Raw genomic sequence first — 55,943 nt, 5'->3', positions numbered from 1 at the left:
AAGTTCGGCCAGAACATCGAGCCGACCGCCTACACCACGATGGACGTGCCGCTGAGCGTGCTCGGTCTCGCCGGTGACGACACCGTCACCGCCGACCGGGTCTACTCCAACAACCGCACCCTGTGGGTCGAGCCGGAGACCGGCGTGATCCTCAAGCGGTCCGAAGGTGTTCGCGAGACGCTCGACTACCAGGGCGAGTCCCGGGTGACGCTGACCGAGGTCACCACCGGGTACGACGACGCCACCGTCAAGAAGAACGCCGACGAGTACGGCTCGCAGGCGTCGATGCTCAAGACGGTCCGCACCCTGGTGCCGCAGGCGGCGTTCGTGCTCGGCCTGCTGGCGCTGGTCGGCGGCATCGTGCTCGGCCGCCGCCGGGTGAGCGCGACCGCGCCGACGCGCGAGAAGGCGCACGCGCACGCCTGACCGACTCAGCGTCCTTCCCGCCCTGGGGGCGGGAAGGACGCTGTCGGTCTGTCCGGGTCAGCCCGGGAGGTCGGCGACGAACAGCGCCGTCCCCGGGGTGAGCAGCCCGCGGGTCCGGCTCCAGCCGCCCCAGACCCGGTCGTGGTCGGCGGGCCACTCGGGCTCGATCAGGTCGACCAGGCGGTAGCCGGCGGCGGTCAGCGCGCGGACCCAGTCGCCGAGGGTGCGGTGGTGCTCGACGTACGAGGTCTCGCCGGTCTCGTCGTCGACCTCGACGTACGGCGTCCGGTCCCAGTAGGACTGGCTCGCCAGCAGACCGCCCTCGCCCGGGTCGTCGGGGAACATCCAGCGGGTCGGGTGCGTCACCGAGAAGGCCAGCCGTCCACCCGGCCGGGTGACCCGGGCGATCTCGGTCACCAGCGCGTCCGCGTCGGCGATGAACTGGAGCGCCCCGAACGCCGAGAAGACCACGTCGAACGCGTCGTCGGTGAACGGGATCGCGGCCGCGCCGGCGCAGACGGTCGGGACCGCGGTCCCGTGCTCGAGGTCGATCCGGCGGCTGTGCTGGAGCTGGCGCATCGACACGTCCAGGCCGACCGGACGGCCCTGGTGGCGCAGCACCCACCGGGAGCACTGGCCTGCGCCGCAGCCCAGCTCGAGCACGTCCTTGCCCGCCACCGGGCCGAGCGCCCCGAGGGAGTCCTCGCGCACGCCCTCGGGTCCCCAGAGGAAGCCGTCGTCGCCGAGGAACTCGCCGTGGGTGGCCTGGTACTCGTCGGCGTACCGGTCCCAGTCGGCGCGGTTCGCCTGCAAGGAGTCCTGCTCGTCGACGGGCCGGCGCTCCGCGCGGACCGGCCGCGCCGGGGGTGATGCATCGGCGGTCATGGGGAGATCATGGCAGCCGGGGCCCCGGCGGTTGGACGGGAGTGCCCGGAACGCCGTACTCTTGTCGGTGCGCAAGAAGCCGCTCGAGTCTCAGACCTAGCAGCCTCTAGCTCGCTGTCGGCCCGCGGTTCTCCGCCGGGCAAGCGAACACAACATTTCGTGATGGTGAAACCGGCTTTCCGCGCGTCCGCACAACTTCTGTCCACCAAGGATCTATTTCCCTTATGACTTCCATCCTCTACTCCGACGCACCTCAGGTCGCGATCAACGACATCGGCTCGGAAGAAGACTTCCTCGCAGCCATCGATGCGACCATCAAGTTCTTCAACGACGGTGACATCGTCGAAGGCGTCATCGTCAAGGTCGACCGCGACGAGGTCCTCCTCGACATCGGTTACAAGACCGAAGGCGTCATCCCCTCCCGTGAGCTCTCCATCAAGCACGACGTCGACCCGAACGAGGTCGTCCAGGTGGGTGACTCGGTCGAGGCCCTCGTCCTCCAGAAGGAGGACAAGGAAGGTCGTCTGATCCTGTCCAAGAAGCGCGCCCAGTACGAGCGCGCCTGGGGCACCATCGAGCAGGTCAAGGAGGAGGACGGCGTCGTCGAGGGCACCGTCATCGAGGTCGTCAAGGGCGGCCTGATCCTGGACATCGGCCTGCGCGGCTTCCTGCCCGCGTCGCTGGTCGAGATGCGCCGCGTGCGCGACCTGCAGCCGTATGTCGGCCAGAAGCTCGAAGCCAAGATCATCGAGCTGGACAAGAACCGCAACAACGTCGTGCTCTCGCGTCGTGCGTGGCTCGAGCAGACCCAGTCCGAGGTTCGCCACGGCTTCCTGACCCAGCTGACGAAGGGCCAGATCCGCAAGGGCGTCGTGTCCTCCATCGTCAACTTCGGTGCGTTCGTGGACCTCGGCGGCGTCGACGGTCTCGTCCACGTCTCGGAGCTGTCCTGGAAGCACATCGACCACCCGTCCGAGGTCGTCACGGTCGGCGACGAGGTCACCGTCGAGGTGCTCGACGTCGACATGGAGCGCGAGCGCGTGTCGCTGTCGCTCAAGGCGACGCAGGAGGACCCGTGGCAGCACTTCGCCCGGACCCACCAGATCGGCCAGATCGTGCCGGGCAAGGTCACCAAGCTGGTGCCCTTCGGTTCGTTCGTCCGCGTCGAGGAGGGCATCGAAGGCCTGGTGCACATCTCCGAGCTGGCCGAGCGCCACGTGGAGATCCCGGAGCAGGTCGTCCAGGTCAACGACGACGTCATGGTCAAGATCATCGACATCGACCTCGAGCGTCGCCGGATCTCGCTCTCGCTGAAGCAGGCGAACGAGACCACCGCCGCTGCCGAGGCCGAGGACTTCGACCCGACCCTGTACGGCATGACCGCGTCGTACGACGAGCAGGGCAACTACATCTACCCCGAGGGCTTCGACCCCGACACGGGCGAGTGGCTCGAGGGCTACGACGAGCAGCGCAAGGTCTGGGAGGACCAGTACGCCAAGGCGCACACCCGCTGGGAGGCGCACGTCAAGCAGCAGGCCGAGGCCAAGGTCGCCGAGGCCGAGGCGGGCGAGGCGACGTCGTACTCCAGCGACGCTGCGACCGAGGGCGACGCCCCCGAGGGCGGCTCGCTGGCTTCCGACGAGGCGCTCCAGGCGCTCCGGGAGAAGCTCACCGGCGGGGCTTCCTGATCACCCAGCACGTCTGAACGGACGAGCCCGGACCGCGAGGTCCGGGCTCGTCTGCTTTTGCGCCCGGCGGCGATCGGTTGAAATCGGTCTCGGTCCCGCCGTCGCGTCCGTACGATGGCGCGTGCAGCGGAATGCACCTCCGCTGCATCGTCGAGCAAAGTGGGATGAGCAGATGACGCACGGGCGCGCGCCACGCAGGACCGTACGACGGATCGTCGCCGGAGTGGTGGTGACCGGGATGGCCGCCGCGGTGCTCGCGACCGTCGGCCCGTCGGCCACGGGTGCCGTCCCGGACGCCCAGTGCATCACCAAGCCGACGGTGACGACGCCCAGCACCAAGGTGCTGACGATCGGCGACTCGCTGACCCGGGCCGCCGCCGGGGACTACACCTGGCGCTACTTCCTCTGGAAGCACCTGGTCACGAACGCCGGGGCGAACGCGTCCCCCGCGACGACGCCGATCGACATGGTGGGGGAGTACAACAAGCTGATCGACCCGGTCTCCGGTGGTGACAGCAACGACTTCCGCTGCGACTTCGACAAGGACACCGGCGCGATCCCGGGTGCGTTCCTGCAGAGCTACCTGGCCAAGGCGAACCCGGCCAACCCGCTGTCGGCGACCATCGTCAACAAGATGGTCGGCGACTACGCCGCCGCGGCGACCGGCGGCACCGCCGTGCTGATCGTCGCGGCCGGGCTGAACGACCTGGTCGGCAAGACCTGCCCGCCGAGCACGCCGAGCTGCACGCCGGTCCCGGCGCTGACCGCCGACCAGCTGATCGGGGTGGCCGGCGACGTCGCCGACCAGGCCCAGGCAGCGAACGGCAAGATCAAGATCCTGTTCCTGACGCTGCCCTACAAGGGCTCCGGCTCGCCGGCGATCGCGGAGTACAACACCAAGCTGCTCGCCGCCGCCGGAGGCTGGTCGGCGGGGCAGAGCGTCGTGGCCGCGGCCAGTGTCGCGCAGGGCTGGAACACGCCGGCGCTGACCTACGACAGCGTGCACCCGAACCCGCAGGGCGAGGTCACCTTCGCCTCGCAGGTGGCCGTCGGGCTGCGGCTGCTGGGGGTGGGCCCGGTGGCGGGGCTGCCGATCCCCGACCCGGCCCTGCCGGTGGGACCCCGGGACCCGGCCGTGCTGGCACAGCCCGTGGCCGACGGCACCAACGTCACCCTGAGCTGGACCTTGCCGGTCGGAGCGATCCAGGCCGCGGTCCAGCGCAGAGTGGTCGGCGCGGTCGACTGGGGGACCTTCCCGACTCCGGTGACGGTGACCAGCGGCGCGGCCGGGCCGCCGTACGCGGGGACGTTCGTGGACACCTTCCGCGACCCGGAGAAGAGCTACGAGTACCGGGTGGTCTCGGCCAAGGGCACCCTGATCCTGTTCCAGCTCGGGGCGCCGGTGCAGTACTCCACCACGGTGGCCTCCAACGTGGTCACCGTCGGCGGCACCCCGCCGACCGGGACGCCCACGGGTACGCCGACCGGGACTCCCACGGAGACCCCCACGGGAACTCCCACAGGAACGCCGACGGGCACGCCGACCGGCACGCCGACCGGCACGCCCACCGGGACCCCAACGGGAACGCCCACCGGCACTCCCACTGGCACGCCCACGACGACCCCACCGGTGCCGCTGACCAAGGTCACCGGTCTGACCGCCACGCCGGGTGCGCACCAGGTGGCGCTGAAGTGGAACGTGGTTCCGGGTGCGAACGGCTACTACGTCACCGTCAGGTTCGGGGCGAAGTCGGTCAGCCTGCTCGCCTTCGAGAACAAGTACACGGTGCCGAACCTGATCGCCGGGCGTACTTACGCCTTCAGCGTCGCTGCCGGCCGGCAGGTGCCGCCCGAGATCGGGCCGACCTCGGCCGAGGTCAAGGGCACCGCGAAGGCGTTCCCGCTCAAGGCGCCCGCCAAGGCGAAGATCAAGAAGTCTGGCAAGCGGTTCCGGGCCACCTGGGTTGCGGTCACGCACGCGACCGGGTACGAGATCCAGTACCGCGCGCCGGGCGCCAAGGCCTGGCGGATGGTCCAGTTCTCCACGAGTCGCGGGTGGCTGAGCTTCGCGACCAAGAAGGGCAAGACCTACAAGGTCCGGGCACGCGGGTACGACAGCTTCGTGGCCGGGCCGTGGTCGGTCGTGTCGTCGTACAAGGCGAGATGACGCGACACCCGAGGCGGGTGAGCCGGGGAGCGGCCGCAGCGGCGCTCGCCCTGGTGCTGACCCCGCTCGCCGTCCTGCAACCGGCGGACGCGGCAACCTGCGACAACGCGCCGCTGCCGGGCAAGCCGACCGTGAAGGTGCTGGTGGTCGGCGACTCGATGACGCACCAGCACGCCGGTGACTTCACCTGGCGCTACCGGTTCTGGCAGGAGCAGCGCAGGCAGGGCGTGAACATCGACTTCGTCGGCCCCTACACCGGCCTGATCGGGACCTGGGACTCGCCGGTCTTCGACAACAAGCTGTACGCCGACCCGTGCTTCAACCAGCGCGAGCACTTCGCGACCGGGGGCAAGGACCTCGCGGCGACGCTGAGGCCTGCGACCTGGGACGCGGCGACGCCGCAACGCTCGGAGGTCGCCTGGGCCACCCAGACCTACCAGCCGGACGTGGTGGTCGGGTTCATGGGCGCCAACGACCTGAAGGAGTACGACGCCGCCGCGCCCTTCGGCCACCACGGCTACACCCCGGACCAGGTGGTCGAGAGCGCGAAGGCGTTCATCGCCCAGGTCCGGGAGGCGAGTCCGGGAACTCCGGTCGCGATGGTGACCGTCGCCCGGCTGGTACCGGCGTCGATCGAGTACAACGCCAAGCTCGAGACCGCCGTCGCGGGCCTGACGACCCTGGCGGATCCTGTCGGCGTGGTCGACCTCAGCGCCGACTGGCGGGACGCCACCGACACCTGGGACGGCTTCCACCCGAACGCCAACGGCGAGATGCACCTGGCCTGGGACGTCGCCGACGGCCTGCACGCCCTGGAGCCCGCCGTGAAGCAGCTGCCACGTCCGATCCCGGTGCAGCAGCTCGGGCCGCGGCGACCGGGCGCGGTGAAGATCGTCAGCCGTGCCCGCGGTGCCGTCGGGCTGTCCTGGACGTTCCCGATCGGCGCGGACCGGGAGATCCTCTACCGCCGGGACCTCTCGACGGGGACCGGCTGGCGGAAGGTGGACGACGAGCGCTGGAGCCGGGGTGCGACGTTCTCCGGGCTGGCCGCGCACCGGTACGAGTTCCGGGTGCAGGCGGCCAAGGGTTCGGCCGTCGCGACGGACATCTTCTCGGCGCCGGTGCGGATCGACCTGCGCCCGCTGGCGGCTCCGTCGCTGCGGTCGGCGGCCAAGCACCGGATCCGGGTCAGCTGGGGGCGGGGGCCAGAGGCGACCCGCTACCAGGTCCGGATCCGGTCGGTCGGCGGCAGCTGGCGGACCGCCGGCTGGACGAGGTCGACCGCGCTGACCAGCAAGCGGCTGGTCCCGGGCCGGCGCTACGCGGTCGCGGTGGTCGAGTGGAGCTCGTACGGCGCCGGGCGCACCTCGTCCGTGGCCCGGTTCAGGGTCCGCTGAGGCAGGTCCGGGTCGGTGCCCGGACCGATCGGGTCGGCCGGGCGGTGGCCGACCCCGGGGCCGGCGAACACGTCCTTCCGGGCCCAGGCGACGGTGGCGGCAAGTCCTGCGAGCAGGACCAGGACGGTCATGGCGTTGATCAGGATCTCGTTCATGGCAGTAATCCTGCGCTAGTTTGATTCCTGCCAACAGTGGCAGGAATGACAGTGGCCCTCGATATTCTGCCAACTTCGTGCGACCCTGGGCAGATGCTCACCAATGTTGCCGTGATCGTCTTCGACGGCGTCGCCCCGTTCGAGCTCGGCGTGCTCTGCGAGGCCTGGGGCGTGGACCGGACCGCGTCCGGCGTCCCGGCCATCGAGTTCGCCGTCTGCTCCGCCAACGCCGGCCGGGTCTCGACCAGCATGGGCTTCGACCTGCACGTCGAGCACGGCCTCGACCGGGCCGCCGAGGCGGACCTGGTCTGCATCCCGGCCATCCAGCGGGACTGGCCGGTCCCCGATGACGTGCTGCAGCTGCTCCGCGACACCGTGGACCGGGGCGCGCGCGTGCTCTCGGTGTGCTCGGGAGCCTTCCTGCTCGGTCAGGCCGGGCTCCTCGACGGCCGGGACTGCACCACGCACTGGATGCACTCCGACGACCTGCAGGCGCAGTTCCCGAAGGCCTGCGTCGTCCCGGAGGTGCTCTACGTCGACGAGGGCTCGGTGATCACCTCGGCCGGGTCGGCAGCCGGGCTGGACGCCTGCCTGCACCTCTGGCGCAAGGAGTACGGCGGCCGGGTCGCCTCGACCGTCGCCCGCCGGATGGTGGTGCCGCCGCAGCGCGAGGGCGGCCAGGCGCAGTACATCGCCCGCCCGGTCCCGGACTGCACGGCGGAGACCCTCGGCCCGCTGCTGACCTGGATCTCGGAGAACATCGCCGAGGACCACAGCGTCGAGGAGCTGGCCCGCCGGGCGCACATGTCGCCGCGCACCTTCGCCCGCCGGTTCCGCGCCGAGACCGGCGGCACCCCGCACGCGTGGGTGACCAACCAGCGGGTGATCGCCGCCGAGGAGCTGCTCGAGGCCAGCGACTCCTCGATCGAGTGGATCGCCACCGAGGTGGGGTTCGGCAACGCCGCCACCATGCGTCAGCACTTCTCCCGGGTCCGCGGGATCAGTCCCCAGGCCTACCGCCTCTCCTTCAGCTGCCCGGCCTGATCACCGCAGCCGGCGGCGGAGGATCTTGCCGGTCAGGGTGCGGGGGATGGCGTCGACGGTGAGGAACTGCTTGGGCCGCTTGGGCGGTGAGAGCCGGTCGCGGGCCCACCGATCCAGGTCGCCGGGGTCCGCGGTGCCGACGTACGCCGCGCAGACCCGCTGCCCCCAGCGGTCGTCCTCGACGCCGTACACGGCGACGTCGGTGACACCGGGGTGCTCGGCCAGGGCGTTCTCCACCTCGGCCGGATAGACATTGACCCCGCCGGTGATGATCAGGTCCTCGCGGCGGCCGTCGAGGTAGAGGTAGCCGTCGGCGTCCAGGCGGCCGAGGTCGCCGACGGTGAACGCGTCCCCGTGCTCGGTACGACGCCAGGCCGCCGCGGTCTTCCCGGGAGCGTTGAAGTAGCTGAACCGGGCGTGCTCCGGAACGGTGCACCAGATCAGGCCGTCCTCGTCCACGAGCAGGCTGCGTCCGGGCCGGGCACGGCCGATCGTGCCCGGGCGCTGCAGCCAGTCCTCGCTAGGGCACGCCGTGAACTGGCCCTCGGTCGCGCCGTAGAACTCCCAGGTCGACCCGGCCGGGAAGGCCTCGATCAGCCGGCGCTTCAGGTGGTCCGGGCAGGGCGCGCCGGCGTGCGCGACCAGGCGGAAGCTGGTCAGGTCAGGCCAGCCGGTCGCGTCCCAGTGCTCGAAGAGCCGCTGCAGGTGCGCCGGGACGCAGAACATCGTGGTCGGCTTGTCCCGCTCGATGGCAGCGGTGACCGCGGCCGGGTCGAACGTGCCCGGGACGACGATCCGGCCGCCGGCGAGCAGCGTCCCGATCGCGAACCGGAGCGGCGCCGAGTGGTACAGCGGACTCAGCACCAGGTTCACGTCACTCGCCGAGAACCCCCAGAGCTCCCGCTCCTCCTCGAGCAGCAACCGGGCGGCGTCCGGGTCCAGCACACCGCTGTAGACGCCCTTGGGGGCGCCGGTGGTGCCGCTGGTGACGTGCACCGGCCGCCCGAGCGGGACGTCGCCGGGAGCCCAGCCGGTTGCGAGCCCGGCGAGTTCGCCGGGATCGGTCACCACCCGGGCCGGGTCCAGGTCGGACAGGATCCCGTGCCGTTCGTGCTCGGTGAGCCGGGGGTCGAGCGGGATCGGCAGGATCCCGCGGACCAGCAGCGAGAGCACCGCGTCGACGTACGCGGGCGAGCCCGGCACCAGCAGCGCGACCCGGTCGCCGGCGCGCAGGCCATCCGGGTCCGTCGTCATGGGTCCATCCTGCGATACTCGCCGCGTGACCAAGCGAGTGGGGCTGACCGGCGGCATCGCGTCCGGCAAGAGCACGGTGTCCGCGATCCTGGCCGACCTCGGCGCGGTGATCATCGACGCCGACGCGCTGGCCCGCGAGGTGGTCGAGCGCGGCACTCCGGGCCTGGCCGCGGTGACGGCCGAGTTCGGCGAGGGGCTGCTCACGCCGGAGGGGGACCTGGACCGGCCGGCGATGGGCGCCCTGGTCTTCGGTGACGCGGCCGCCCGGAAGCGGCTCGAGGCGATCGTGCACCCGCTGGTCTTCGAGCGGATCATCGCGCTGGAGGCCGGCGCCGCCGAGGGCGCCCTGGTGGTCCACGACATCCCGCTGCTGGCCGAGAGCGGCCGCGCGGACACCTTCGACGCGGTCATCGTGGTGCACGTCCCCGAGGAGGTCCAGGTCGATCGGATGCTCCGCGACCGCGGCTGGACCGAGGAGGACGCGCGGTCCCGGATCGCCGCCCAGGCAGCGGCCGAGGACCGGCTGGCGATCGCCACCTACGTCATCGACAACACCGGGACGCTCGAAGACCTCCGTCGCCGGGTGACGGAGGTCTTCGAGGAACTGGTCGGTCGCAGGTAGGGCAAGCCCTCGGCACTACGACCGGTCTGGGGGACTGCTCAGGCAGCCAGGTCCGGGTCGGCGAGGCGCCGCAGCTTGGCGATCGCCTCCCGCTCCAGCTGGCGGACCCGCTCGGCGGAGATGCCGTGCTTGGAACCGATGTCGGCGAGCTTGTGCTGGCGGCCGTCGACCAGCCCGTACCGGGACCGGATGATGTCGGCCGAGCGCTCGTCGAGCCGCTCCACCAGGTTGTTGAGCCGGTCCCGTGCCTCGGTGTCGAGGAAGGTCAGGTCCGGGCCGGGCGAGCTCTCCTGGGCGATCAGGTCGCCCAGCGAGGTGTCGCCGTCGACGTCGAGCGGCGTGTCCAGGCTGATGTGGTCGCGACCCCAGCCCATCAGGTCGATCACCCGGTCGACGTCCATGCCGAGCTCGGTGGCGATCTCGGCCGGGTCCGGGTCGCGGCCGAGCTGGCGCTCGAGCGTCCGGCGGGCCGAGGAGACCTGGTTGAGCTCCTCGACGACGTGCACCGGGAGCCGCACGACGCGGGCCTGCTGCGCGATGCCGCGGGTGATCGCCTGGCGCACCCACCAGGTCGCGTACGTGGAGAACTTGTAGCCCTTGGCGTAGTCGAACTTCTCGACCGCGCGGATCAGGCCGGTGTTGCCCTCCTGGATCAGGTCGAGCATCGGCATCGCGCTGCGGCCGTACTTGCGCGCGATCGAGACGACCAGGCGCAGGTTGGCGTTGATGAACTGCTGGATGGCGCGGTCGCCCTCCTCGACGAGCCACTCGAGCTCGGCCTGGGTGGCGAATCCGGGCGCTCCGCCCTTGCGGCGCCCGACGCGCCCCTCCTCGAGGAGCTTGGCGGCGAGCAAGCCGGCTTCGATGGTCTTGGACAGCTCGACCTCGGTGATGGCATCGAGCAGCGGTGTCCGAGCGATCTCGTCGAGGTACAGGCCGACGCTGTCGCGGCCCTCGATCTCGCGCTCCGTGCGACGTACGGTCACGGTGGCCCTCCCTTCCTTGCCGGAGCCGCGTGCTGGTGGCTCCACCTGGTTGAACGCTCGGCCCGGGTCGAGGATTCCCACCCGGTTTGTTTGCCCTACGACAGGTACGACGCTCGAACCCGGCCCGAAGTTGCGCGATTTCCGGCTTCTCAGGCACTTCTCAGTCAGGGATTCGGAGCCCCGGGCACGGCAGACTGGTCCGATGCGTCCACCGCCCCTCCAGGAACCGCGCCGGATCGACCTGAACGCCGATCTGGGCGAGGGGGTCACCGACGATCCGGCACTGCTGCAGGTGGTGACCAGTGCCAATGTCGCCTGCGGCTTCCACGCCGGCGACGCGGCCGTGATGCGCGCGGTCTGCGCGGGGGCGGCGGAGCTGGGCGTGGTGGTCGGCGCCCAGGTCTCCTACGCGGACCGGGAGGGATTCGGTCGGCGCCGGATGGACGTGGCGGCGGACGTCCTGACCGACTGGGTGGCCGAGCAGGTCGCGGCGCTCGACGAGATCGCCGCTGCCGCGGGGACGCGGGTCCGGTACGTCAAGGCGCACGGCGCCCTCTACAACCGGATCGCCGACGACGCCGAGCAGGCGGCGGCGGTCCTGCGGGGGAGCGGCGACCTGCCGGTCCTCGGCCTGCCGGGCTCGGTGGTGCTGGAGCTGGCGAGCGAGCAGGGCCGGGAGGTGGTTGCCGAGGGCTTCCCCGACCGCGGCTACACCGCCGAGGGCCGGCTGATCCCGCGGGACCGACCGGGTGCGCTGGTCGAGGGCTCGGACCGGGTCGCGGCGCACGCGGTCGCGCTGGCGGGCTCCGGTCGCCTCCGCACGGTCTGCGTGCACGGCGACTCGCCCGGCGCGGTGGCCACCGCGGAAGCGGTCCGGGCGGCGCTGCTCGCGGACGGGTACGACGTCCGGGCCTGGCTCTCCTGACCCGCAGGTTTTCCACAGCGACCTGTGGGTAAGCCTGTGGAAAGCAGGCCGTTCCTGTGGACGAATAGCAGGTTCTCGTGGACAACCCTGTGCACAGAAAAGATTCTCAAGAATTGTTCTTCCAAACCCTTGCGCTTCGTCGAGCGACAGGCGTAGAAAACTCCTACCGCAACCCGAAAGGGAGGCGGGGATCAGCCGAAGGACACGGATCTACCTGGTGGGGCAACCTGCCGGAGGATTCCCCGGTGGTGGGGGAATCGGAGCCGTAGAAGCCGGCAGATTCAGGACCGGAGCACCACCGCCGATCCACCTGTAGGGCCCGTGAAACTCATACTTTCGCGGGCCCTACGCCCATTTTCGGACGTATTTCTTCGGTGCCGCCGAATAACCCCGGAAATGCGCCAGGAATTCCCATAGCAAGCGGCTCGGTCGCGCGTGCGCCACAATGACTCATGGAGTTGCGCCGGGTCGGGGAGCACGGGCTGCTCGTGGTCTGCCCCGATGCGGCCGCCGTACGGGCTGCGTATGCGGAGCTGCGGGCCAGGGCCGACGAGCTGGGCGCCGTGGAGGTCGTCCCGGCCGCGAGGACGGTACTGCTCGACGGCCTGGCGGATGCCGCGGCGACCCAGGCCGCGCTGACCGGGTGGGAGCCGGAGCCGGGCGCCGAGAACCGGTCCGGGGACCTGGTCGAGATCCCGACCCGGTACGACGGTCCCGATCTCGACGAGGTCGCCCGCCAGTGGGAGACGACCACCGCCGACGTGGTCCGGACCCATCAGGCGACGGAGTTCGTGGTCGCGTTCTGCGGCTTCGCGCCCGGGTTCGCGTACTGCACCGGCCTGCCGGAGACGCTCTCCGTCCGGCGCAAGGAGGCGCCGCGGGCCTCGGTCCCGGCCGGTTCGGTGGCGCTCGCCGCGGAGTACACCAGCGTCTACCCGAGCTCCTCTCCCGGCGGCTGGCAGCTGATCGGGCGCACCGACCTGGCCCTGTGGGACCCCGCCGCCGGTACGCCGGCGCTGCTGATGCCCGGGACCCGGGTGAGGTTCACCGATGCCTGACCCCACGATCGAGATCCTCGACCCCGGCGCCCTGACCACGGTCCAGGACCTGGGCCGTCCCGGGCATGCCCATCTCGGCGTGCCGCGCTCGGGTGCGCTGGACGAGCCGGCGCTGCGGCTGGCCAACCGGCTCGTCGGCAACGAGGAGTCCGCGGCGGTGCTGGAGACGACGCTGACCGGGGTGTCGTTCCGGGCGACCCAGGCCGGCCGGCTCGCCGTCACCGGCGCGGCCTGCACGATCCGGGTGGCGCAGCGCTCGGTGGCCTGGGGCGCCGCTGTCCCGGTCCCGGCCGGCGCCGTCGTGGAGGTCGGAGCCGCTGCGCTCGGGCTGCGGTCCTACGTGGCGCTGGCCGGCGGTGTCGCCGTCGTACCGGTGCTCGGGTCGCGGTCGACGGACCTGCTCTCCGGGCTCGGGCCGCCGCCGTTGCGGACCGGTGACGTGCTGCCCCTGGGCGCCCCGGGCCCGGCCCCGAGCGCGGCCGAGGTCGTCCGCCGTACGCCGGAACGGGTGTTGCGCCTCGACCTCGGTCCGCGCGCCGACTGGTTCACCGAGGAGGCCCTCGACCTGCTCGACGGTGGCGTCTACACCGTGGGCGCGGCGTCGAACCGGATCGGACTGCGGCTGGCGGGACCGGTGCTGGCGCGGCGGCGCGACGCCGAGCTGGCGACCGAGCCGATGGTGCTCGGTGCCGTCCAGGTCCCGCCGAACGGTCAGCCGGTGGTGTTCCTGCACGACCACCCGACGACCGGGGGCTACCCGGTGATCGGCGTCGTCCGGTCGGTGGACCTAGCCGTCTGCGCGCAGGCCCGACCCGGGGACCACCTCACTCTTCGGGTGCTGGACGGCTGAGCCGCAGGGCCGGGTCGTCGGCCGGGAAGCTGCGCACCTTGCCCGCCGGTGTCTCGGTGGTCTCGAAGCGGACGGTGACGACGCCGCGCCCGGATCCCCAGACCCAGCCGGCGCCGTGCTCGTCGTGCACCACGTCGAGACCGGGCAACCAGACCCGGCGCCGTGACATCGCGCTGAGGGCGGTCTCGGTCTCCTCGTCGACCGGGTCGTCGGCGGCTTCGTCGGTGTCGGCGAAGAGGTCGTCCTGGATCCAGTCGGTCAGTGCGGAGACGCCGACCCCGAGGAGGCGGACTCCGCCGGAGGTGTCGAGCTCGCTGAGCAGGGTGCGGGCGACCCGGGCCACCGTGCGGCCGTCGTCGGTCGGACCGGGCAGGGTCGCTGACCGGGTGTGCGTGGAGAAGTCGTGCAGCCGGACCTTCAGCGTCACGGTGCGCCCGGAGAGCCGGGCCTTGCGCAGCCGCTCGGTGACCTTGGCGGCCTGCCGCTCGACCAGGGCGTTGAGGAGCTTGCGGTCGACGTAGTCGGATTCGTAGGTGTCCTCGACGCTGATCGACTTCGCCTCGCGCTCGGCGACCACCGGGCGGTCGTCCTGGGCGCGCGCCAGCTGGTAGAGGTTGCTGCCCTGGGCGCGGCCGAGCACCCGCACCAGCTCATCGGCGGAGATCTCCTCCAGCTCGGCGACCGTGTGCACCCCGATCCGGCGCAGGCTCTCGGCAGTGGCCGGGCCGACGCCCGGGATCACGGTGACCTGCATCGGCCGGAGCAGGTCCTGCTCCATGCCGGGCGCGATCACCACCAGGCCGTCGGGTTTGTCGAGCTCGCTGGCGATCTTGGCGATCAACTTGGAGCTGCCGATTCCCACCGATCCGGTCAGCCCGCCGGTGACGTCGCTGACCCGCTGCTTCAGGTCCCGCGCGAACGCGCTCACGCCGGCGACGGAGAGGTCGGGCAGGTCGGCGGCGGCGAGGTCGACGAATGCCTCGTCCAGGGAGAGCGGCTCGACCAGCGGGCTGATGCTGCGGAGCAGCTCCATCACCGCGGTGCTGGCCTCCCGGTACGCCGGGAACCGCCCGGCCAGGAAGGCGGCGTTGGGGCAGCGGCGCCGGGCCTCGGCCGTCGGCATCGCCGAGTGCACCCCGAAGGCGCGGGCCTCGTACGACGCGGTGGCCACGACCCCGCGGCCACCGACCCCGCCCACGACCACCGGTTTCCCGCGCAGCGACGGCTTGTCGCGCTGCTCGACGGCGGCGAAGAACGCGTCGAGATCGACGTGGAGGATCGTCGGCTCGGCACGCACCCGGCGATCGTACGACGCTGGACCGACGCTGGCGGGCGCTCCACAACCGCGCCGCGGTCACCGGCTGTCCACAGCCTCGCGATCCCCGGTCGCGGCGCCCGCCCGACTCCCGAACGCTGGCGCCATGACCACCTTCACCGCTCGCACCCCCGTTGACCTGCTGGCCGTCGTCCCGCACGTGATCGGCTTCCACCCCGAGGACTCCGTCGTCCTGCTCACCTTCGGCGAGCTGCCGGAGGAGGACCAGCCGCCGTCCTTCCACGCCCGCGTCGACCTGCCGGCGTCCGAGTCCGACCAACGACAGGTGGTCGGCCTGCTCCGGGAGGTGGTGCGGCGGCACGGCGCCTGCGCGGTGGCGGTGCTGCTCTACACCGAGGACCCCGAGGCCGCGCGGGCGTTCGCCGACCTGTTCCTTCCCGCGCTGGAGTCCGACGGGGTGCTGGTGATCGAGGCGCTCCGGGTGGGGCCCGACCGGTTCCACCTTCTCGGCGACGCCGACGGCGCGGGCTTCGAGTACGACCTCAGCCGGCACCCGATCACCGCGAACGCCGCTCTGGAGGGCCGGGTCGTCCATGCGAGCCGGGCTGCGCTCCGCGACAGCCTGCTGGGCACCGACGCGGCGGACGGCCAGGACGTCGCCGATGCGGCCACCGTGTTCGTCGACGGCATCGCCGAGCGGGGCGCGGCGGGCACGCCGCTCGGCGGCCTGCTGGCGGAGCAGGCGGTGTGGTTGCGCCAGTGGCTCGACGACCAGCTGGCCGATCCGCAGCCGATCGAGGCCGGCGACGCGGCCCGGGTGCTGGTGCTGCTCTCGTTCGAGGCGCTCCGCGAGATCGGCTGGGCGCCGATGACCCGGGCGACCGCGCGCGAGCACGTCGAGCTCTGGAGGGGACTGCTCCGCCGGGCACCGGTCGATCTGCGCCCGGGCGTCGGCGGTTTGCTGGCCTTCGCCGCCTGGCTCGCCGGCGACGGAGCGCTCTCCTGGTGCGCGATCGACCGGACGCTGGAGGTCGACGCCGACGACCCGCTGGCCCAGTACGTCGCGACGCTGGTCGGGTCCGCGGTGCCGCCGACCGTCTGGTCGCCGACCCCACCGGAGTCGCTGCGGATCTTCACCGCGTTCGATTAGCGCTCTAGTCTCGCTCCATGGGCCAGGACGTGGACCAGCAGGAATTCAGCCGAGCGGATCGGACGCGGCACCGCGAGAAGGTGCGCCGCTGCCTCGACGTGTTCGCGCTGATGCTGCGCCAGGCCCACTTCGAGGCCGAGGACCCGATGACGGGGCTGGAGATCGAGTTCAACCTGGTCGACGACCAGGGCCGGCCGTCGCTGAAGAACGCCGAGGCGCTCGAGGCGATCGCCAACCCGCTGTTCCAGACCGAGCTCGGCCAGTTCAACCTGGAGATCAACGTGGCTCCGCGCCGGCTCGGCAGCGGGGGAGTGACCGGCTTCGAGTCGGATCTCCGGGCGAGCCTGAACGACGCCGAGGAGCGCTCCGCCGCCGTGGGCGCCCACCTGGTGATGATCGGGATCCTGCCGACCCTGGAGGACGGGCACCTGTCGCCGTCGACGCTCAGCCCGAACCCGCGCTACCAGCTGCTCAGCGACCAGATCCTGCACGCCCGCGGTGAGGACATCGCGATCACGATCAACGGCATCGAGCGGCTGAGCGCCACCGCCGACTCGATCATGCCGGAGGCGGCGTGCACCAGCACCCAGCTGCACATCCAAGTCAGCCCGGACGACTTCGCGTCGTACTGGAACGCGTCGCAGGCGATCGCCGGGATCCAGCTCGCCCTCGGTGCCAACTCGCCGTACCTGCTGGGCCGGGAGCTGTGGAGCGAGACCCGGATCCCGCTGTTCGAGCAGGCCACCGACACTCGCAGCGACGAGCTCAAGGCGCAGGGAGTGCGCCCCCGGGTCTGGTTCGGGGAGCGCTGGATCACCTCGATCTTCGACCTGTTCGAGGAGAACGTGCGCTACTTCCCGGCGCTGCTGCCGATCACCGAGGAGGAGGACCCGCTCGCCGTCCTCGAAGCCGGCGGCACCCCGATGCTGCACGAGCTCCGGCTGCACAACGGGACCATCTACCGCTGGAACCGGCCGATCTACGACGTCAACGACGGCCAGCCGCACCTGCGGGTCGAGAACCGGGTGCTGGCCGCGGGCCCGACGGTGGTGGACACGATGGCGAACGCCGCCTTCTACTTCGGGCTGACCCGGGCGCTCGCCGAGGACGAGCGGCCGCTGTGGTCGCAGATGTCGTTCTCGGCGGCAGAGGAGAACTTCCACGTCGCCGCCCGTGACGGGATCGACGCCCAGGTCTACTGGCCCGGTATCGGACAGGTCTCGGCGACCGAGCTGACCGTACGGCGGCTGCTGCCGCTGGCGCGGACGGGGCTCGCTGCCTGGGGCGTCGACGAGGTCGAGATCTCCCGGCTGCTCGGCGTGATCGAGGCGCGCTGCACGCTGGGTCGGAACGGGGCGAGCTGGTACCGCGACCAGGTGCACGCCCGGCAGGCCGCCGGTGCGGACCGGGCCGAAGCGCTGCGGCTGACGCTGCTGGACTACCGCGAGCGGATGCACAGCAACGAGCCGGTGCACACCTGGTAGGCCGCTCAAGCACTGAGCGCGCGACGCTTCCGGCGGCGCACCCGGCACAGGGTCGGCTCGGTGTCGGTGGTCAGGTCGAACCAGCCGTGCTGGTTCATCACGAAGAAGCCGGGCAGGTCGAGCCCGTGCCGTCCGAACCCCTCCCGGACCGCCGCGAACCAGCCGAAGTCGTGGTCGCCGGGCGAGAGCTCCCCGGTCCGGGTCACCCACGGGACCGGGGTGCTCCGATCGAGGTCCAACCCGTCGAGAGCCCGCTCGATCACGTCCGCCCAGAGCCCCGAGTCGTAGGCCGGCTGCTGCTCGAAGGTCAGGTGGGCGCTGCCCGGGGTGCCGAGGTGCAGCACGGCTGGGCTCCGCTGCCGCGGGACGGTGGAGCCGACGAACCTGATCAGCGCGCGTCGCAGCTGCTCGTGGAGGAGGTCGGGGTCGAGAGGCACCCCACCAGGATCCGCGCTGTCGTGCCGGTCGCGCTGCGACGATCCACAGGGTGCGGATCTCGACGTCCGCGCGCTGCCTCGCGGACCTGAGTCGCGCGCCCCGCGCCGTACTGGGTGATGATGGAGGCATGGCGATCCAGATCACCGGCGACGACGCTGCCGACAAGGTCCTGACCGACGACCCGTTCGCGCTGCTGTTGGGAATGCTGCTGGATCAGCAGTACCCGATGGAGCACGCATTCCGCGGACCGGCGAAGCTGCTCGACCGGTTCGGCACCTTGGACCCGGCGACCATCGCGGCGGCGAACCCCGAGGAGTTCGCGGCGCTCTGCTCGGTGACTCCGGCCGTGCACCGGTTCCCCGGGTCGATGGCGACCAAGATCCAGGCGGTCGCCCGCGACGTCGTCGACATCTACGGCGGGGACGCGTCCCGGATCTGGACCGAGGCCGCCGACGGTTCCGACCTGGTCAAGCGAGTGATGGCGCTGTCCGGCTTCGGCAAGCAGAAGGCGCAGATCTTCACCGCCCTGGTGGCGAAGCAGCTGGGCGTGCACCCGCAGGGCTGGGAGAAGGCGGTGGGGGACTACAGCCTCGACGGGTTCCGGTCGGTGGCCGACGTCGTCGATCCGGAGTCGCTGGGCAAGGTGCGCGCGTACAAGAAGGAGAAGAAGGCCGCCGCGAAGGGCTGATCCATCGCGTACGCCGGTCGCTCGGTCGAGGTCTGGACCGTTTGCAGGGCCGATCGGAGGTTTTCACCGGCGCCATGACAGAATGACGGTGCGGCTGTTGACAGGTACGGCCTTTGCCGCGCCCCAGAAACGCTTCTGCACCGAAATCCACTGTCTGACCGAGAGGTAGTTCGTGTCCTCGAGCTCGTCCACCGCGACCACCCGGAAGTCCGCCAAGACTGCTCCGGCCGCGACGAAGAAGGCACCTGCCAAGACCGCCGCTGCGCCGGCGAAGAAGGCGGCTCCGGCCGCCAAGAAGGCTGCGCCGGCCAAGAAGGCCCCGGCGAAGAAGGCCGCCGCTGTCGAAGAGGTGGCGCTGGTCATCGGTCCTGACGGCAAGAAGGTCCTCCCGGACATCTCCGACGAGCAGTTCGAGGCCGACGTCAAGTCCGACGCGACGATCGTCGAGGACGAGAAGAAGGCCTTCACGGTCTCCGCCGCTGACGACACCGACGAGCCCGAGCAGCAGGTCATGGTCGCCGGCGCGACCGCCGACCCGGTCAAGGACTACCTCAAGCAGATCGGCAAGGTGCCCCTCCTCAACGCCGAGATGGAGGTCGAGCTCGCCAAGCGGATCGAGGCCGGCCTCTTCTCCGAGGAGAAGCTCGGCAAGGGCGGCAAGGTCAGCGCCAAGATGCTCGACGAGCTGACCTGGATCTCCGAGGACGGCAAGCGCGCCAAGAACCACCTGCTCGAGGCCAACCTGCGACTCGTCGTCTCGCTGGCCAAGCGCTACACCGGTCGCGGCATGCTGTTCCTGGACCTGATCCAGGAGGGCAACCTCGGCCTGATCCGTGCGGTCGAGAAGTTCGACTACACCAAGGGCTACAAGTTCTCGACGTACGCGACCTGGTGGATCCGGCAGGCGATCACCCGCGCGATGGCCGACCAGGCCCGCACCATCCGGATCCCGGTGCACATGGTCGAGGTCATCAACAAGCTCGCCCGCGTTCAGCGGCAGATGCTCCAGGACCTGGGCCGCGAGCCCACGCCCGAGGAGCTCGCCAAGGAGCTCGACATGACCCCCGAAAAGGTCATCGAGGTCCAGAAGTACGGCCGTGAGCCGATCTCGCTGCACACCCCGCTGGGCGAGGACGGCGACTCCGAGTTCGGCGACCTGATCGAGGACTCCGAGGCGATCGTCCCGGCCGACGCGGTCAGCTTCACCCTGCTCCAGGAGCAGTTGCACGCGGTCCTAGACACCCTCTCCGAGCGCGAGGCCGGCGTGGTCTCGATGCGCTTCGGCCTGACCGACGGCCAGCCGAAGACCCTCGACGAGATCGGCAAGGTCTACGGCGTGACCCGCGAGCGGATCCGTCAGATCGAGTCGAAGACGATGTCGAAGCTGCGGCACCCGTCGCGCTCGCAGGTCCTGCGCGACTACCTCGACTGACCGAGCGCCAGTCGCGCGAGCGGCCGGGTCTACGGACTCTCGACGGCAGAGATCCGGTACTTCGACACGTCCGCGTCGAGGACGTCCGGTACTGCCGGCGACCCGGGTTCCTCGCTGCCGGACGTGCGGAAGGCCAGGAGCGCCTCGTCGCTCTCCCAGCGCTCGTAGATGACAATCCGCTCCGGGTCGAGCGGATCGGCTGACTGGACGAAGTCGTGGCAGCCGGGTGCCTGACGCGCCTGGGCCGTCACCTCCGCCACGGCTTCGAGGTACTGGTCGCGCTCGCCTTCGGCGACGCGCAGATGCCCGGCAACGATGATCACCGCGTCAGGCTAGCCGCACCTCGGAGACGGTACTCTCGCGGGACTTCTGACAAAGGTGGGCCATCTGATGAACGTCGGCACCGTTGCGGAGCTGTGGCGCTACCCGGTGAAGTCGATGGGCGGCGAACGGATCGAGTCCTCGGTCGTCGACGAGCGCGCGCTGCACGGCGACCGGATGTGGGCCGTCCGTGACCTGGAGCTGAACGCGGTCACCACGGCGCGCCGGATCCCCGCGCTCCTCGGCTGCACCGCTCGCTTCGTCGAGGAGCCGGCGCCGGGCATCGGTCCGGGCGATGTCGCGGACGTCGTCGTCACCTTTCCCGACGGCACCCGGATCGCAAGCACCGATCGGGAGGCCCTGGACGCCCGGCTGAGCGACCTTGCCGGCAAGCGGGTCGCGCTGGTTCCGCTGCCGCCGTTGCACGACAAGGCGGCGTACCGGGGTGTGCTGGCCTCGAAGAAGGACATCCGCCAGCAGTTCGGGATCGCCGACGGCGAAGCCCTTCCGGACCTCTCGATGTTCCCGGTGCGCAAGCTGGCCGAGCTCTCGATCTACGCGACGCCGATCGGCATCTTCGCCGACGCCTACCCGGTGCACCTCGTGACCACGGCGAGCCTGCGGACGATGGCCGCTCACGGCGGGGACTTCGACGTACGGCGGTTCCGGCCGAACATCGTCGTCGACACCGGACTCGACGGGCTGGCCGAGCAGGACTGGATCGGCGGTACCCTCCACGCAGGCGAGGTCAGTGCGCGGATCGAGATCCCGACGGTGCGGTGCACGGTGCCGCTGCGCGAGCAGGCCGGGGTCCCCGCCGACCCGGCGGTGATGCGCGCCGTGTCCCGGTACGGCGACCGCTGCCTCGGCGTGTACGCCGACATCGCGACGACCGGAACCCTCCGGGTCGGCGACGCCGTCGACCTCGACCCGCCCCCGAGCCAGGGCGCCGTCTCGGCGTCGCTCGGGCGGATGGCCGGCCGGCTCAAGCGCAACGCGCTCCGGACCGGCAACCGGATCCTGCCGCGTTGAGCGGACCCGCCCGGGTCAGTCGCGGCGGGTGTTGAGCCGAGCCGCCTGCCGGGTCAGGTGGTCGCGCTCGGCGAGGTTCGGCGCTCGGTGCGCCGCCTCGGCGTACAGGCGGGCCGCGAGCACCGGGTCGCCGTCGCGCTCGTGCAGGTACGCCGCCACCGCGGTGTAACGGGGGAGCGAGTCGTCGATCTCGGCGAGCGCGGCCAGGCCGGCCCGCGGACCGTCGGCCTCACCGACCGCGACCGCGCGATTGAGCCGGACGACCGGGTTGTCGGTGAGGCCGACCAGCTCGTCGTACCACTCCAGGATCTGCACCCAGTCGGTCTCGGCGGCGGTGGCGGCGTCGGCGTGCAGGGCGGCGATCGCGGCCTGGGCCTGGAACTCGCCGAGGCGGTCCCGCGCCAGCGCGGCCTGCAGCACGGACACGCCTTCGGCGATCAGGACGGTGTCCCAGCGGCCGCGGTCCTGCTCGGCGAGCGGGACCAGGCTCCCGTCGGGCGCGGTCCGGGCCTCGCGCCGGGCATAGCTGAGCAGCATCAGGGCGAGCAGGCCGGCGACCTCCGGGTGCTCGATGGCGGCGGCGAGCTGCCGGGTCAGCCGGATCGCCTCGGCTGCGAGGTCGACGTTGCCGGAGTAGCCCTCGTTGAAGACCAGGTAGAGCACCCGCAGAACGGTGGCGACGTCGCCGGGCTGGTCGAGCCGGACCTCGGCCACGGTCCGTTTGGCCCGGCTGATCCGCTGCCCCATCGTCGCCTCGGGCACCAGGTATGCCTCGGCGATTTGCCGGGTGGTGAGCCCGCCGACCGCGCGCAGCGTCAGCGCGACTGCCGACGACGGGGTCAGCGAGGGATGCGCGCAGAGGAAGTAGAGCTGGAGCGAGTCGTCCACCGCGGACGGGGTGCCGGGAGCCGGCTCGTCGTCGAAGACGTCCTCGCGGCGGCGCCGAGAGGTGTTCGCCCTCGTCGCGTCCAGGAACTTGCGCCAGGCCACCGTGACCAGCCACGCCTTCGGATCCCGCGGAGGGTCCGCCGGCCAGACCCGGACCGCCTCCACCAGAGCGTCCTGAACGGCGTCCTCGGCCGCCGCGAAGTCGGCTCCGCGGCGGACGAGGATGCCGAGCACCTGAGGTGTCAGGCTCCGGAGCAGGAGTTCGTCCACGAGTGGGTCAGTCGGCCACGGTGGGCGGCGCGGACATGAACGGGCGCAGCTCGAGCCACTCGTGGATCGGCCTCCCGCCCGCGCCCGGGGCCGCGGAGAGCTCACCGGCGACCTCGAGGGCGCGCTCGTAGCTGTCGACGTCGATCACCATCCAGCCGGCGATCAGGTCCTTGGTCTCCGCGAACGGGCCGTCGGTGACCGGCGGCTTGCCCTCGCCGCCGTACTGGACCCAGGTGCCCTCGGGCGCCAGCCCCTGGGCGTCGACGAACTCGCCGGTGGTCTCGAGCTTGGCTGCGAAGTCGCGCATGAACTGGACGTGGTCGGTGATCTCCTGCGGAGTCCACTGGTCCATGGTCACGAAGTTCTCCGGGACCGGGGCTCCGCGGTAGTGCTTGAGCAGCAGGTACTTCATGGTGATCTCCTCGGTGCTGGTGGGACCCATTGTGGTCGCCTTCACCCCGAGGACGGAGCCGGTGCCGGGTTCTCGACATCTTTCCCGGACTGATTTCGGGTCGATTCGGTGCCACGTGGTCCGGTCCCCGGGCCGCGCAGCAGGACGTAACCGAGCAGGACCGCCATCACGGCCACCCCCGCCCACATCGCCTGCTGCCAGCCGTCGACGAAGGCGTCCTGCGCGGCCCGGACGAGAGACCGGTCCTCGCTGCCGGCGGCGGCCAGCGCGTTGGCGATGCCCTCCCGGGCACGCGCGGCCGTGCCCGCCGGCAGGTCGCCGAGGTGCGGGTCGATCGCGCGGCCGTAGCCGGTGGCCAGCACCGCGCCGAGGAGCGCGACGCCGAGGGCGGTGCCGAGCTCGCGGGTGACGTCGTTGAGGGCCGAGGCGACGCCCTGGCGCTCCCGGGGCAACGCGGTGGTGATCGCCTCGGTCGACGGCGTCATCGACAACCCCATGCCCAAACCCATGGCGAGCATCCCGGGCAGCACCGAGGCGTACCCGCCGTCGACGGAGACCAGCAGCGCCATCAGGGCCAGGCCGAGGCCGCCGAGCAGGATCCCGGCCGCCATCGTCGCGCGGCTTCCGATCCGCGCGGCCAGGTGCGGCGCCAGGCCGGAAGCGGCCATCATCAGCACCGCCATCGGCATCAGCGCCAGGGTCGCGTGCAGGCCCGACCAGCCGAGGACGGCCTGGAAGAAGGGGAACAACACCACGAAGATCCCGGCCTGGACGCCGAACACCCCCAGCAACGCGGCCGAGCCGCTCGCGAGGCCGCGTTCGCGGAAGAGCCGTACGTCGAGCAGCGGCGCGGTCCGGCGCAGCTCCCACCGGGCGAACCCGGCGGCGCCGAGCAGGCCGACTGCCAGGCTCGCCAGCGTCACCGGGGCGCCCCAGCCCTGGTCGGGGCCTTCGTGCAGGAAGAACACCAGGCCGAGGACGGCGACCACCGACGCGAGCGCACCGACGACGTCGAGCGGGTGCTCCGACGGCTCCCGCGAGTTCGGGACCGACCGCAGCGCCGCGACTGCGGCGACGACGACCAGGGCCACCGGCAGCGCGAACAGCCACCGCCAGTCCGCCACGTCGACCAGCACCGCGGACAGATACATCCCGAGGATGCCGCCACCGCCAGCGACCGCCGTCCACACGCCGATCGCCTTGGACCGCTCCTCGTCCGGGAACGTCGAGGTAATCACGGCCAGCGTGACCGGCATGATCATCGCCGCTCCGATCCCGCTGAGCAGCCGGGCCGCGAGCATCACCTCGGACGTCGGTGCCAGTCCGGCCAGCGCGCTCGCCGCCCCGAAGACGGCGAGCCCGGCGAGCAGCACCGGTCGGCGCCCCCAGCGGTCGCCGATCGCGCCGAGCGGCAGCAGGAGTGCGGCCAGGCTGATCGTGTAGATGTTGATGAACCAGAGCACCTCGGTCTGCGAGGCGTCGAACTCGAGCGCGAGCTGGGGCTGCGCGACGTTCAGCCCGGACACCGAGGCGATCACGGCCATCAGCGCGACGCAGACCGCGACCAGGATGGCCCGACGCCGGCGCGGGTCGGTGACGGTCGGCGCGCTCACGCCCGCCGCTCCGCCCGTACGACGACGTCCCGCAGCGTGGTGCCGTGCCCGCCGGCCACCGCGCGGTCCTGCTCGTCCGCGGTGACGATCCGCCACGCGTCGTCGTCCAGGCGCGCGGTGATCGTCGCGGCGGTCGCCGAGGCCTCGGCCGGGGGATGGTCCCCGTGCCCGGAGTCATGGGTGTGCAGGTGGCCGACGATCAGGAGGGTGCCGCCCGGTGCCACCCACCGGGCGATCCGGTCGTAGAACGCCAGCTGCGACATGGCCGGATGCGCGTAGTGGGTCATCACCAGGTCGAACCGGCGGCCCGGATCCCAGGTGGTCAGGTCCGCCTCGACCCACTCCACCGCAGTGGCTGAGCCACCGCGTGCGGCTGCGTGGGTGAGCGCCTCGGCGGAGATGTCGGCCGCGGTCACCTGCCATCCGTGACCGGCCAGCCAGATCGCCTCCGCACCGCTGCCGCAGCCGGCATCCAGGGCGGTGCCCGGTCGCAGGTCCTCGAGCTCGCGCGCGAGGTACGGGTTCGGGGGAGCGCCGGCCATCGTGCCGCCGTCCCGGTCCTGCCAGTGCTGCTCCCAGTAGTCCTTGTCGAACTCGAACGTCATCCGTCCCCCTCTGTCGTGGTCCTTCGAGGATGCGTCGGAGAGTGGCAGATGTGCAAACCTTGTTGCCAAATGGCAAACTCGATCCATGAGCGACGTCGATCAGACCCTGGACTCCGTCGGGCCCCGGCTGAAGCTGCTGCGGGCGCGCCGGGACGTGACGCTGGCCGACCTGGCCGAGGAGACCGGCATCTCCACCAGCACCCTGTCCCGGCTCGAGGCGGGCCTGCGCCGGCCGACCCTGGAGCAGCTGCTGCCGCTCGCGCGCGCCTACGGAGTCACCCTCGACGAGCTGGTGGCGGCTCCGCCGACCGGTGATCCGCGGATCAACCTGCGCCCGATCGAGGGCGGCAACGGCGCGGTGGTGCTGCCGCTGACCCGCCGCGCGGGCGGGATCCAGGCCTACAAGTTCGTGCTGCCGGCCGGTGACGACGACGCCGTACCGGAGCTCCGCACCCATGAGGGCTACGACTGGGCCTATGTGCTGAACGGCACCCTGCGGCTCGTCCTCGGCGAGCACGACCTGCTCCTCAAGCCAGGTGAAGCCGCGGAGTTCGACACCCGCACGCCGCACTGGTTCGGCGCCACCGGCGCCGGGCCGGTCGAGTTCCTCAGCCTGATCGGCAAGCAGGGGGAGCGGGCCCACCTGCGGGCCGCCCCCGGGCGCACCCACCGGTAGCGCAGCGTCGGCCCGGCCCGGCCGGCTGACCGCATGCTGTCCCCGGCCGCTGGATCCCGGCCGGTGCGCATACGGTTGTCCTGTGAAGGCTCTGGTGCTCGAGAACATCCACCCGACCGCTGTCGAGATCCTGGAGGGTCGCGGCTACCAGGTCGACCTGCGCACCGGCGCGATGTCCGAGGCGGAGCTGGTCGACGCGCTGCCCGGCATCAGCCTCCTCGGGATCCGCTCGAACACCACCGTCACCGCGAACGTGCTGGACGCCGCCACCGACCTGGAGGCGATCGGCTGCTTCTGCATCGGCACCAACCAGGTCGACCTGGCCGGTGCGTCGGCGCGGGGGATCGGCGTGTTCAACGCGCCGTACTCGAACACCCGCAGCGTGGTCGAGCTGGTGATCGGCGAGATCATCGCGCTGGCCCGGAGGCTGCCCGAGAAGACCCAGCGGATGCACGACGGGGTCTGGGACAAGTCCGCCGCCGGCAGTCACGAGATCCGCGGCCGGACGCTGGGGATCGTCGGCTACGGCAACATCGGCACCCAGCTCTCCAACGTCGCCGAGGCGATCGGGATGAGCGTGGTCTTCTTCGACACCTCCGACCGCCCCGCGCACGGGAACGCCCGCCGGATGCGGTCGCTCGACGAGCTGCTCGCCGTCTCCGACGTGGTCACCCTGCACGTCGACGGCCGCCCCGGGAACGCCGGCTTCTTCGGTGCCCCGGAGTTCGCCCGGATGAAGCCGCGCTCGATGTTCATCAACGCCTCGCGCGGCATGGTGGTCGACTACGACTCGCTGCGCGAGCACCTGCTCTCCGGGCACATCGCCGGCGCCGCGGTGGACGTCTTCCCGGTCGAGCCGAAGGTCAACGGCGACACCTTCGAGTCGGTCCTGCGCGGGCTCCCCAACGTGATCCTCACCCCGCACGTCGGCGGCTCGACCCAGGAGGCGCAGGGCGAGATCGGCTGGTTCGTGGGCAACAAGCTCGCCAGCTTCGCCCTGGAGGGCAGCACCGCGCTGTCGGTCAACCTCCCGGCGGTAGCGACGCCGCCCCTGGCCGCCGGCCACCGGGTCGGCTTCCTGCACCGCAACGTCCCCGGGGTGCTGGCCGAGTTCAACGCGCTCTTCGCCGGCGACACCCACAACGTCGTCAGCCAACGGCTCTCGACCCGCGACGACCTCGGCTACGTGGTCACCGACGTGTCGTCCCCGCTCCCGGACGAGGCGCTGCAGCGGCTCCGGGAGTCCGAGCACTGCCTGTGGGTGCGCGCCTGGTGACGGTGCGCTACACCAGGTAGTGGAACATCGGGCTGCCCGGGAGCACCCGCTCGACCCCGAGCGGGCTCGCCTCGAGCCGCTCCAGCAACCCGTCGAGGTCCTCGGCCCGGTCCAGCTCGACACCGATCAGCGCCGGCCCGGTCTCGCGGTTGTTGCGCTTGACGTAGTCGAACAGCGTGATGTCGTCGTCCGGTCCGAGGATCTCGTCGAGGAACCTCCGGAGCGCGCCCGGCTCCTGCGGGAAGCTGACCAGGAAGTAGTGCTTGAGGCCCTGGTGGATCAGTGAGCGCTCCAGGATCTCGCCGTACCGGCTGATGTCGTTGTTGCCGCCGGAGACCACGCAGACGACGGTCGATCCCGCCGGAAGGTCGAGTGCGCTCAGCGCGGCGCTGGCGAGGGCGCCGGCCGGCTCGGCGATGATCCCGTCGGACTGGTAGAGCCGGAGCATCTCGGTGCAGAGGTGACCCTCGGCGACGCTGACGACCTCGGCACCGGTGGCCTGGACGAGCGGGAAGGTGTGCTCGCCGACCTTGCGCACCGCGGCGCCGTCGACGAACGGGTCGACCTCGGCGAGGTCGACCGGCAGGCCGGCTGCGAGCGCCGCGGTCATCGAGGCCGCTCCGGCGGGCTCGACGCCGACGATCCGGACCGAGGGGTGCCTGGCGTGCAACCAGGTCGCGACACCGGCGATCAGGCCGCCGCCGCCCACCGGCATCACCACCACGTCGGGCACCCGGCCGAGCTGGTCGACGATCTCGGCGGCGACGGTGCCCTGGCCGCAGATGGTCCGCGGGTCGTCGTACGCCGGGACCAGGGTGGCACCACGGACGGCGGCATCCGCCTCGGCGGCGGCGAACGCGTCCTCGTAGGTGTCACCGACCACGATCACCTGGACCTGGTCGCCGCCGAGGGTCTTGATCCGCTCGCGCTTCTGCCGCGGAGTCGTCCCGGGGACGAAGATCCGGCCGTGCGCGCCCAGGCGCTGGCACGCCAGCGCGACGCCCTGGGCGTGGTTGCCGGCGCTGGCGCAGACGATCCCGCGCGCGAGCGTCTCGGCGTCGAGCTGGACCATCAGGTTGTAGGCGCCGCGGATCTTGTAGGAGCGCACCGGTTGCAGGTCCTCGCGCTTGAGCCAGACCTCGGCGCCGGTCTCCGCCGAGAGCCGGGCGTTGGGCTCCAGCATGGTCCGGGAGGCGGCCTGCGCGACCCTGGGTGCCGATGCCTCGATGGTCTCCGCGGTGACGGGCGGCAAGTCGGTCGGCGCGGTGTTCATGGTCCCTGAAGGTATCGCGAGGTCCGTGGCGCGCCCCCGGCGGGACACCCCACCTTGTTGTGTGTAGGTTCTTATTGCAAACCATTCGCAATAAGGAGTCGATGTGGCCGACTACGCCCTGCCAGACCTTCCCTACGACTACGCGGCGCTCGAGCCGTACATCTCGGGTCAGATCATGGAGTTGCACTACTCCAAGCACCACCAGACCTACGTCAACGGCATCAACACCGCCGTCGAGCAGCTCGCCGAGGCGCGCGAGAACGAGACCTTCGGAAACCTCGGCACCCTGGAGAAGAACCTCGCCTTCCACCTCGGCGGGCACGTGAACCACTCGGTCTTCTGGCCGAACATGTCGCCCGAGGGCGGCGACAAGCCGACCGGCGACCTGGCCGACGCGATCGACGGCTTCTTCGGCTCGTTCGACAAGTTCCGGGCGCACTTCGAGGCCAACGCGATGAGCGTCCAGGGCTCCGGGTGGTCGGTGCTGACCTGGGACATGGTCGCCCAGAAGATGTACGTCATCCAGCACTTCGACCACCAGGGCAACGTGCCGATCTGCATGGTCCCGCTGCTGATGCTCGACATGTGGGAGCACGCCTACTACCTGCAGTACAAGAACGACAAGGCCACCTTCGTCAAGCAGTGGTGGAACATCGTCAACTGGGCCGACGTGGACCGTCGCTACCAGCTCGCCCGGACGCAAACGCCCGGACTGATCCTGTGACCGGCCAGCGCCTGGCCGAGCTCCAGCACGTCGTCGACGCCGGACAGCGCGCCGCCGGCGTCCTGGCGGCTCGGGCGCGCGGGGACCGGGCCGGCGCTGGCGAGCTGCTGCAGACCTTCGCCGACGACCGGGAGCTCGCCACCGGCGCGCTCCTGGTCGCCGAGCTCACGCTGGGCCTGTACGGCGCCGAGACCGGCCGCGACGTCGAGTCCTGCGTGCGCGAGCTCAACCTCCAGCTGGAGCAGGCGCTCGCCGCGCGCGAGTGAGGCTCCGCGGGTGACCGTGGTCACTCGCACTGGCCGGACCTGTTCCGGTACTGCTACGTTCCGCCAGCACGACAAGCACCATCAACTGAATACCGTTTCCGCCCAGGGGAAGCCGGTCGAATCCCGGCACTGACGCGCAACCGTAGATCGACGCTGACCGATGGATCAGCCCGATGAGTCGGAATGCCTGACGGACACATCCACCTCTATTCGCTGTCGCGAGCGCACGGTAGAGCCGCCTCGGGATCAGCGGCCTTCCTCTGCGTGCAGTGGGAGGCCCTCGTCGTTCGTGGCGGGTGCTTGCTCTGCAGTCGCGACCGCGGGTCCGATCGCGACAAGGAACGACATGAGAATTCGACCCCACCAAGCCCTGCTCACCCTCACGGTCGCCGGGCTGGTCCTCAGCGGCTGCGCCGGCGCCCCGAAGGACGACGACACCGCGAAGGCCTCGGCCGGCTACCCGGTCACGGTCAGCAGCTGCGGTTTCGAGACCACGGTCAAGGCCAAGCCGGAGCGCGCCATCACGATGAATCAGGGCGCCACCGAGGTCGTGCTGGCCCTGGGTGCCGAGGACCAGCTCGCCGGTACGGCGTACCTGGACGACGCGGTCGCCGACCGGTGGAAGCCGGCGTACGACTCGGTCAAGGTGCTCTCGAAGGAGTACCCGGACGGCGAGACGGTGCTCGCCGCGAAGCCGGACTTCGTCTACGGCTCCTACGCCAGCGCGTTCGACGCGAAGTCGGCCGGCACCCAGGAGAGCCTGGCGAAGCTCGGCATCGGGTCGTTCCTGTCCCTCTTCGGGTGCGGCGAGAACAAGCCGAGCGAGGACGTCAGCTTCGCCTCGGTGTGGAAGGAGGTCCGGCTCGCCGGTGAGGTCTTCGGCGCCCCGGACCGCGCGGCCGCGATCGAGAAGGAGCAGCAGGCCGCTCTGGCGGACCTGGCCGCGGAGAAGCCCGCCGACGGCCAGAAGATCTTCTGGTACGACTCCGGTGACAAGACCGCGTTCGCCGGTGCTGGGGAGGGTGGTCCGCAGCTGGTGATCGATGCGATCGGCGGCAGCAACATCTTCGCCGACCTCGACGGCGGCTGGAAGGACGTCAGCTGGGAGAAGGTGATCGCGGCCGACCCCGACGTGATCGTGCTCGCCGACGCCTCCTGGTCGACCGCTGCGGAGAAGATCGAGCTGCTCGAGAAGGACCCGGTGCTGAGCAAGCTCCGGGCCGTCCGGGAGAAGAAGTTCGTGACGCTCCCGTTCTCGGAGACCACGCCCGGCGTCCGGCTCGTCGACGGCGCCGAGCACGTCGCCGAGCAGGTCCGTCAGCTGAACGCCGGCTGATGACCCTGCTCGCCACCTCCGCCCGGTCGCGCTGGCGGCCGGGCAGAGGCCTCGCCTTCGCGGTCCTGGTGGTGCTGCTGCTGATCAGCATCGGTACGGCGCTGCGTCTCGGCTCGGTGGCGCTCCCGCTCGACGACGTGCTCGCGGTGGTGACGCGGCGGCTCGGGCTGGGTTCGTCGCAGGTCACGCTGCTCGACGACCAGATCGTCTGGCAGCTGCGGATGCCGCGGGTGCTGGCGGCTGCCGCCTGCGGTGCGGGACTGGCGGTCTGCGGCGCAGTGCTGCAGTCGCTGACCCGCAACGACCTGGCCGATCCCTACCTGCTGGGCATCTCCGGTGGCGCCGCGGTGGGCGCGGTGAGCGTGATCGTGCTCGGCGCCGGCGTGGCCGGGCTGTCCGGGACGTCGCTGCTGGCCGCGGCCGCGTTCCTCGGCGCGATGGCGGCGCTGGTGCTGGTGCTCGTGCTGGCCACCGGCCGGTCCGGGTCGCTGCCGCCGAGCCGGACCGTCCTGGCCGGTGTGGCGGTGGGGGAGCTCTGCGCGGCGTACACGGCGTTCGTGGTGATCGTCAGCGGTCAGAACGACGCGGCGCGCCGGGTGCTCGCCTGGACCCTCGGCTCGTTCGCGGGAGTGCGCTGGTCGATCGCCGTGCTGCTGATGGTGGTCGTGGTCCTGGCCGTCGTCGGAGCCCTCGGGTACGCCGCACACCTGGACGCGTTCGCCTTCGGGGAGACCGCCGCGCGCTCGCTCGGGGTGCCGACCGAACGGGTGCGCTGGACCCTGATGATCGGCACCGCGCTGCTGACCGCGTGCCTGGTCGCTTACACCGGGGCGATCGGGTTCGTCGGCCTGGTGGTGCCGCACATGGTCCGGCTCGTGTTCGGGCCCGGGCACCGGCGGCTGATCCCGTTAGGGGCGCTGACCGGCGCGATCCTGCTGGTCTGGGCGGACACCGTGGCGCGCACGGTGATGCCCGGTCAGGAGATCCCTGTCGGCGTGGTCACGGCCGCGGTCGGCGCGCCGGTCTTCGCGCTGCTGCTGCGGCGGGAGGCGAGGCAGGGATGAGGGTCGAGGTGGAAGCCGTCGCCTGGTCGGTGGGCGGCCGCACGATCATCGACGACATCTCGCTGTCGGTCCGGCCCGGCACCGTCACCGGACTGCTCGGCCCGAACGGCTCGGGCAAGTCGACGCTGCTGAACGTGGTCGCCGGGCTCCGCAGCCCGGCCGCCGGCCGGGTCCTGGTCGACGGTCGGGACCTGCACCGGATGCGGCCCCGGCTGCGGGCCCAGCAGGTCGCGTACGTCGAGCAGCACGCGACGACCGGGCTCGACCTGTCGGTGCGCGAGGTGGTCGAGCTGGGCCGGATCCCGCACCGGGGCCGGTGGCGGGCCGGGGAGGACGGCGCCGGACGGCTGGCGGAGGCGATGCGGCTGGCCCGGATCGACCAGCTGGCCGACCGGGCCTGGCAGACCCTCTCGGGCGGTGAGCGGCAGCGAACCCAGCTGGCCCGGGCGCTGGCCCAGGAGCCGTCGCTGCTGCTGCTCGACGAGCCGACCAACCACCTGGACCTCGGGCACCAGATCGACTTCATGACGACCGTGCGCGGCCTGGGGATCACCACGATCGCGGCGCTCCACGACCTGGAGCTGGCGGCAGCGTTCTGCGACCGGCTGGTGGTGCTGCAGGACGGGGGAGTCGTCGCTTCCGGAGCGGTGGCGGACGTGCTGACCAGCGAGCTGGTGGCGGAGGTCTACGGCGTCGAGGCGACGATCGAGGCGCACCCGCGGACCGGCCGGCCGCACCTGGTCTGGCACGGCGTACGGGTCGGCGACCTGGTCGGGTGACTCCCGGACGACCGAGACCGCCCGCGCTTCTGCAGAGGAGTGCGGGCGGTCCGGTATCGCACACCCGACGGACTCACTGAGGCCTCAGCTCGTCCGAAATCCCCCAAACCGTGAGAAGGCAGGACGGCGGATCGAGGGTGCGACGCGAGGAACGCTAGTGACTCGTGCGCACTCGTGCGACCGGGACGTCCGGAGTTCATCTTCTGGTCTGGACAGGTGAATTGCTCAGGTCGGCCGATCAGCTGCCGATTCAGCTCTGGAAATCGCGTGGCGACACGGGCGCGACGTCCTTGAATCCAGCCGCCGGGTTCCTACATTGGAATTCATCGGAGATTCACCCTTCGAGCAAGGAGAACCAGCCATGGGCCTCACCATCTGCCTCACCATCGGCATCGTGCTCATCGTTCTCGGGTTCACCACCATGCAGGTCACCCAGTCGGAACGGCGGATCCGCAACTGACGCGGTAGCCGTCGCCAGAAGAATGCCGCCCCGTCGTCCGGCCGGATGGGGTCCGAGGCGGTGACGGGGCGGCGTCGGCGCGCACTGGGGGTTGGCGCGCCGAGGACGACCTTATCGACCGAATTGGCTAGAAATCTCCGAATTGGTCAACTGTCCAGGGAATTGCCGAGCGCTTGTTCCTTGGCCCCCACCCCCGGCACTCAGGTACCGAGCGCTTGCTGCTTAGCCCACCTGTAGTCGGCCTTGCCGGACGGCGAGCGCGCGATCGACTCCCGCCGGACGATCGCCTTCGGCAGCTTGTACCGCGCCACGTGCTTGGCCGCCTCCGCGATCAGGTCCTCGTCGGTCGCCGTACTGCCCGCGCGGAGCGCGACGATCGCCACCACCTCGCTGCCCCAGCGCTCCGAGGGGCGTCCCGCGACGATCACGTCCGAGATGTCGGGGTGCGCCGCCAGAGCGCGCTCGACCTCTTCCGCGAAGATCTTCTCGCCACCGGAGTTGATGGTGACCGCGTCCCGGCCGAGCAGCCGGATCCGGCCGTCCTCGAGGAGCTCGGCCCGGTCGCCGGGCACCGAGTAGCGGACCCCGTCGATCACCGGGAAGGTCCGGGCGGTCTTCTCGGCGTCGCCGAGGTAGCCGAGCGGGACCAGTTCGGTCCGCGCCAGCCAACCGCCGCCCTCGCCGGGCCGGAGGGCACGGGTGTGCTCGTCGTCGACGACCGTGGTGCTGGGCTCCGGGTTGAACACGGCCGTCTCCGCCTCGGCGCCGGCAGCGGAGTAGTGGTTCATCTGGATCCCGGTCTCCGAGGAGCCGACGGCGTCGAGGATCAGGATGTTCGGCAGCGCCTCGTGGATCCGATGCCGGACGCCGGGGGAGATGGGCGCCCCGCCGTTGTTGATCGCGGCCAGCCCGGACAGGTCGTAGTCGCCGCGCTCGAGCTCGTCGACCAGCGGCCGGGCCATCGCGTCGCCGACGACCGGGATGCTCATCACGCCCTCGCGCTCGGTGGTCCGCAGCCAGTCGACGGCGTCCATGTGGTGCACGTCCGAGGGCAGCACGATCCGGCCGCCGGTGCTGATCATGTGGAACGAGGACCACTGGGCGGCTCCGTGCATGAACGGCGCGGTCATCAGCAGCCGGATGCCGCCGTTCGCGGTGCGGCAGGCCTCGGCGATCTCCTCGTACGACGTGTACGGGTCCGGCGACCCGAACGGCCGGCCGCCCATCGCGGCGACGTAGACGTCGTGCTGGCGCCAGATCACGCCCTTGGGCATCCCGGTGGTGCCGCCCGTGTAGAGCAGGAACGCGTCCTCGCCGAGCGCCTCGGGCAGCGGGACCGGCGGAGTCGTCGTGGTCGATTCGTAGTCGACCGCGCCGGGCAGCAGCGCGTGGCCGGACTCGTCGGCCACCTGGATCAGCACCCGGATGCTCGGCACCCGGTCCAGGATCGCCGCCATCCGGGGAGCGAATTCGGCGTGGAAGACGATCGCCGCGGCACCGGCGTCGTTGAGCAGGTAGACGAGCTCCTCCTCGACGTACTGGTAGTTGATGTTGAACGCGATCGCGCCCGCCCGGTACGACGCCAGCATCGCCTCGGGGTACTCGTTGCCGTTGCGCAGATACAGCCCGACGGTGTCCTGGCCGATCTCGTGCCCGGCCAGGTCGCCGCGGTCGCGGTGCCGGCCGAGACCCTGGCCGGCGAGGTAGTGCGCGACGCCGTCGATCCGGGCCTCCATCGCCGCATAGGTCAGCCGGCGCTCGCGCCAGACCAGGACCTCCTGGTCGGGGACCGTGGCGGCGACGGTGCTGAAGACCCGGGAGAGGTTGAACTCGGTCATGCTCACCACCCCTCGGGAAGGTTGGTGAAGTCCGGGGCCCGGCCCTCGGCGAAGGCGGTCAGCGCCTCGATGTTGGCCGGACCGCCCATCAGCTCGGCGAAGCAGGCGTTCTCGCGCTCCCGGGCCTCCGCGATGGCGGCGCGGTGCGGCTCGACCATCGTGCGCTTCACCGCGATCAGGCTGGAGATCGGCCGGGCGGCGAGGATCTCGGCGTGCCGGCGGGCCTCGGGGAGCAGGTCGTCGGGCTCGCAGACCTTCCAGACCAGACCCATCTCGTGCGCCTCGGCGGCGCTGATCCATTCGGCGGAGAGCAGCATCCAAGCCGCGTTCTGGCGGCCGACCAGCTGCGGGAAGAGCAGGCTGGAGGCGGCCTCGGGCGCGACCCCCAGGCTGGTGAAGGGGCACTTGAGCTTGGCGGCCGTCGACATGAACGCCAGGTCGGCGAAGCCGAGGATGGTGGCGCCGATCCCCAGGCCGAGCCCGTTGACCGCGCAGATCAGCGGCTTCGGGAACGCGACCAGGGCGTCCAGCAGGCCGAGGAAGCCGTGCTCGCCGCGCTGGAAGTCGGGGTCGGTGGCGAGCTGGTGCATCTCCAGCAGGTCGGTGCCGGCGCTGAAGCCGCGGCCGTTTCCGGTCAGCAGGACGACCGCGACGGTCGGGTCGGCGGCGGCGTCGAGGAGGGCTTGCGCGGTGGCGTCGTACAGGGCCTCGTTGAAGGCGTTCAGCGCGTCCGGGCGGTTCAGGGTGAGGGTGCGCACCCGGTTCTCGTCGTGGATCAGCAGGCTCATGGACCGAGCCTAGAACACGTTTCAATTTGTGTCGGCATCAGCGCGCGGAGGGTCGCCGCTGTCACTGCGCGCCCGGCCAGGTCTAGCCAGTCCGAACAGATACGGAACCGACTATTCAGACGTCGTTCCGATGGGTGTTTGATGACCTGAGGAGCACCGCCCTCGGGTGGACGTTCTTGGGATCCAGCGGCGTTCGGCGTGCGCAGACTGCGTACGCGGATTCTGAAACGGGGACCCCCAGATGAACACCACCTTCCTCGGGCGACGTGCCTCCGCGCGTCCCTCGACCACTCGAACGCGCCGCCTGGCAGGCGTGACAGCAGCCGTCCTCCTGGCGATGGCCGGGGCGCTCGTGCCGCTCTCGCCGGCAGCGGCCGCGGACGGACCTTTCACCATCGATGCCACCGTGCCGGACGTGTCGCCGGCGCCCGCCGAGCTGGGTGACCAGTTCGGCAACGTCAAGGAGCTGGGACCGAAGAACGCCAGCAGCACCAAGATCAGCGTCATCCACAAGGCCGCGGTGCCGATGCTGGATGCCACCAACCCGAACGCCCAGGTCGACCTGCGTCGCGCGTGGCTGGCCACGGCCCGCGACTCCGGGACCAACCACGACTGGTTGTACTTCGGGTGGGAGCGCGACTCGAACAGCGGTAGCGGCTTCATCGCCTACGAATTCATGAAGAAGGCGGCACCCGCGGCGTGCGACTACGCGAACGCGACCGATGCCCAGCTCACCGCGAGCTGCAACCCGTGGAAGAACCGGGAAGCCGGCGACTTCATGATCCTCTGGGACCAGTCCGGAAGCAGTACGACGCTCTACCTGCGCGAGTGGTCCGGGGTCGCGCCCAACCTGACGCTCGGCCCTCCGGCCGCGCTCAGCGCCGCGGTCTCGCAGGCCGCCTTCAGCGCCGACAAGTTCCGCGGTGAGGCCGCCGTCGACCTGACGGCCACCATCTTCGGAGGCAGTACGGCGTGCAAGTCGTTCGCGAACACGATCCCGAGCACGGTGACCGGCAACTCCGACACCGCCGACTACAAGGACACCATCTTGAAGCAGGCGCCGCCGATCACGAACTGCACCTCCACCACGGTGACGACGCCGAAGCAGGCCGGCGGTGCCGGCATCCCGCTGGGGGGACTCTCCATCGGTACCGGCGTGGTCGGCGTCAAGGACGAGGCGGTGGTCTCGCTCAACGGCGGCAGCGGTACGCCGGCCGGATCGGTGGAGTTCTCCCTCTGCAAGGTCGACGCCCCGGACCTGTGCACCGGGGGCACCACCGTCGGTTCGACCTCCCTGTCCGGCGGTTCGTATCCGGCCACGGTGACCTCGCCGGTCGCGTACGTGACGTCGGTCGGCCGGTATTGCTGGCGAGCCGTCTTCAGCGGCGACAGCGCCGCAGGCATTCCGGGGTCGAGCGAGAACAGCAGCCTCGAGTGCTTCACGGTGAACCCGGTGACGGCGACGCTGTCGACGTCGGCCGGTGCGGATCAGCTCGTCGGCGGCACGCTCACCGACAGCGCCGCACTCGGCGGCACGGCGACCCAGCCCGCGAACCCGGTGATCAACCTGACCGGAACCGCCGGTGCCGCTGCCGGCGGGACGATCACCTTCAAGCTGTACGGGCCGAGCAGCGTCGGTTGCGGCAGCCTGGTGCACACCTCGGCAGCGGTGCCCGTCTCCGGCAACGGCGGCTACAACACCCCGGCGCCGCAGTTCGAGCCGTCGGCACCGGGTGACTACCACTGGGTGGCCACCTACAGCGGGTCGTCGCCGAACACGACCGGACTGACCCACAACGCCGACTGCTCCGACACGGCGGAGGACGTGACGGTGTCGACCGTGAACTCGTCGATGACCACCGAGCAGACCTGGGTGCCGAACGACTCGGCGACCATCTCGGCCCCGGCCGGCGGTGCCTTGGCGGGGACGGTCTCGTTCGTCCTCTACCCGTCGACCGACTGCACCGGGACCCCGCTGTACTCGACGACCGAGGCGGTCGCCGGGAACTCGGCGCAGACCGTCGGAACCGACAACGACGATGCCGTCTCGGTCAGCGGCGACTTCTCCTGGCTGGTCGGCTACGACAGCACCAATCCGGCCCAGGAGGACATCGCCCCGAGCTGTCACGAGACCTCGGCGCTGACGATCGAGAACGGGGGCACGATCTCCAGTCCGTGACCGAGCACGTCCGGGGGTCCTCGTCGGCCCCCGGACGGATCGGGCGCGCAGATCAGGTCGCCAGGACGCCGATGCCCCACGCGACCGCGGCGAGCACGCTGAAGGTCAGCTCGATCAGCATGCCCAGCCCGACCGCCTTGACGGCCGCGACGGTGGCCGGCCAGGCGTCGGCGGCGGAGACCCGCTTCCACTCGGCCAGGTAGATGCCCAGCACGAAGCCGAGCGGGAGCCCGACGATCGGGATGACGAAGAAGCCGACGATGCCGAGGACGCCGCCGGCGAGGAGAGTTCGGTTCGGCACCCCGCTGCGCTGCAGCTGCCGACCCGGGATCAGGTACTTCACGACGGTGCCGGTGGAGACCAGCGCGCCGGCCGCGGCCAGGACGACCCAGCCGGTCGGCTCGTCGAGCTGGACCGCCCACACCAGGACAGCGCCGATCACGAGCAGGCTGCCGGGCAGCAGCGGCACCAGGATGCCGACCAGTCCGACGGCGATCACCAGGGCGAGCAGGAACTCGAGGGCGGTCATCTGCTGAGCCTCTCAGGGGCGGCGGGGGTAAACGAAGCCCCCGACCCAACCGGGCCGGGGGCGTCAGACGCTTCGTCTCAGCTCTCGGAATCCGCGGCGGTGGCCGGGTTGTCGGCGAGCTTGCCGGTCTCGTCGTGGACGTGGGCCGCGATCTCACGCAGCTTGTCGCCGTGCTCACGAGCGTGGTGGGCGCAGAAAAGAAGCTCGCCGCCGGCCTGGAGCGATACGCGCAGGTACGCCTGGGCGCCGCAACGGTCACAACGGTCGACCGCCGTCAACGGGGTCTCACTCGGGGCTGTCGCAGTAGTCACGTTGGCCTCTCTCTCTTCTGCCGGTGCCTGTTCAACTCGAAGACCGGTCATTTGGTTCCGGGTGCAGCGTTCCGGGTTCTTCAGGTGTCACTGGGCACAACATCAAACCATGGCAATTGCTTCCCGCTCGGCCCCTTTGTCAGCCGCTGAGACGAGCGGTGAAATGAGTGTGACTCACCCCACCAAGAATCATCGGCAACCTGGCCTCGGTGTTGCGCCGAATTTGTCAGTTCGTGATCTTGTAGGTTGGTCCGCGAGATGGCCGACAACACCTACAACGCCCAGCACCTGCTCGTTCTCGAAGGGCTGGAGGCGGTTCGCAAGCGTCCCGGCATGTACATCGGCTCGACCGACACCCGCGGCCTCATGCACTGCCTGTGGGAGATCATCGACAACGGCGTGGACGAGGCGCTCGCGGGCGCTGCCGACAAGGTCGAGGTGGTCCTGCACCCGGACGGCTCGGTGGAGGTGCACGACAACGGCCGCGGCATCCCCACCGACAAGGAGCCCAAGACCGGGCTCCCCGGTGTCGAGGTGGTCGCCACCAAGCTGCACGCCGGCGGCAAGTTCGGCGGCGGCTCCTACACCGCGACCGGCGGCCTGCACGGCGTCGGCCTCTCGGTGGTCAACGCGCTCTCGTCGCGGATGGACATCGACGTCGAGCGCTCGCCGTCTGTCCAGGGGCTCAGCTTCCGGCGAGGCGCCCCGGGCACCTTCGCCGACGACACCCCGGACTCCGCGTTCCAGCCGACCTCGGGCCTGACCCGCAAGGGCGGCCGGGTCGCGAAGGGGCGGACCGGCACCCGGATCCGGTTCTGGCCGGACCGGCAGGTGTTCACCAAGGACGCCAAGTTCGAGCTCGAGGGCCTGATCGGCCGGGCCCGGCAGACCTCGTTCATCGTGCCCGGCCTGGAGCTGGTCATCCGCGACGAGCGGGTCCCCGGCGAGCACGTCGTCGAGAGCTTCAAGCACGCCGGTGGCATCTCCGAGTTCGCCGAGTTCCTCTCCGCCGGCGACCCGGTCACCGACGTGCTCCGGCTGCAGGGCGCGGACACCTTCACCGAGACAGTCCCGCTGCTCGACGACAAGGGCCACATGACCCCGCAGGACGTCGAGCGGGAGCTCAGCGTCGACGTCGCCGTGCGGTGGAGCAGCGGGTACGACACCGAGATGCGCTCGTACGTGAACGTGATCGCGACCCCCAAGGGCGGCACTCACGTCTCCGGCTTCGAGGCCGCGCTGACCAAGACCTTCAACGACGCGATGCGCGGCGGCCGGGTGCTCAAGGTCAACGACGCCGACGTGATCAAGGACGACGTGCTCGAGGGCATGACGGCCGTGGTCACCGTGCGGCTGGCCGAGCCGCAGTTCGAGGGGCAGACCAAGGAGGTGCTCGGGACGCCGGCCGCCCGTTCGGTGGTCCGCAAGGTGGTCTCGGCGGAGCTGAAGAAGTTCCTCACCTCGACCAAGCGCGCCGAGAAGGCCCAGGCCAAGCTGGTGATGGAGAAGGTCGCCGGTGCCGCGAAGACCCGGCTGGTGGCCCGTCAGCAGCGCGACACCCAGCGTCGCAAGAACGCGCTGGAGTCCTCGGCGCTGCCGGCCAAGCTGGCCGACTGCCGCTCCAACGACGTCGAGCGCTCCGAGCTGTTCATCGTCGAGGGCGACTCGGCCCTCGGTACGGCGAAGCTCGCCCGGAACTCCGAATTCCAGGCGCTGCTGCCGATCCGGGGGAAGATCCTCAACGTGCAGAAGGCCCAGGTGGCCGACGTCCTGAAGAACACCGAGTGCGCCTCGATCATCCAGGTGGTCGGAGCGGGATCCGGGCGGACGTTCGAGATCGACCAGGCACGCTACGGCCGCATCATCTTCATGGCCGACGCCGACTCCGACGGTGCGCACATCCGCTGCCTGCTGGCGACGCTGTTCTTCAAGTACATGCCCGACCTGGTCACCCAGGGCCGGGTGTTCACCGCCGTACCGCCGCTGCACCGGATCGAGCTCTCCAACCCGAAGAAGGGGATGGAGAAGTACGTCTACACCTACTCCGACCCGGAGCTGCAGCGGAAGCTCGCCGAGCTGACCAAGAAGGGCGTCCGCTGGAAGGACCCGGTGCAGCGCTACAAGGGCCTCGGTGAGATGGACGCCGACCAGCTGGCCGAGACCACCATGGACCCGCGACACCGGATGCTCCGCCGGATCACCGCCGACGATGCCGCCCAGGCCGCCGAGGTCTTCGAGCTGCTGATGGGCTCGGACGTCGCGCCCCGCAAGGACTTCATCGTCGCGGGCGCCTACGAGGTCGACCAGGACACCATCGACGCCTGAGGGGGCAGCAGGTGAAGCAGCTCGGACAGCTCGAGGCGCGCGTGATGCAGCGCCTCTGGGAGTCGGGCCGCCCACTCGCCGTACGGGACGTCCTGGAGGACCTGCAACGCGAGCGGGACATCGCGTACACCACCGTGATGACCGTGATGGACCACCTGCACCGCAAGAACCTGGTCCGGCGGGAGAAGGTCGGACGTGCGTACCTCTACTCGGCGACCACGACCCGCGAGGCCCACACGGCGAGCCTGCTGGAACAGGTCCTGGCGGACAGCTCCAACCCCAGCGGGACCTTGATGCACTTCGTGGGTCAGCTGTCGCCCGACGAGCTCGCGGCCCTTCGCTCGGCACTCGACGAGGCCGGGGGAGGGTGATGGCCGGGACGTTGCTTCTCGGCGTTTTCGTCGTGGCCGCGGCGGTCGGCGGGCCGCGGCTGCTGCTCTCCGCCCGCTGGGTCGAGGACGCTCCGGGATGGGGCATCTGCGCCTGGCAGGCGCTGACCTTCGCGATCACCAGTGCCGTCGTGCTCTTCGCGCTGACGGTCGGTGCGCACGACCTGTCCCGGCACTACGGCGTACCGGTGCTGGCTCTGGCCGTGGGAGTGGCCGTGCTGGTGCGCATTGGCTGGGCGATCGGTACGACGCTGCACCGGTCGCGGCGGCGCCGTCTGCAACAGCTGCAGAGCCTGGCGCTGGTGGGGATCGAGCACCCCGACGGGTACGTCGTCGTCGAGCACCCGGTCTCGCTGGTGTACTGCCTCCCCGGACGACCGCACCGGGTGGTCGTGACCCGCGGCGCCCTGGACTCTCTCAGTGACCACGAGCTGCGCGTCGTTCTCGCGCACGAACGCGCGCACCTGCGGGTACGACACGACATCGCGGTGGGGTTGTCGGCGGCGCTTGCCCGGGCCTTCGGGGGTGTCCGGGTGTTCCGGACCGCCCACGAGCAGGTCGCCAGGCTCGTCGAGCTGCAGGCTGATGACGCTGCCACTCTCGCCGCCGACCGGCGTGCGCTCGCGACCGCGCTGATGCAGGTCAGCGACAGCGTCGGGCATGCGCGGGCGATGCGACTGACCCGCGAGGCGCTGCCCCGGCGCCGGCGTCACGGGGTTGCGGTAGGAGTGGCCGCCCTCGCGTTGGTGGCTGCTCCGCTCGCGCTGGTGCTGACCCCTGGGGTGGGGGCCGCCGGGAGGGATTGCTGCCCCGCCGCGGTGGCGCGGCTCGACGTCAGATGACGGTGGTCCAGTAGGACCAGAATTGCTCGATGACGAGGCCGACGACCACCAGCAGGGCGAACATCGGGATCAGGGCGTGGCTCTGGCGCAACCACCGCGCGATCTTCGAGGAGGCGGCCCGGGTCCCGAACCGGCCGGCCCACAGGTTCTCCAGCGTCACGTACCAGGCGATCGGCACCACCACCGCCCAGACGGCCAGGCAGTAGGGGCACAGGGCCTCGATGCGGTACAGGCTCTGGAACGCGAGCCAGCCGATGAACGCCGTACCGGCAACGACTCCGACCTGGAGACCCAGCCAGTACCAGCGGGCCAGGCGTGCTCCCGCCAGGAGCGCGGCGCCGGTGGCGATCAGGACCGGGAATGCTGCGATGCCGATCAGCGGGTTCGGGAACCCGAACGCCTCCGCCTGGTCCGAGGACATGATGGAGCCGCAGTTGATCACCGGGCTGAGGTTGCAGCTGGGGACGTACCCGGGGTCGCGCAGCACCGCGAGCTTCTCGAGCATCAAGGTGACCGCGGCGGCGGCCCCGACGGTGCCGCCGAGGACCAGGAGCCAGGCCAGCGCCCGCGGAGTGGATCTCACTTCGAGACGGCGGCGTCGAGCGCTTCGGTGATGTCCTCGACCGACTCCGGCTGGAGCAGCTCACCGTCGAGGTAGAGGGTCGGGGTTCCCTGCACGCCCAGGGACTCGCCGTCCTTGAGGTCCCGCTGGACGCGCGCTGCCACCTCGGGGTCGGCGTAGTCGGCGTCGTACTGCGTCAGGTCGAGGCCGAGCTCCTCGGCGAAGGACCGGAACAGGTCGTCCGCGGGCACCTGCTTCTCGCCCCAGGTCGTCTGGGTCTCGTACATCTTCTTGTACATCGCCTCGAACTGGTCCTGGCGTGCGGCGGACTCGACCGCACGAGCCGCACGCTCGGAGTTGAAGTGTCCCGGCAGCGGGAAGTACCGGACCACGAACGTGACCTTGCCGGCGTACTGCTCCCGCATCTGCTCCACGACCGGGAACATCGCCCGGCACGCCTCGCACTCGAAGTCGAGGAACTCCACGAACTCGACGCCGGTGCTGCCGCGCTCGCCGAGGACGTGGCTGTCCGGGCGGATCAGCGCCGTGTCAGTGCCTCCCGCGACGCTCTTGGTGGGTCCGTCGGAGCCGTCGCGGACCGCGAGGAAGAGCAGGACACCGAGCACGAGGGCGAGAGCGGCGCTGATGGCGATCGCCACCTTGGTCTGGGTGGTCATGAACAGAACTCCTGGGTTGCGAGGGAGGACAGATCTACTACGCCAGATAGTAGGTGAGGGACCAAAGGCCGGTCCGACGCCGCCGTTCGGTCACTTCGCCGGCATCCGCTCAGGTCCGTGACCGACCCGCCGATGAGGTCAGGGTTGTCGTAGAGGCGTGAGGAGAACGACGTGGCCGCGACCCTCGGTGGGCTGGTCTTCCTGGGGTTGGTCTGTGCCTTGCTGCTCCTGCTGGTCAAGCGGATGCGGGGCACCCGGTGGGTGACCGTGGGGGAGCAGGTGTGGTTGACCGTGCCGTCGGCGGAGGTGCCGCAGCGGCTTGCGGAGCTCGGGTTGGGACGGGTGCTCACCCCGGCTCCCGATCGCGCCGCCCTGGTGCTGCGCCGTTCGCCGGTCTGGGTGATCGCGCCGATGGCGCTGCTCTTCCCGCTCGGGCTGCTGTTCCTCTTCTACCGCGAGGACGTCTCCGTGGAGGTCACCACGGATCCGGCAGGGGACTCGGCCTGGTTGAGCGGGCGTACCGAGGCCCGGACCCTGGCGGCGATCCGCGGGGCGCTCGTCCAGGCCTGAGCCGGGACCGGATCAGACGATCTGGTCGAGCAGCCCGGTGTCGACGTCGTAGACGAACCCGCCGACCTTGACCGAGTCGGGGATCAGCGGGTGGCTGGTCACCTTGTGCACGTCGCGCTTGAGGCCGGAGACCTGGTCTTCGATCACGTGGAACGCGTGCCAGGAGGCGTCCTGACCGGTCGCGGCACCGATGATCTCCTGCAGCTCCTCCTCGGTCTTCGAGGTCATCGCGCAGCGGGTGTGCGGCACCACCAGGATCCGGTCGACCTTGAGCAGGTGCACGCCGAGGACGAGAGCCTCGAGGGCGGCCTCGGTGACCCGGCCGCCGGGGTTGCGGAAGATCTTGGCGTCGCCGGGCTTCAGGCCGAGCATGCCGAGCGGGTCGATTCGCGAGTCCATGCAGGTCACCAGCGCGACGCCGGCGTGCGCGACGCCGTCGAAACCGGAGAGGGAGAAGTGGTCCGCGAAGTCGCGGTTGGCCGCCAGCAGGTCGTCGAAGTCTGCGCTCACGTCCCTCACGTTAGTGGATGCCGACGGACCCCGGAGCGTGAGGTTCGGCACGTGCTGTCGGTGCCCGGTGGCAGGCTGGTCGCATGTCCGCCGAACCTCTCGAGTTCCCCGACGGCGCCGCCTGGACGGCCTGGCTCGCCGCCCACCAGGAGACCACCTCGGAGGCGTGGTTGCGGATCGGCAAGAAGAACGCCGGGTCCGGACTGCTGGCGATCGGGGACGCCCTGGACGGCGCGCTCTGCTTCGGCTGGATCGACGCCCAGCGGAAGGGGTTCGACGAGATCTCGTTCCTGCAGCGCTACTGCCGCCGTACGGCGCGGAGCTCGTGGTCCCAGGTGAACGTCGCCAAGGCGGAGGCGCTGATCGCGGCCGGACGGATGCAGGACCCGGGGTACGCCGAGATCGCTGCGGCCCAGGCGGACGGCCGGTGGGCAGCCGCGTACGTGCCGCAACGCGATGCGGAGCCGCCGGAGGAGCTGATCGCGGCGCTGACGGCGCGCCCGGCTGCCCTGACGGCATTCGAGGCGCTCAGTCGGAGCGAGCGCTACCTGCTGTACCTGCCGGTGCTGAAGGCAGTCGGTGCTCCGGCCCGCGGTCGGGCCGTCGAACGGGTCGTGGCGAGCCTCACGGCGTGACGCTGACCGTTGTCGCTACGTAGCTCTTGAACGGCTCGTCCGGCTTCCCGCAGGACGGCGGGCGCTCGCCGCCGGTCGAGGCGCTCACGGCCACCCACCAGCGTCGCCCGTCGCGGTGCCGCACGCTCCAGGCGTCGATCTCCGGAACCACGACCAGGTCGTCGATCCCGGTGATGCCCTCGGTCCGCCGTACGTGCTCCTCGGCGACCTGGGCGCCGGCGGACCAGGTGGACCGGCCGCGGTAGCCGGTGAGCACGACCTCTCCGGCATCCGCCGCCGCCAGCAGCGGGGCGGCGTCCAGGACCCGGCCGTGCAGGACGCCGGCGGGCAGCAGCACCGTGGTGGCCGCGAACCGGTGCCCGGAGGTGTGCGTGACCTCCCAGACCCGCCCCGGGTGCGCGGCGAGCGCGGCGGCGGCGACCGGCCGGCCGAGCCGGGCGCAGCAGGTGTCCCGGGTGCCGTTCGTGCAGACCAGCAGCCGCGGCTGATCGTCCGGTTCCAGCGCGGGGAGCGAGCGCCGTACCGCCTCCGCGTCACCGGCCGCCACCGCAGCCCAGTCGAGGTCGAGCAGGGCCTCCGGAGCGGCGATCGTGCCGGTCAGCAGCCAGGATCCGTCCGGGTGCGTGTAGCCGACCAGGACGGCGCGCTCGCTCCCGGTGGTCGCGTCGGCGTGCTTCCCCGGTCGCCGGATCAGGCTCGGCCGGACGCCGTGCACGCCGGCCGCCTCCTCGATAGCGCGGCCGAGGTCGACGTCCAGGTGCGAGTCGGTCCACGCCTTCTTGCCCCACGGCCCGTTCTGCTCCAGGCAGACCCAGGCGATCGCGTCCGGCGCCGAGCCGATCAGCGCCTCGCCGGCTGCGGCGGTGGCGTCGGTGCAGGTGGTCGTCATCAGCCGCCGATCCCCAGGAGCGGGGAGGTGGGCGCGCCCCGCGTTGCCGCGCCCCGGAAGAGTACGACGGCCAGCAAGGCGGCCAGGAGCGCAGCGAGTGACGCGCCGATGAAGATCGCGTGCAGCTGCTCGATCCCGGCGTGCTGGAGCAGGTCGGAGTACCGGTCGCAGCGGGTCGGTCCGCCGCAGACCTCGCTGGGCGCCGGGAAGTCGCCGGAGACCGCGTAGTAGCGCCGCAGCCCGATCGTGGTCAGCGCGGAGATACCGACCAGCATCCCGACCATCCGGCTCACGACCAGCATCGCGCTGGTGACGCCGTGCACGGCCGGCTCGGTGGTCGCCAGCAGGGCGGCGTTCACGGGGGCCAGTGCCAGGCCGAACCCGAGACCGGTCAGTGCCAGGACGGCGCTGGAGGAGAGGTGGTGCAGCGCGTCGACGTCCCAGGTGCTCATCATCCAGAAGCCGAACGACGAGAGCGCCATCCCGGCCGCGGCGATCAGGCCGGAGGGGTAGGCGCGGGTCAGGTAGCCGCCGATCAGGGCGCCGATCGGCAGCGCCACCAGCAGCTCGACCAGGACCAGCGCCGCCTTGATCTGCGAGTCGCCGTAGACGGTGACCCGGGCGAAGATCGGGATGTCGACCAGGGCGGCGATCAGCGCGGCGCCGACGAAGAAGCTGACCAGCAGCGAACCCCAGGCGGGCCGCGCGCCGAAGGCGCCGCGGGGGATCAGCGGGGAGGCGGCCCGGCGCTGGTGCACCGCGAACGCGACAGCGGCGAGCGCGGCGGTGCCGAGGTAGACCGGTCCCGCGTCGGAGAACACCTGGACCTCGGGGTCGGCGGTCGCGAACGCCAGGATCACCCCGCCGAGCAGCACCGCCAGCAGGAGGGCGCCGAGCAGGTCGGCCTGCCGGACGCTGGCCCACCAGTCGCGGAGGTCCACGAACGCCCGGGCCGGTGCGATCAGCAACCACGCCAGCAGGCCGAGGCCGAGGCCGATCGTGACCAGGCCGGCCTGGGAGAACCAGATCGAGCCGAAGAACTCGCCGTCGTCGCCGAACGGGACGAACGGACCACCCCAGCGCACCGAGGTGACCAGGCGTTCCGGCTGTCGCATCACCACCAGCAGGGCGGCGATCCAGAGCGCTAGCAGCGTCAATCCGACCACGTCGAACCGGCGTCGTGGGCGGGGCTCGACTCCGCGCCCCAGTGCCGCCACCCCGGCGGCGAGCACCAGGCCGGCCGCCAGGTTGATCCAGAAGATGTCGCGCCAGTCGCCGAAGGCGAGCACCGCCGCGCCGTACAGGGGGCCGAGGACGCTGCCGAGCTCCTGCACCGCACCGACGATGCCGAGCGGGACGCCGCGTCGTTCGACCGGGTAGATGTCGGCCACCAGTGCCAGTGTCACCGGCACCAGCCCGCCGCCGCCGACGCCCTGGAGGAACCGGCCGGTGACCAGGCTCGGCAGGTCGTACGCCGCCGCCGTGACCAGCGACCCGAAGCCGAAGACCAGCAACGAGGCGACCAGCACCGGCAGCCGGCCGCGGAGGTCGGCGATCCGGCCGATCAGCGGCAGCATCGCCACGTAGCCGAGCAGGAACCCGCTGATGATCGGCGCCGCGCGCTGCAGCTCGTCGATGCTGAGCCCGACCGAGCCCATCATGTCCGGCAGCGACAGCACCACCACGTAGGTGTCGGCGGCGGCGAACGCCACCGCGACCGCGGCGAGCGCCAGCAGGGCGCTCGAACCGCGCGACCGGGTGCTGTCCTGGCTCACGGCGCGGAGATCGTGACGTTCTTGCCGTAGTCGTCGAAGGCCAGGTCGTAGGTGACGTCGCCGCCGCCGGAGAAGAAGTCGCCGGTGACCGCCAGCGTCGCGATCCGGCCGTCGTCGTCGATGCCGACCACGGTCCGGTAGGTGCCGGCGGCGTCGGCGCTCGGGATGATCGGGGCGACCAGCGCTCCCGGCAGCGTGCCGGCGTACGTCGTCACCACCAGCTTGCCGTCGCGCTTCTCGCCGGTCTTCTTCGCGTCCTCGAGCTTGAGCAGCAGGCCGGAGATGCCGGCTGCCGGGTCGGCGAAGGTGGCCGGGTCCGGAGCGCTGTACTCCTTCGGGTTGATCACCGCGTAGCCGGTCGAGAACGGCAGCTTCGCGTAGACCTTGCCGTCGACCGCGATCAGCGGGATGTCGGCGGTGATCCCGATGTAGAGCGCCTTCACCTCGCCCTGGAACGCCGGCTGGTGGGTCAGGGTGCCCTTCGCGCCGAGGACGGCGTCGGTGCCCTTGGCCGGCTTCGACGTCGTCGCCATCGTGAAGTGCACGCTCGACGCCTCGTCGAACTTCTTCTTGGCCGCCGTCAGTGCCGCGATCGGGTCGCCGCCCTGGGACGACGCGCCGTCGTCGGAGCTGCCGCAGCCGGCGAGGGTGATCGTCAGGACAAGCGCGCCGAGCACGGCGAACGCCGTACGACGGGCAGGGCGACGTCGGGTGTTCCGCAGGATCATGCGCCTAGCCTGCCACGTCGGCGACCGAACGGACCGGTCCCGAGCAGGCCGTCACCGGCTGGCTGCCCGGCACCCCGGATCCGTCGCGGCGGCCGTTCGCCTCGGGGAGGTCGACCGGTGCGCCGCTGGCCGCGGCCGCCCGTGCCGGCGCCGGTCCGGCCCAGGCGAACACCAGGGTGTCCTCGCCCTTCAGGAACCGGTGGCAGCGGACACCTCCCGTGGCCCGGCCCTTCGCCGGGTACTCCGCGAACGGGGTGACCTTGACCGAGCCGGCCTCGGTGCCCGGCAGCGCGCTGCTGGCGCCGGAGATGGTGACCACCACCGCGTCGGTCGGGTCGAACGCGCCGAACCAGGACGCCTTCGCCGTGCCGCCGAGCTTGATGCCGGCGATACCGCCGCCGGACCGGCCCTGCGGGCGGACCCCGGCCGCGCCGAAGTGCAGCAGCTGGCCGTCGTCGGTGATGAAGCAGACCTCTTCCTGGCCGGTCGTCAGCTCGACGGCACCGACGACGGTGTCGTTCTCCTTGAGCGCGATCACGTCCCAGTCGTCCTTCGCCGACAGGTACTCCGGGTTGACCCGCTTGACCACGCCCTGGGCGGTGCCCAGAGCGATGCCCGCGGACTCCGGGTCGAAGGTGGTCAGGGCCAGCGGGCGCTCGCCGGCCTCGAGGGTCAGGAACTCGCCGACCGGCGCACCGCCCTGGAGGTTCGGGTGACTGGCGGTGCTCGGCAGCGTCGGCAGGTCGAGCACGCCGAGCTTGAGCACCCGGCCGGCCGTGGTCAGCACGCCCACCTCGCCGCGGGCGGTCGAGCGGACCATCGAGAGGACCACGTCGTGCCGGGCCCTTGCCCCGCCCTCGCCCGGCGGCTCGACGTCGGTGCTGCGGGCCAGCAGACCGCTGGAGGACAGGAAGACGTGGCACGGGTCGTCGGCCACCTCGAGCGGGGTGGCCGTGGCCGCAGTCGCGACCCCTGACGACTCCAGCAGCACCGTACGACGGGGGGTGCCGTAGGTCTTCGCCACCTCGGCGAGCTCGTCGGAGACCACCTTGCGGAGCTTGGTCTCGTCGCCGAGGATCTCGTCCAGCGCGGCGATCGTCGCGGCCAGCTCGTCGCGCTCCTTGTCGAGCTCCAGCTTGGAGAACTTGGTGAGCCGGCGCAGCGGCATGTCCAGGATGTAGTTGGCCTGGATCTCGGAGAGGTCGAAGACCGAGATCAGCCGCTCGCGGGCGGCCTCGGCGTTGTCGCTGGTCCGGATCAGCTGGATGACCTCGTCGATGTCGAGGATCGCGAGGAGGAGCCCGTCGACCAGGTGCAGCCGGTCGGCGGCCTTGCCGCGCCGGTAGGTCGAGCGCCGCCGTACGACGTCGAAGCGGTGGCCGAGGAAGACCTCCAGCATCTCCTTGAGACCGAGCGTGCGCGGCTGGCCGTCGACCAGCGCGACCGCGTTGATCCCGAACGAGTCCTCCAAGGGGGTGCTCTTGAAGAGCTGCTCGAGGAGCGCCTCGGGGTGGAAGCCGTTCTTCACCTCGATGACCAGGCGCAGGCCCTTCTCCCGGTCGGTGAGGTCCTTGACGTCGGCGATGCCCTGGAGCTTCTTGGCCTGGACCAGCTTCTTGATCGACTCGATCACCCGCTCGGTGCCGACGCCGTACGGGAGCTCGGTGACCACGATGCCCTTGCGCCGCGCGGTGACCGACTCGATCCGGGTGGTGGCGCGCATCTTGAAGGAGCCGCGCCCGGTCTCGTAGGCGTCCCGGACGCCGTCCAGGCCGATGATCTTGCCGCCGGTGGGCAGGTCCGGTCCGGGGATGAACCGCATCAGCGCGTCGACATCCGCGTTCGGGTGCGTGATCAGGTGCCGCAGCGCCTGGACGACCTCGATCAGGTTGTGCGGCGCCAGGTTGGTCGCCATCCCGACCGCGATCCCGGTCGCGCCGTTGACGACCAGGTGCGGGATCGCCGCCGGCAGCACCGCCGGCTCGACCTCACGGCCGTCGTAGTTGGGCCGGAAGTCGACGGTGTCCTCGTCGATGGTCGCGGTCATCGCGACCGCGGCCGGCGCCATCCGGCACTCGGTGTACCGCATCGCGGCCGGCGGGTCGTCGGGGGAGCCGAAGTTGCCGTGACCGTCGATCGTGGGCACCCGCAACGACCAGGACTGGGCCTGGCGGACCAGGGCGTCGTAGATCGCCGTGTCACCGTGCGGGTGGAACCGGCCCATCGTCTCGCCGACGACCCGGGAGGACTTCACGTGGCCGCGGTCGGGGCGCAGGCCCATGTCGTGCATCGCGTAGAGGATCCGGCGCTGGACCGGCTTGAGGCCGTCGCGGGCGTCCGGAAGGGCACGGGCGTAGATGACCGAGTACGCGTACTCCAGGAAGCTGGCTCTCATCTCGTCGCCGACGTCGATGTCGACGATGTGCTCTTCGAAGTCCTCGGGGGGTGCTGTGCTTCCTCGTGCCATGCGCGCATTCTCCCAACAGGGAGAGAGATTCCCGCGCAGGGGCACGCCGACCCGGACGTCGGGCGTGCAGCGGACTCGTTCCGGTCGCACGGCCGTAACCCGGGACCGGTAGATTGCGAGGGTGACCGCGGCCGATTCCGACTCGTCCCTGGCCGGCCCCGCCGACGTGGCCGAGCCGGACCTCTGGCCCGCGCACTGGGAGGCCGACGTCGTGCTGCGCGACGGCCGGACCGCGCACGTCCGCCCGATCACCCCGGACGACGCCGACGGCCTGGTCACCTTCTACGCCGACGTCTCGGACCAGTCCAAGTACTTCCGGTTCTTCGCGCCGATGCCGAAGCTCTCCGAGAAGGACGTCCGCCGGTTCACCCAGGTCGACCACCGGGACCGGGTGGCCTTCGTGCTTACCGTTGCGGACAAGATCCTGGCGGTGGCCAGCTACGAGATGCTCGAGGGCCACGAGGCGGAGGTCGCGTTCCTGGTCCAGGACGTCCACCAGGGCCGGGGGATCGGGCAACTGCTGCTCGAGCACCTCGCCCAGGCGGCCCGCGAACGCGGTGTCCAGCGGTTCACCGCCGAGGTGCTGCCCGACAACCAGCGGATGCTCCAGGTCTTCTACGAGCAGGGCTACCAGGTGGCCGGCGGCTGGGAGGAGGGGGTGATGCACCTCGAGTTCGACATCGACCCGACCGACACCGCGATGGGCGTGATGGCGGCCCGGGAGCACCGCGCCGAGGCCGCCTCGATCGAGTCCTTCCTCAGTGCGAAGAGCGTCGCGGTGATCGGTGCCTCACGGCGCTCCGACACCATCGGCGCCGTGCTGGTCCGCAACCTCGTCCTCGGCGACTACTCGGGCCGGGTCTACGTGGTGAACCCGGCCGCGGACGCGGTCGCCGGGATGCCGGCGTACGCGCGGGTGGGGGACATCCCCGGTGAGGTCGACGTCGCGATCGTCGCGGTGCCCGCCGACGCCGTCCAGGACGTCGTGCTCGACTGCGCCGCCAAGGGCGTGCACGGCCTGATCGTGATCTCCTCGGGCTTCGCCGAGACCGGTGAGGACGGCCGCAAGCGCCAGCGCCGGCTGGTCGGGCTGGCCCGGTCCTACGGCCTGCGGCTGATCGGCCCGAACGCTCTCGGCGTGATCAACACCGCGGCCGACGTGGCCATGAACGCCTCGCTCTCGCCGATCATGCCGCCGCGCGGGCGGGCCGGCTTCTTCTGCCAGTCCGGTGCCCTCGGCTCGGCGATCCTGGAGAAGGTCCGCGGTCGCGGACTCGGCCTCTCGACGTTCGTCAGCGCCGGCAACCGCGCCGACGTCTCCGGCAACGACCTGCTCCAGTACTGGGAGGAGGACGACGCCACCGAGGTGGTGCTGCTCTACCTGGAGTCGATCGGAAACCCGCGCAAGTTCTCCCGGATCGCGCGCCGGGTCTCGCGCAGCAAGCCGGTGATCGCGGTGCGTTCGGGCCGGACCACCCAGGGCGTCCCGATGGGCCACGTGGTGCGGGCGATCGAGGCGCCCGGCGCGGCCGTCGACGCGATGTTCCGGCAGGCCGGGATCATCCAGGTCGACACCCTCGACGAGATGTTCGACGTCGCCCAGCTGCTCGCCCACCAGCCGCTGCCGCGCGGCTCCCGGGTCGCGGTGATCGGCAACTCCGACGCGCTCGGGCTGCTGGCCGCCGACGCCGCCGCTGCCAGCGGGCTGGAGGTCACCCGGTCGGTGGCCCTCGGCGCGGAGGCCGGTGCCGAGGACTTCGAGGAGGCCCTCGACAAGGTGATCGACGACCCCGACGTGGACGGCGTCGTGGCGATCTACATCCCGCCGCTGAACGCCGGCGGGGCCGAGGTCGCCAACGCGCTGGCCGCCGTCGCCGAGCAGTCCGACAAGCCGATCGTCTCCAGCTTCCTCGGGCGCGAGGGCGTCCCCGAGCTGCTCCGCGTCCCCGACCTCGCCGGCAACACGGCTGGACGCGGCTCGGTGCCGTCGTACCCCGCGGTGGAGCAGGCAGTCCGGGCGCTCTCCCGGGTCGTCGACTACGCGACCTGGATGGCCCGGCAGCCGGAGGACGACGAGGTCCTGGACCGGGTCGACCACGACTCCGCCTCCCGGATGATCGCCGAGTTCCTGATGGACGCGCCGGACGGGCGGGACCTGACGTTCGCCGAGTCGAAGCAGCTCCTCGGCTTCTACGGCATCGACCTGTGGGACCGGGTCGAGGTGACCTCGGCGGCCGAAGCCGTCGCCGCCGCCGAGACGTTCGGGTGGGACGTCGTCCTGAAGGCGACCGCCGAGCCGCTGCGCCAGCGCCCCGACCTGGCGCACGTCTGGCGCAACATCGCCGACGCGGAGGAGATGGGGCACGCCTTCGAGGCGATCAGCAAGGTCGCCAATACCGTCGACGACGCCGGGTTCGTGGTGATGAAGACGGCGCCGCCGGGTGTCCCGGTCCGGCTGGACGGCTTCGAGGACCCGTTGTTCGGGCCGGCGGTCTCGTTCTCGATCTCCGGGGCGATCACCGAGCTGGTCGGGGACAAGGCCTACCTGATCCCGCCGATCACCATGCTGGATGCCTCCGAAGCGGTGCGGTCGATCCGGGCTGCCCCGCTGCTCTTCGGTCACCGCGGCAGCGACCCGGTCGACGTCGACTCGGTCGAGGACCTGCTGCGCCGGGTGGCGCAGCTCAAGAACGACCTGCAGCAGGTGTGCGCCATCGACCTGAGCCTGGTGCACGCGACCGCGGACGGGGTCGCCGTGCTGGACGCCACCGTGCGGGTGGAGCCGGTCGTGGACCCGCGCTCGGACTGGTTCACCCGCCGGATGACGGCCCATCCCGGAGATACGATCCCGGACTGAGCCCGGCCCCGGCCGCCGTGACAGACTGGCCGGCATGCCAGTGACGTCTGAGGACCAGACCACCGAGTTGGACGCCGCGATCGAGCAGAGCGGCTACTACCCGGCCGTCGTGCGCGCCGGTGTCGCCGCCGCCGTCGCCGGCGAGCGGGTGGCCTCGTTCCTGGTGCACCACGAGCCGACCATCGACCGCGACGAGGTGCGCCGGCACATCACCGTGGTGGTGCTGACCCCGACCCGGCTGATCCTCTGCCACACCGACGAGCACGCCCCCGACGACCTGCTCCCGGAGCCGTACACCTCGACCTCGACCGAGGCCGTCAAGCTTGAGCAGGTCAAGTCCGTGGTGGTCAACCGGATGGTCGCCAACCCGGCCAACGCGACCCCGGGCGCGATCCCGTCGCCCGCCGAGGCCGTGCTGACCATCGGCTGGGGCGGGATCAACCGGATCGACCTGGAGCCGGCCAGCTGCTCGGACCCGCAGTGCGAGGCAGACCACGGCTACACCGGGGTGGTGGCCTCCGACGACTTCTCGATCCGGGTCAGCTCCGCCGCTGACGGCCAGGCCTCGGTGGACCGGCTGCTGGCGTTCGCCGAGAGCCTCTCCGCCAGCGCCCAGGGCTGACCCCGGTGACCACTCCCGGGTTCGTCGAGCCGTCGTACGGCGGCCGCTCGCTGGGCGACGTGCTGCCAGCGGTCGCGACCGCGCTCGGGGTGGACGTCGGCTTCCACGAGACCACCCTGGTGCTGCCGCCGGCCCAGCGGTACGTGATCTTCCTGGTCGACGGTCTCGGTCACCGGCTGATCGCGCAGCACGCCGAGCACGCGCCGTACCTGCACGAGCTGCTGGGCCTGCCTCAGAACACCTCCGGGGTCGCCGGGGTGCCGTCGACGACGGCCACCAGCCTGACCTCGCTCGGCACCGCGATGACGCCGGGGGAGCACGGCCTGGTCGGCTTCACCTCGCGGATCCCTGGCACCGAGAAGCTGCTCAACGCGCTGTTCTGGGACAAGCAGGTGGTCGATCCGGCCGAGTGGCAGCCGCACCCGAGCGCGTTCGCGCGGCTGCGGAAGGTCGGCGTCAGCGCCACCGTGGTGAGCAAGCGCGAGTTCATGGACTCCGGGCTGACCCTGAGCGGGTTCCGCGGCGCGGACTTCATCGAGGGCGACAAGATCGGTGAGCGGATCGCCGCCGCCGTGACTGCGTCCTCGGACAGCCCCTCGGTGACCTACGTCTACGACGGCGACCTCGACTGGACCGGCCACCGGTACGGCGTGGACTCGGCGCAGTGGCGGGCGCAGCTCTCCGCGGTCGACGCCAGCGTCGAGCAGCTGCGGGAGTCGCTGGACCCGGGCGTGCGGCTGGTCGTCGTGGCCGACCACGGGATGGTCGACTGCCCGGCGGAGCACCGGATCGACATCGACGAGCACCCGGAGCTGCGCTCGGGGATCCAGCTGGTCGGCGGCGAGGCCCGGTTCCGGCACCTGTACTGCGCCGGGCGGGCCGTCGACGACGTGCTGGCGACCTGGCGGGAGTTCCTCGGCGACCGGGCCGAGGTGCTCGCCCGCGACGAGGCCATCGAGCGCGGCTGGTTCGGTGCCGTGGCGCCGCAGGTCCGCCCCCGCCTCGGTGACGTGGTCGTCGCCGCCCGCGGCCGGACCGCGTTGATCAGCATGGCCGACTTCCCCTACGAGAACATGCTCGTCGGCTTCCACGGCTCCCTGACGCCGTACGAGATGGAGATCCCGATCCTCGTCTGTTGAACAGGCCGTTCTCGTCCGTTCAATAGGCCGTTGTTGACCCTTGAGCGGGCCCTTTGGGTCAGCGGAACGGGAGCGGCTCGCTCACCATCGAGACCGCCTTCGCCCGTGCGGCCGTCATCTTCCGGCGGTGGTGCTGGCGGCAGAGCACCTCGTAGGAGACCTCGGCGGGCTCGACCCCTCGGTCCTCGACGTCCCCGACGACGATCACCTCGCCCTCGGTGACCATCTCGCCGTTCTCGGTACGCGCGTTGTGGGTGGCCCGCTTGCCGCACCAGCAGAGCGCCTCGACCTGGAGCACGTGGGTCCGGTCGGCGAGCTCGACCAGCCGGCGCGAGCCGTCGAAGAGCTCGGTCCGGAAGTCGGAGAGGATGCCGAAGGCGAACACGTCGAT

General features: G+C 71.1%; 54 protein-coding genes (2 of these 54 only partly in view). 30 read left to right on the top strand and 24 right to left on the bottom strand.

Annotation, left to right across the window (positions count from 1 at the left end; genetic code table 11):
* Positions 1-426: the 3' end of a cell envelope lipid trafficking protein PgfA gene (pgfA, locus tag EFK50_RS02795; protein ID WP_123226029.1), read on the top strand. Its footprint begins 537 nt before the window's first position; the window shows 426 of its 963 coding nt (coding positions 538-963); its start codon lies beyond the left edge, outside the window; its stop codon occupies positions 424-426.
* Between the two features lie 57 nt (positions 427-483).
* Here pgfA and EFK50_RS02790 read toward each other — a convergent pair whose 3' ends face one another.
* On the bottom strand, positions 484-1,311 hold the full coding sequence (locus EFK50_RS02790) for a class I SAM-dependent methyltransferase (RefSeq protein WP_123226028.1): 828 nt from the start codon (positions 1,309-1,311) through the stop codon (positions 484-486).
* Between the two features lie 224 nt (positions 1,312-1,535).
* Here EFK50_RS02790 and rpsA point away from each other — a divergent pair, with 224 nt between their 5' ends.
* The 3 genes from rpsA to EFK50_RS02775 all read left to right on the top strand — a co-directional run bounded on the left by rpsA (position 1,536) and on the right by EFK50_RS02775 (position 6,563).
* The gene (gene rpsA / locus EFK50_RS02785) at positions 1,536-2,999 is read left to right on the top strand and encodes a 30S ribosomal protein S1 (protein ID WP_123226027.1); all 1,464 of its coding nucleotides are present in this window, start codon (positions 1,536-1,538) and stop codon (positions 2,997-2,999) included.
* Between the two features lie 172 nt (positions 3,000-3,171).
* Positions 3,172-5,166, top strand: a complete 1,995-nt coding sequence (locus EFK50_RS22040; RefSeq protein ID WP_183407669.1) for an SGNH/GDSL hydrolase family protein — start codon at positions 3,172-3,174, stop codon at positions 5,164-5,166.
* A complete protein-coding gene (locus EFK50_RS02775) occupies positions 5,163-6,563 on the top strand; it encodes a GDSL-type esterase/lipase family protein (RefSeq protein ID WP_123226026.1) in 1,401 nt (466 codons plus the stop codon). Before EFK50_RS22040 ends, EFK50_RS02775 begins: the two co-directional genes overlap by 4 nt.
* On the opposite strand, the gene EFK50_RS02770 is transcribed toward EFK50_RS02775, so the two are convergent.
* Positions 6,485-6,718: a hypothetical protein gene (locus EFK50_RS02770; protein ID WP_123226025.1), complete on the bottom strand. Its 234-nt coding sequence runs from the start codon at positions 6,716-6,718 to the stop codon at positions 6,485-6,487. The two genes, EFK50_RS02775 and EFK50_RS02770, sit on opposite strands and share 79 nt — an antisense overlap.
* 93 nt (positions 6,719-6,811) lie before the next feature.
* Between EFK50_RS02770 and EFK50_RS02765 the strand changes: the two genes are divergently transcribed.
* Positions 6,812-7,762: a helix-turn-helix domain-containing protein gene (locus tag EFK50_RS02765; RefSeq protein WP_123226024.1), complete on the top strand. Its 951-nt coding sequence runs from the start codon at positions 6,812-6,814 to the stop codon at positions 7,760-7,762.
* Here the strand turns inward: EFK50_RS02765 and EFK50_RS02760 are convergent, their stop codons facing one another.
* Positions 7,763-9,016 carry a class I adenylate-forming enzyme family protein gene (locus EFK50_RS02760; RefSeq protein WP_123226023.1) on the bottom strand — a complete coding sequence of 418 codons (1,254 nt, stop codon included), beginning with the start codon at positions 9,014-9,016 and terminating at the stop codon, positions 7,763-7,765. It lies immediately after the preceding gene.
* Between the two features lie 25 nt (positions 9,017-9,041).
* On the opposite strand from EFK50_RS02760, the gene coaE reads away from it, so the two are divergent.
* Complete coding sequence (gene coaE, locus EFK50_RS02755) at positions 9,042-9,638, top strand: dephospho-CoA kinase (protein ID WP_246003999.1); 597 nt, start codon at positions 9,042-9,044, stop codon at positions 9,636-9,638.
* A gap of 38 nt (positions 9,639-9,676) precedes the next feature.
* On the opposite strand, the gene EFK50_RS02750 is transcribed toward coaE, so the two are convergent.
* A complete protein-coding gene (locus EFK50_RS02750) occupies positions 9,677-10,624 on the bottom strand; it encodes a sigma-70 family RNA polymerase sigma factor (RefSeq protein ID WP_183407668.1) in 948 nt (315 codons plus the stop codon).
* 202 nt (positions 10,625-10,826) lie between these two features.
* Here EFK50_RS02750 and EFK50_RS02745 point away from each other — a divergent pair, with 202 nt between their 5' ends.
* The 3 genes from EFK50_RS02745 to EFK50_RS02735 all read left to right on the top strand — a co-directional run bounded on the left by EFK50_RS02745 (position 10,827) and on the right by EFK50_RS02735 (position 13,457).
* Entirely contained in the window at positions 10,827-11,549 is a 723-nt protein-coding gene (locus EFK50_RS02745; RefSeq protein ID WP_123226021.1) for a LamB/YcsF family protein, read from the top strand.
* 452 nt (positions 11,550-12,001) lie between these two features.
* Entirely contained in the window at positions 12,002-12,607 is a 606-nt protein-coding gene (locus tag EFK50_RS02740; protein WP_123226020.1) for a 5-oxoprolinase subunit B family protein, read from the top strand.
* Positions 12,600-13,457 carry a 5-oxoprolinase subunit C family protein gene (locus EFK50_RS02735; RefSeq protein ID WP_123226019.1) on the top strand — a complete coding sequence of 286 codons (858 nt, stop codon included), beginning with the start codon at positions 12,600-12,602 and terminating at the stop codon, positions 13,455-13,457. Before EFK50_RS02740 ends, EFK50_RS02735 begins: the two co-directional genes overlap by 8 nt.
* Here EFK50_RS02735 and EFK50_RS02730 read toward each other — a convergent pair.
* Positions 13,432-14,754, bottom strand: coding sequence for a DNA polymerase IV (locus tag EFK50_RS02730; protein ID WP_123226018.1), 1,323 nt, complete (start codon positions 14,752-14,754; stop codon positions 13,432-13,434). The two genes, EFK50_RS02735 and EFK50_RS02730, sit on opposite strands and share 26 nt — an antisense overlap.
* 124 nt (positions 14,755-14,878) lie before the next feature.
* On the opposite strand from EFK50_RS02730, the gene EFK50_RS02725 reads away from it, so the two are divergent.
* Together EFK50_RS02725 and EFK50_RS02720 are read left to right on the top strand one after the other, a co-directional pair.
* A complete protein-coding gene (locus EFK50_RS02725; RefSeq protein ID WP_123226017.1) occupies positions 14,879-15,883 on the top strand; it encodes a DUF4192 domain-containing protein in 1,005 nt (334 codons plus the stop codon).
* A 17-nt stretch (positions 15,884-15,900) separates the two neighbouring features.
* On the top strand, positions 15,901-17,367 hold the full coding sequence (locus EFK50_RS02720) for a glutamate-cysteine ligase family protein (RefSeq protein ID WP_123226016.1): 1,467 nt from the start codon (positions 15,901-15,903) through the stop codon (positions 17,365-17,367).
* Positions 17,368-17,372: 5 nt separating this feature from the next.
* Here EFK50_RS02720 and EFK50_RS02715 read toward each other — a convergent pair whose 3' ends face one another.
* Positions 17,373-17,804: a hypothetical protein gene (locus tag EFK50_RS02715; RefSeq protein ID WP_123226015.1), complete on the bottom strand. Its 432-nt coding sequence runs from the start codon at positions 17,802-17,804 to the stop codon at positions 17,373-17,375.
* Positions 17,805-17,932: 128 nt separating this feature from the next.
* On the opposite strand from EFK50_RS02715, the gene EFK50_RS02710 reads away from it, so the two are divergent.
* Both EFK50_RS02710 and EFK50_RS02705 read left to right on the top strand, forming a co-directional pair.
* Positions 17,933-18,493 carry an HhH-GPD-type base excision DNA repair protein gene (locus EFK50_RS02710; RefSeq protein ID WP_123226014.1) on the top strand — a complete coding sequence of 187 codons (561 nt, stop codon included), beginning with the start codon at positions 17,933-17,935 and terminating at the stop codon, positions 18,491-18,493.
* 172 nt (positions 18,494-18,665) lie between these two features.
* Complete coding sequence (locus EFK50_RS02705) at positions 18,666-19,925, top strand: RNA polymerase sigma factor (RefSeq protein ID WP_123226013.1); 1,260 nt, start codon at positions 18,666-18,668, stop codon at positions 19,923-19,925.
* Positions 19,926-19,954: 29 nt separating this feature from the next.
* On the opposite strand, the gene EFK50_RS02700 is transcribed toward EFK50_RS02705, so the two are convergent.
* Positions 19,955-20,248 (bottom strand): putative quinol monooxygenase, encoded by a 294-nt coding sequence (locus tag EFK50_RS02700; RefSeq protein WP_123226012.1) that lies wholly within the window; start codon positions 20,246-20,248, stop codon positions 19,955-19,957.
* A 67-nt stretch (positions 20,249-20,315) separates the two neighbouring features.
* Between EFK50_RS02700 and EFK50_RS02695 the strand changes: the two genes are divergently transcribed.
* Positions 20,316-21,278, top strand: a complete 963-nt coding sequence (locus EFK50_RS02695; protein WP_123226011.1) for an MOSC domain-containing protein — start codon at positions 20,316-20,318, stop codon at positions 21,276-21,278.
* A gap of 15 nt (positions 21,279-21,293) precedes the next feature.
* Here EFK50_RS02695 and EFK50_RS02690 read toward each other — a convergent pair whose 3' ends face one another.
* From EFK50_RS02690 to EFK50_RS02675, 4 genes are read right to left on the bottom strand one after another with little or no spacing between them, the layout of a single operon-like run.
* Positions 21,294-22,436, bottom strand: a complete 1,143-nt coding sequence (locus EFK50_RS02690) for an RNA polymerase sigma factor (protein WP_123226010.1) — start codon at positions 22,434-22,436, stop codon at positions 21,294-21,296.
* A 7-nt stretch (positions 22,437-22,443) separates the two neighbouring features.
* Positions 22,444-22,878 carry a YciI family protein gene (locus tag EFK50_RS02685; protein WP_183407667.1) on the bottom strand — a complete coding sequence of 145 codons (435 nt, stop codon included), beginning with the start codon at positions 22,876-22,878 and terminating at the stop codon, positions 22,444-22,446.
* Between the two features lie 11 nt (positions 22,879-22,889).
* The gene (locus tag EFK50_RS02680; protein WP_246003998.1) at positions 22,890-24,461 is read right to left on the bottom strand and encodes an MFS transporter; all 1,572 of its coding nucleotides are present in this window, start codon (positions 24,459-24,461) and stop codon (positions 22,890-22,892) included.
* Positions 24,458-25,066 (bottom strand): class I SAM-dependent methyltransferase, encoded by a 609-nt coding sequence (locus EFK50_RS02675; protein WP_123226009.1) that lies wholly within the window; start codon positions 25,064-25,066, stop codon positions 24,458-24,460. The genes EFK50_RS02680 and EFK50_RS02675 overlap by 4 nt, the downstream gene beginning before the upstream one ends.
* Before the next feature lie 85 nt (positions 25,067-25,151).
* On the opposite strand from EFK50_RS02675, the gene EFK50_RS02670 reads away from it, so the two are divergent.
* Together EFK50_RS02670 and serA are read left to right on the top strand one after the other, a co-directional pair.
* Positions 25,152-25,742 (top strand): helix-turn-helix domain-containing protein, encoded by a 591-nt coding sequence (locus tag EFK50_RS02670; RefSeq protein WP_123226008.1) that lies wholly within the window; start codon positions 25,152-25,154, stop codon positions 25,740-25,742.
* 82 nt (positions 25,743-25,824) lie between these two features.
* A complete protein-coding gene (gene serA, locus EFK50_RS02665; RefSeq protein WP_123226007.1) occupies positions 25,825-27,018 on the top strand; it encodes a phosphoglycerate dehydrogenase in 1,194 nt (397 codons plus the stop codon).
* 7 nt (positions 27,019-27,025) lie between these two features.
* Here the strand turns inward: serA and ilvA are convergent, their stop codons facing one another.
* Positions 27,026-28,291, bottom strand: a complete 1,266-nt coding sequence (ilvA, locus tag EFK50_RS02660; protein WP_123226006.1) for a threonine ammonia-lyase IlvA — start codon at positions 28,289-28,291, stop codon at positions 27,026-27,028.
* 103 nt (positions 28,292-28,394) lie between these two features.
* On the opposite strand from ilvA, the gene EFK50_RS02655 reads away from it, so the two are divergent.
* The 5 genes from EFK50_RS02655 (at position 28,395) to EFK50_RS02635 (ending at position 32,460) form a co-directional block, all read left to right on the top strand.
* Positions 28,395-29,015, top strand: coding sequence for a superoxide dismutase (locus EFK50_RS02655; RefSeq protein ID WP_123226005.1), 621 nt, complete (start codon positions 28,395-28,397; stop codon positions 29,013-29,015).
* Complete coding sequence (locus EFK50_RS02650) at positions 29,012-29,281, top strand: hypothetical protein (RefSeq protein ID WP_123226004.1); 270 nt, start codon at positions 29,012-29,014, stop codon at positions 29,279-29,281. Before EFK50_RS02655 ends, EFK50_RS02650 begins: the two co-directional genes overlap by 4 nt.
* Positions 29,282-29,627: 346 nt before the next feature.
* Complete coding sequence (locus EFK50_RS02645; RefSeq protein WP_123226003.1) at positions 29,628-30,617, top strand: ABC transporter substrate-binding protein; 990 nt, start codon at positions 29,628-29,630, stop codon at positions 30,615-30,617.
* Entirely contained in the window at positions 30,617-31,681 is a 1,065-nt protein-coding gene (locus tag EFK50_RS02640; protein ID WP_123226002.1) for a FecCD family ABC transporter permease, read from the top strand. The genes EFK50_RS02645 and EFK50_RS02640 overlap by 1 nt, the downstream gene beginning before the upstream one ends.
* On the top strand, positions 31,678-32,460 hold the full coding sequence (locus EFK50_RS02635) for an ABC transporter ATP-binding protein (RefSeq protein ID WP_123226001.1): 783 nt from the start codon (positions 31,678-31,680) through the stop codon (positions 32,458-32,460). Before EFK50_RS02640 ends, EFK50_RS02635 begins: the two co-directional genes overlap by 4 nt.
* A 660-nt stretch (positions 32,461-33,120) precedes the next feature.
* Here EFK50_RS02635 and EFK50_RS02630 read toward each other — a convergent pair.
* Together EFK50_RS02630 and EFK50_RS02625 are read right to left on the bottom strand one after the other, a co-directional pair.
* The gene (locus EFK50_RS02630; RefSeq protein ID WP_123226000.1) at positions 33,121-34,758 is read right to left on the bottom strand and encodes an acyl-CoA synthetase; all 1,638 of its coding nucleotides are present in this window, start codon (positions 34,756-34,758) and stop codon (positions 33,121-33,123) included.
* A 2-nt stretch (positions 34,759-34,760) separates the two neighbouring features.
* A complete protein-coding gene (locus tag EFK50_RS02625) occupies positions 34,761-35,546 on the bottom strand; it encodes an enoyl-CoA hydratase/isomerase family protein (protein ID WP_123225999.1) in 786 nt (261 codons plus the stop codon).
* A 313-nt stretch (positions 35,547-35,859) separates the two neighbouring features.
* Here EFK50_RS02625 and EFK50_RS02620 point away from each other — a divergent pair, with 313 nt between their 5' ends.
* On the top strand, positions 35,860-37,725 hold the full coding sequence (locus EFK50_RS02620; protein ID WP_123225998.1) for a hemagglutinin: 1,866 nt from the start codon (positions 35,860-35,862) through the stop codon (positions 37,723-37,725).
* 52 nt (positions 37,726-37,777) lie between these two features.
* On the opposite strand, the gene EFK50_RS02615 is transcribed toward EFK50_RS02620, so the two are convergent.
* Both EFK50_RS02615 and EFK50_RS02610 read right to left on the bottom strand, forming a co-directional pair.
* Positions 37,778-38,254: a DUF456 domain-containing protein gene (locus EFK50_RS02615; protein ID WP_123225997.1), complete on the bottom strand. Its 477-nt coding sequence runs from the start codon at positions 38,252-38,254 to the stop codon at positions 37,778-37,780.
* A 77-nt stretch (positions 38,255-38,331) separates the two neighbouring features.
* Positions 38,332-38,616, bottom strand: coding sequence for a DUF7455 domain-containing protein (locus tag EFK50_RS02610; protein WP_425454368.1), 285 nt, complete (start codon positions 38,614-38,616; stop codon positions 38,332-38,334).
* A gap of 207 nt (positions 38,617-38,823) precedes the next feature.
* On the opposite strand from EFK50_RS02610, the gene EFK50_RS02605 reads away from it, so the two are divergent.
* The 3 genes from EFK50_RS02605 to EFK50_RS02595 are packed head-to-tail and all read left to right on the top strand — an operon-like array spanning position 38,824 to position 42,121.
* Positions 38,824-40,890: a DNA gyrase/topoisomerase IV subunit B gene (locus EFK50_RS02605; RefSeq protein WP_123225995.1), complete on the top strand. Its 2,067-nt coding sequence runs from the start codon at positions 38,824-38,826 to the stop codon at positions 40,888-40,890.
* Between the two features lie 11 nt (positions 40,891-40,901).
* Positions 40,902-41,261, top strand: a complete 360-nt coding sequence (locus EFK50_RS02600; RefSeq protein WP_123225994.1) for a BlaI/MecI/CopY family transcriptional regulator — start codon at positions 40,902-40,904, stop codon at positions 41,259-41,261.
* Complete coding sequence (locus EFK50_RS02595) at positions 41,261-42,121, top strand: M56 family metallopeptidase (protein WP_148046029.1); 861 nt, start codon at positions 41,261-41,263, stop codon at positions 42,119-42,121. Before EFK50_RS02600 ends, EFK50_RS02595 begins: the two co-directional genes overlap by 1 nt.
* On the opposite strand, the gene EFK50_RS02590 is transcribed toward EFK50_RS02595, so the two are convergent.
* Entirely contained in the window at positions 42,114-42,704 is a 591-nt protein-coding gene (locus EFK50_RS02590; protein WP_123225992.1) for a vitamin K epoxide reductase family protein, read from the bottom strand. The genes EFK50_RS02595 and EFK50_RS02590 overlap by 8 nt on opposite strands.
* Positions 42,701-43,360 carry a DsbA family protein gene (locus tag EFK50_RS02585; protein ID WP_123225991.1) on the bottom strand — a complete coding sequence of 220 codons (660 nt, stop codon included), beginning with the start codon at positions 43,358-43,360 and terminating at the stop codon, positions 42,701-42,703. Before EFK50_RS02585 ends, EFK50_RS02590 begins: the two co-directional genes overlap by 4 nt.
* A 171-nt stretch (positions 43,361-43,531) precedes the next feature.
* On the opposite strand from EFK50_RS02585, the gene EFK50_RS02580 reads away from it, so the two are divergent.
* On the top strand, positions 43,532-43,930 hold the full coding sequence (locus EFK50_RS02580) for a hypothetical protein (RefSeq protein ID WP_123225990.1): 399 nt from the start codon (positions 43,532-43,534) through the stop codon (positions 43,928-43,930).
* 12 nt (positions 43,931-43,942) lie between these two features.
* On the opposite strand, the gene EFK50_RS02575 is transcribed toward EFK50_RS02580, so the two are convergent.
* Positions 43,943-44,440, bottom strand: coding sequence for a beta-class carbonic anhydrase (locus EFK50_RS02575; protein WP_425454367.1), 498 nt, complete (start codon positions 44,438-44,440; stop codon positions 43,943-43,945).
* 83 nt (positions 44,441-44,523) lie between these two features.
* On the opposite strand from EFK50_RS02575, the gene EFK50_RS02570 reads away from it, so the two are divergent.
* Positions 44,524-45,075: a YdeI/OmpD-associated family protein gene (locus EFK50_RS02570; RefSeq protein WP_123225988.1), complete on the top strand. Its 552-nt coding sequence runs from the start codon at positions 44,524-44,526 to the stop codon at positions 45,073-45,075.
* On the opposite strand, the gene EFK50_RS02565 is transcribed toward EFK50_RS02570, so the two are convergent.
* The 4 genes from EFK50_RS02565 to EFK50_RS02550 are packed head-to-tail and all read right to left on the bottom strand — an operon-like array spanning position 45,065 to position 50,934.
* Positions 45,065-45,964, bottom strand: coding sequence for a ferredoxin family protein (locus EFK50_RS02565; protein WP_123225987.1), 900 nt, complete (start codon positions 45,962-45,964; stop codon positions 45,065-45,067). The two genes, EFK50_RS02570 and EFK50_RS02565, sit on opposite strands and share 11 nt — an antisense overlap.
* Positions 45,964-47,739: an MFS transporter gene (locus tag EFK50_RS02560; RefSeq protein WP_123225986.1), complete on the bottom strand. Its 1,776-nt coding sequence runs from the start codon at positions 47,737-47,739 to the stop codon at positions 45,964-45,966. Before EFK50_RS02560 ends, EFK50_RS02565 begins: the two co-directional genes overlap by 1 nt.
* Positions 47,736-48,467: an LppX_LprAFG lipoprotein gene (locus EFK50_RS02555; protein ID WP_123225985.1), complete on the bottom strand. Its 732-nt coding sequence runs from the start codon at positions 48,465-48,467 to the stop codon at positions 47,736-47,738. The genes EFK50_RS02560 and EFK50_RS02555 overlap by 4 nt, the downstream gene beginning before the upstream one ends.
* 4 nt (positions 48,468-48,471) lie before the next feature.
* The gene (locus EFK50_RS02550) at positions 48,472-50,934 is read right to left on the bottom strand and encodes a DNA gyrase/topoisomerase IV subunit A (protein ID WP_123225984.1); all 2,463 of its coding nucleotides are present in this window, start codon (positions 50,932-50,934) and stop codon (positions 48,472-48,474) included.
* 121 nt (positions 50,935-51,055) lie between these two features.
* Between EFK50_RS02550 and EFK50_RS02545 the strand changes: the two genes are divergently transcribed.
* From EFK50_RS02545 to EFK50_RS02535, 3 genes are read left to right on the top strand one after another with little or no spacing between them, the layout of a single operon-like run.
* Entirely contained in the window at positions 51,056-53,791 is a 2,736-nt protein-coding gene (locus EFK50_RS02545) for a bifunctional acetate--CoA ligase family protein/GNAT family N-acetyltransferase (RefSeq protein WP_246003997.1), read from the top strand.
* A gap of 34 nt (positions 53,792-53,825) precedes the next feature.
* A complete protein-coding gene (locus EFK50_RS02540; protein WP_123225983.1) occupies positions 53,826-54,413 on the top strand; it encodes a DUF5998 family protein in 588 nt (195 codons plus the stop codon).
* A gap of 5 nt (positions 54,414-54,418) precedes the next feature.
* Complete coding sequence (locus EFK50_RS02535) at positions 54,419-55,552, top strand: alkaline phosphatase family protein (protein WP_123225982.1); 1,134 nt, start codon at positions 54,419-54,421, stop codon at positions 55,550-55,552.
* 58 nt (positions 55,553-55,610) lie between these two features.
* On the opposite strand, the gene EFK50_RS02530 is transcribed toward EFK50_RS02535, so the two are convergent.
* Positions 55,611-55,943 carry the 3' portion of a thymidine kinase gene (locus EFK50_RS02530; RefSeq protein WP_123225981.1) on the bottom strand. Its footprint extends 321 nt past the window's final position, so 333 of the gene's 654 nt are visible here — the last part of the coding sequence; its start codon lies off the right edge, out of view; the stop codon is at positions 55,611-55,613.

This window comes from Nocardioides marmoriginsengisoli (assembly GCF_003725695.1).
GTDB lineage: Bacteria > Actinomycetota > Actinomycetes > Propionibacteriales > Nocardioidaceae > Marmoricola > Marmoricola marmoriginsengisoli.
Note: the sequence above shows the minus strand (reverse complement) of the source record. Positions and strands in the feature narration are given on the sequence as shown.

Coding starts and splice junctions, on each gene's coding strand:
- EFK50_RS02790 (WP_123226028.1), bottom strand. CDS start 1,311: ATGACCGCCGATGCATCACCCCCGGCGCGGCCGGTCCGCGCGGAGCGC.
- rpsA (WP_123226027.1), top strand. CDS start 1,536: ATGACTTCCATCCTCTACTCCGACGCACCTCAGGTCGCGATCAACGAC.
- EFK50_RS22040 (WP_183407669.1), top strand. CDS start 3,172: ATGACGCACGGGCGCGCGCCACGCAGGACCGTACGACGGATCGTCGCC.
- EFK50_RS02775 (WP_123226026.1), top strand. CDS start 5,163: ATGACGCGACACCCGAGGCGGGTGAGCCGGGGAGCGGCCGCAGCGGCG.
- EFK50_RS02770 (WP_123226025.1), bottom strand. CDS start 6,718: ATGAACGAGATCCTGATCAACGCCATGACCGTCCTGGTCCTGCTCGCA.
- EFK50_RS02765 (WP_123226024.1), top strand. CDS start 6,812: ATGCTCACCAATGTTGCCGTGATCGTCTTCGACGGCGTCGCCCCGTTC.
- EFK50_RS02760 (WP_123226023.1), bottom strand. CDS start 9,016: ATGACGACGGACCCGGATGGCCTGCGCGCCGGCGACCGGGTCGCGCTG.
- EFK50_RS02745 (WP_123226021.1), top strand. CDS start 10,827: ATGCGTCCACCGCCCCTCCAGGAACCGCGCCGGATCGACCTGAACGCC.
- EFK50_RS02740 (WP_123226020.1), top strand. CDS start 12,002: ATGGAGTTGCGCCGGGTCGGGGAGCACGGGCTGCTCGTGGTCTGCCCC.
- EFK50_RS02735 (WP_123226019.1), top strand. CDS start 12,600: ATGCCTGACCCCACGATCGAGATCCTCGACCCCGGCGCCCTGACCACG.
- EFK50_RS02725 (WP_123226017.1), top strand. CDS start 14,879: ATGACCACCTTCACCGCTCGCACCCCCGTTGACCTGCTGGCCGTCGTC.
- EFK50_RS02720 (WP_123226016.1), top strand. CDS start 15,901: ATGGGCCAGGACGTGGACCAGCAGGAATTCAGCCGAGCGGATCGGACG.
- EFK50_RS02710 (WP_123226014.1), top strand. CDS start 17,933: ATGGCGATCCAGATCACCGGCGACGACGCTGCCGACAAGGTCCTGACC.
- EFK50_RS02695 (WP_123226011.1), top strand. CDS start 20,316: ATGAACGTCGGCACCGTTGCGGAGCTGTGGCGCTACCCGGTGAAGTCG.
- EFK50_RS02685 (WP_183407667.1), bottom strand. CDS start 22,878: ATGGGTCCCACCAGCACCGAGGAGATCACCATGAAGTACCTGCTGCTC.
- EFK50_RS02675 (WP_123226009.1), bottom strand. CDS start 25,066: ATGACGTTCGAGTTCGACAAGGACTACTGGGAGCAGCACTGGCAGGAC.
- EFK50_RS02670 (WP_123226008.1), top strand. CDS start 25,152: ATGAGCGACGTCGATCAGACCCTGGACTCCGTCGGGCCCCGGCTGAAG.
- ilvA (WP_123226006.1), bottom strand. CDS start 28,291: ATGAACACCGCGCCGACCGACTTGCCGCCCGTCACCGCGGAGACCATC.
- EFK50_RS02645 (WP_123226003.1), top strand. CDS start 29,628: ATGAGAATTCGACCCCACCAAGCCCTGCTCACCCTCACGGTCGCCGGG.
- EFK50_RS02640 (WP_123226002.1), top strand. CDS start 30,617: ATGACCCTGCTCGCCACCTCCGCCCGGTCGCGCTGGCGGCCGGGCAGA.
- EFK50_RS02635 (WP_123226001.1), top strand. CDS start 31,678: ATGAGGGTCGAGGTGGAAGCCGTCGCCTGGTCGGTGGGCGGCCGCACG.
- EFK50_RS02630 (WP_123226000.1), bottom strand. CDS start 34,758: ATGACCGAGTTCAACCTCTCCCGGGTCTTCAGCACCGTCGCCGCCACG.
- EFK50_RS02625 (WP_123225999.1), bottom strand. CDS start 35,546: ATGAGCCTGCTGATCCACGACGAGAACCGGGTGCGCACCCTCACCCTG.
- EFK50_RS02615 (WP_123225997.1), bottom strand. CDS start 38,254: ATGACCGCCCTCGAGTTCCTGCTCGCCCTGGTGATCGCCGTCGGACTG.
- EFK50_RS02610 (WP_425454368.1), bottom strand. CDS start 38,616: ATGACCGGTCTTCGAGTTGAACAGGCACCGGCAGAAGAGAGAGAGGCC.
- EFK50_RS02605 (WP_123225995.1), top strand. CDS start 38,824: ATGGCCGACAACACCTACAACGCCCAGCACCTGCTCGTTCTCGAAGGG.
- EFK50_RS02595 (WP_148046029.1), top strand. CDS start 41,261: ATGGCCGGGACGTTGCTTCTCGGCGTTTTCGTCGTGGCCGCGGCGGTC.
- EFK50_RS02585 (WP_123225991.1), bottom strand. CDS start 43,360: ATGACCACCCAGACCAAGGTGGCGATCGCCATCAGCGCCGCTCTCGCC.
- EFK50_RS02570 (WP_123225988.1), top strand. CDS start 44,524: ATGTCCGCCGAACCTCTCGAGTTCCCCGACGGCGCCGCCTGGACGGCC.
- EFK50_RS02565 (WP_123225987.1), bottom strand. CDS start 45,964: ATGACGACCACCTGCACCGACGCCACCGCCGCAGCCGGCGAGGCGCTG.
- EFK50_RS02555 (WP_123225985.1), bottom strand. CDS start 48,467: ATGATCCTGCGGAACACCCGACGTCGCCCTGCCCGTCGTACGGCGTTC.
- EFK50_RS02550 (WP_123225984.1), bottom strand. CDS start 50,934: ATGGCACGAGGAAGCACAGCACCCCCCGAGGACTTCGAAGAGCACATC.
- EFK50_RS02540 (WP_123225983.1), top strand. CDS start 53,826: ATGCCAGTGACGTCTGAGGACCAGACCACCGAGTTGGACGCCGCGATC.